The sequence below is a fragment of the Mucilaginibacter sp. genome (assembly GCF_965225845.1).
Lineage (GTDB): Bacteria > Bacteroidota > Bacteroidia > Sphingobacteriales > Sphingobacteriaceae > Mucilaginibacter.
This window is the reverse complement of sequence record NZ_CBDDBL010000001.1, coordinates 403,292-460,247: the sequence shown is the minus strand read 5'-3', so window position 1 is coordinate 460,247 and position 56,956 is coordinate 403,292. Positions and strand designations below refer to the sequence as shown.

Sequence of the window (56,956 nt, the reverse complement as noted above, 5' to 3'; positions counted from 1 at the left end):
ACCGTCTTCTTCAAAATAGATGGCATTGTTATAGCATTCATTAAAATCAAGGCCTTTTACCTTAACCATAATATCAATTGCCGATGGTGGCCTGCCGAATGTAAATACATCCCATGTAGGGTGAGTTAAAAAATTCTTTTCAGTCATGTCGAACATCGGCATACCAAAGCTTAAAAATGAACGCTTAATTCTTATGTAATTCTCAAGTGTGCGGTCTACCCAAATATCCATATCTCCTGTAGTTCTGGAATATCCGTGTAATATTACAGAGTAACCACCAATCAGGATATATCGCACATTATGCTTATTGAGCAATTGAATGAATTCCCGAAAATCGTCGTTAAAGATATTCCCCATATTACTCCCGGCTTCTTACGCTAAATGCTGTTTTATCTACCTTTGGCGGTTCGTTTTCAGGATAATTATAAGCGATACTGTTCAGATAATTTGCGATCCGCAGCCGCTCCTGCCAGGTTAATGTTTTGTAATACGTAGCATGATCGGCAGCTTCTTCAGCTGTCTGTGCTTTAAATGCTGTCCTATCTAAGCGGTACGAACTCATATTCAAATATAGTTAATCTTAAATTAGATTGGGGTTTGGCTAAAGCCAATTTAATTTGCAATTCTATCCGTTGGCTTCAGCCAATGGCAATGAGTTTATATCCTATTGGTCGGTAAATATATGATGTCTTGTTAAGCTAAACCTCCATGTTAATCATTGCCGCCGTATTTACGCCACGGATAAATTCACAAGATCACCCGGGCTTTAGCCCAATAAAACCAACTTAGCTATCCAGCTCTACCCGTTGATGCTGGTAAGGTATCTCTACATTTTCAAACCCCTTTTCCTGTAAAGTTTTGGCAAAGTGCTGCTGTACTTCATATTCGCCGTGCACTAAAAAGATCTGTCTTACCTTTTTAGGATCCTGGCAGGACAGGAAATGCAGCAGGTCTTCATAATCACCGTGCGCGCTCATAGATTTAATGGAGCGCACCTCGGCTTTCACTTCGTACATATCGCCAAAAATATAAACCTCGGCATCTCCTTTTAACAGGTGCCCGCCTAAGGAACTGGGCTCGCAATAACCTACCATTAAAATGGTATTCTTTTGATTGCCGATGTTATTTTTAATATGGTGTTTCACTCTGCCGGCCTCAGCCATGCCTGATGAAGAAATTATAACACAAGGCCTCGGGTCGTCATTTAGCGCAATGGATTCGGCTGTTGATTCTATAAATCTTAAGCCTTTAAAACCGAACGGATTGGGGTCTGTTTTTAATACTTCGGTTACCTTTTTATTATACTCTTCAGGGTGGTCCATTAAAACCTGCGTAGCTTTTTCTGATAGCGGGCTATCTACATAATAAGGTAAGTCCGGTAAAATACCCTTTAGCTCTAATGCATTCAAAGCATAAAGCAACTCTTGTGTACGGCCCACGCTAAACGCCGGGATGATCACCTTGCCATGTTTTATCAAACAAGTTTCCTTAATAATTTCCAGTAACGAATCTTCTATCGGGCCAAGCTCCTTATGCAACGAATCGCCGTAGGTTGATTCGAGTAAAATATAATCCGCTTGGGGAAATGGCTGCGGACTTTTCAACAGCATATCGCCATACCGGCCAACATCGCCACTAAAAGTAATGTGCGTTTCCTTGCCATCTTCCAAAACAGTTAAATGCATGGCGGCGCTGCCCAAAATATGCCCGGCATCCGTAAACTGAAATTTAATGCGCGGCGTGATCTCATGTTCAGTATGATAATCAACTATTTTAAATTGATGCAGGGCTGCTGTAACATCATCTTCGGTATATAAGGATGTTAATAAGGGTAATCCTTTTTTTTCACGATGCTTATTGCTGTATTCGGTGTCCTGCATTTGGATCCTGGCAGAATCAAGCAAGAGTATTTTAGCCAGGTCCATGGTGGCGGCGGTACAATAGATGTCGCCCTTAAAGCCTTCGGCAACTAATCTTGGTATTAAGCCACAATGGTCAATATGCGCGTGCGACAAGATCATATGATCAATTTTTTTAGGGTTGAACCCGAAGTGCTCATTCATGTCTTCGGTTTGCTCGCCCATCCCCTGGAACATGCCGCAATCCAATAAAACCGAAGTACCGTCATTTAGCTGGAGTATATGTTTGCTGCCGGTTACCTGCCGTGCAGCCCCATGAAAGGTTATATGCATAATTTAGTTTATAGGCTTTGATAACCCCAACTTATTGTAAAAAGTTCAAAAAAAAAATAAAAACTTGCATAACTAAAATATTAGTTATAGCTTTACTTATAATAACTAACTAATTAGTTATTGGTTGTATTATTGCTAAGTCATGGAAATAAAAGAACTTACCCGCGCCGAAGAACAATTGATGCAAATATTGTGGCAGTTACAAAAAGGCTTTGTTAAAGATATTATTGAGGAACTGCCTGAACCTAAACCCGCCTATAACACGGTCTCCACTATCATCAGGATTTTGGAGACCAAAGGCTTTGTGGATCACATCGCATTCGGTAAAACACATGAGTACTTCCCGATCATCAGCAAGGAGGATTATCAAAACTTCGCTACTGACAAGCTGATGAGCGGCTACTTTGATAATTCAGTTCAACACATGTTTTCCTACTTTGTAAAAAAAGAAAAGATAGACCTGAACGAAGCCGACGAGATCATGAAACTGATTGAAAAACTAAAAAATAAATAATTATGAGCTGGTGGCAATATTTATTATTGGTAAATGTTTACCTGGTTTTGTTTTACGGCTTTTACGCATTAATGCTTCGCCGGGAAACATTTTTCCAGCTTAACCGCCTTTATTTGGTTTGCGCTTCGGCTTTATCATTTTTTATACCGCTGATGCAAGCCGGGTGGGTACAAAACCTGTTTATCACCCGGGAAATTAAATATACGGTTTACGGCCATCCTGTCTTGATATCGCAATTGGCGCCTGTAAAGGCAGTGCCGTTAAATATCGGGCAAATATTGGCAATGATATATATTACTGGCGTTATTGCCCTGTTTGCGAAGCTTATGTGGCAGCTTATTGTTTTAAACAAGATCATTAACCAGGACAATCAGGATACCGCCTATTCTTTTTTTAAGAAAATTAAGCTGCCGGATGCGATAAAGGACAATAACATTGTTGCTATACATGAACAGGTTCATGCCAGGCAATGGCATTCCATTGATGTATTTGTAATTGAGTTTGTAATGATCGTCAATTGGTTCAACCCGGTGGTATATTTCTACCGTTGTGCCATCAAACATATCCACGAATTTATCGCAGATGACCAAGCAACAAAAGAAGCAGCAAATAAAGCGGATTACGCCCTGCTGCTGTTGACACAAACATTTCATGTTCCGTCGCACAACCTTGTAAACAGCTTCTTTAACCACAGTTTATTAAAACAACGTATCATCATGTTACAAAAGAACAAATCGCAACGGATCAAATTACTCAAGTACGGTTTATCCGCGCCATTATTTATGCTGATGCTGGTATTATCATCGGCTACAGTAAATAAAAGTAATGCAGTAAAAGTAATAAGCCTGCGCGCTGAAGAAGTAGCTTTAATGCCGATAAATGGCAAAGTAATCCATGATGTAACCAATCTGCCTGATGAAAACCATCCATATACTGCTAAAATGACTATAGATACCACGAGCATTAAACCAACTGCACCCAGAAAGCAAATAACCCTTCAATTAGATACTACGCCAAAAAACAGGCAACTCATTTTTACAGCAGTTGAAAAAGAGCCTGAATTTCCCGGCGGACAAGAGAATTTCATACAGTTTCTTGCTGCGAACATCAAAATCCCGCAGGATATGATAGTTAACAATGTTTCGGGCAGAGTAATTGCGACTTTTGTTGTTGAAGCGGATGGTTCTTTAAGTAATATTAAAGTTTTACGGTCACCGGCCGAAAGCGCAAGTAATGAAGCTATAAGAGTACTTGAATTATCACCAAAATGGAGTCCCGGGATTCAGAACGGTCAAGCGGTGAGGGTACTATATGCCGTTCCAATTGCTTTTATGGCGCCTGAAAAAGTAATTGAAGAAACTCCGGCACCCGATACCAATAAAAAACATATTACACAGCTACAAACACCACCGCCATTGTATATTGTAAACGGGAATGAGGCGAATATTAATATAACTCAAATAGATCCTAACACTATTGAAAGCATAACTGTTCTAAAAAATCAATCAGCCATACAGCGATATGGAGAAAAGGCCAAATATGGGGTGATTATTATTATATTAAAGGGTTACAAAGCACCAACCGTTGATCAATTACCTGCAAAAACAAATTGAAGACAGTTCGTTAGTTGATCAGGTAAATATTGTTACATTTATTTACCTGATCAATTAAATCATGAATTGGAAACTTATCTTTCAACTATCAATTTTCGGGGCGATAATGGCATTCGGAACCATATCCCTTATTCCCGAAAAAACCGAGTTTATTTATTGGCTGGTGATCTTCGTTTTTTGCTCCTTTGTTATTGCCCGGCAATGTGTAACTAAACAGTTTTTACATGGCTTTTGGCTCAGTATGGTTAACAGCCTTTGGATATTTATAGCCCATGCCTATTATTATAAATCGTATATAGCCCATCATGCAGATATGGCAACGAATAACCCGGTGCTAAATCCGTTCCCTGCACACCCGCGTTTAGTGATGCTGATCTTTACACCCATCTTCGGTGCAATTTTTGGCCTGATGCAGGGTTTGTTTGCGTTTATTGTTTCGCGCTTTGTGAAACCGCTTCCGCCACCGGTAAAAATGTAATTACCGCAGTATTTCCTGTATATCCGCTGCTGAAAGCGATTTGATAAAGCTTTCCTCGGTAGTGATGAGTGAGCGGGCCACGCTTAGTTTGCGTTGCTGCAATGCAAGTATCTTTTCTTCTACCGAATCCTTGGTGATAAATTTATAGATGAAAACGTTTTTAGTTTGCCCGATGCGGTGCGTACGGTCAATGGCCTGTTGTTCAACAGCCGGGTTCCACCATGGGTCGAGGATAAAAACGTAATCAGCTTCGGTTAAATTCAAGCCTACCCCGCCCGCCTTTATCGATATCAGGAAAACCTGTGTTTTTTCATCCTCCTGGAAATGCTTTACAATATCACCGCGGTTTTGGGTGCTGCCATCCAAATAATCATAAGGGATGCGGTGCTCGTTAAAATACTCGCGGTACAAAGTTAGTTGCTTAACAAACTGCGAAAAGATAAGCACCTTATGCCCGCCATCTAAAACCGTAGCTAATGTATGCACTACGTTCTCAAATTTGCCTGATTCGCCTTCGTATTCGCTGTCGATCATCGCCGGGTGATTGGCGATCTGGCGCAATTTGATCAAGCCCTGCAAAACCTGGATCTGGGTTTTGGCATACGTGCCGTCCTCCAAACTTTTCAGCAATTCGTTCCGGTATTCCGATTTTACTTTTTCATAGATCGATGATTGCTCTTCGCTCATCTTGCAATAAAGCAGTGTTTCCGTTTTTGGCGGCAGTTCTGTTGCTACCTGCTCCTTGGTACGGCGTAAAACAAATGGCTTTATCAGTGCCTGCAATTTGCGGGCCTTGTCCTCGTCTTTTTTCTTTTCTATCGGTGTAACAAATTCGTTCTGAAAATATTGCTGGATGCCTAACAAGCCGGGGTTAATGAACGACATCTGTGTCCACAGATCATTCACCGAATTTTCAACCGGCGTACCGCTCAGGATCAGTTTAAAGCGTGACTTTAGCTGCCGCACACTTTGGAATGATTTGGACGATGGATTTTTGATGTTCTGGCTTTCATCCAATATCACGTAATCAAAAAAGAACTGTTTGAAAAGGTCGATGTCGATGCGACTGATACCATACGTTGTAATTACCACATCATAATTACCAAATACCTCCGGCGACTTATAGCGCAGCGTTCCCGTATGCACCATCAGCCTTAACTTTGGCGTAAACTTTTTAGCCTCGTTAAGCCAGTTATAAATAAGCGAGGTTGGCATAATAACCAGCGAAGTGCACTTACCGCCCTGCGCTTCGGTGTCTTCCTTATGCTTTTGCAGCAAAGCCAGGGCCTGTATGGTTTTACCCAAGCCCATATCATCGGCCAAACAGCCGCCAAAATGATACTGTTTTAAAAAATGAAACCAGTTGTAACCCGCCTTTTGATAAGGCCGCAAATCGCCTTTAAAGTGCTTTGGCAGCTCAACATCCTCCAGCGTTTCAAAGTCGGTTAGCTTTTGCAGCTTTCGGGTCATGGTAATTTCTGCCAGCTCCCCCTCCGCCAGTTCATTTACTAAGCCAATATGATGCCTGCGAAGCTTAAGATCGTTATTGCCCTCGCTAAAATGTAACAGGTTGCTGTATTGCGAGAACCATTTTTCAGGGATCACCGCAATTTCGCCGGATGGCAACACGAACTCTTTTTTACGGTTGAGGATATGGTTTTTTAGCTGGATGAACGGTATGCGGTACGGACCAAAGTACACCACCGCGTAAATATCGAACCAGTCGTTGTTCTCCTTAACCTCCAAATCTATCTTACTTGTACCGAAAACATAGCGCTTTTGGCCTTCCGGCTGTTCAATTTCGAACCCAAGCATCGATAATTCTTCATGGTGATGATTCAACCATTCAAATATCGAGAAGGAATGATCGGCGTCTTCATCCTTAGTATCAACCTCTAAATTCTGGAAAAGTGATGAAGCAGTTTTTAGCCCCATTTTTTCAAGCTCGGCCATTTTATTTTTTTCCCAGGTAAGCGAACGTTTGATGCGGTGAAATATATATTCGTCGCCATTTTTTTCCATCCTAACCGAAACATGCCTGCCATCCCCGTAAGGGAAAATATAACCTGAGTATTTAAAATAAAGCTGTAACTGCGATACACCGTTTTCTACATATATAGGCTTAATGATCGGCTGGGCTTCGTGCTTTTCGGTATTGATGGTAAATCCCTCGGCATATACGCTATGCTTTTCGATCAGCGGGATCACAAATTTCTCAAAATAAGATTGCTCCGATGATCTTGGGATGGCGATGTAACGCTTGTTAAAAAACGGCAGCAGTTTTTTACCTTCTATCTCCCTATCAAAATAATATAGGGTGTCTTCCAACAACATCCAGGCAGGGTGGTTACTGATGATCTCGGCGTTCTTGAACATGAACTCAATGCGCAAGCCCTGGTATTTGATGGTTGGGAAATATCTGATCTCCTCCGCATCGCGCCTGAAATGGAACAATACCGTTGCTGGCTCCGTGGCTATTTGCAGTTTCCGCTCCGCGGGATAACCCTCCTTACTCATTAAATATACCGGCTTGTTGGCAAGTAGTACCAATGCCTCACCTATCCGTTTTTCCATTTTGGGGCGGATGGTATCAAAAAGCGTTTCGTTAAATATTTTGGTAAAAAATTCAAATGGGCGGATCGGTTTTTTATAATATTTCTTGATGATATTACCCTGCTCTATCTCCTCCAGCATCTTGATCAGCTTGATATCGGTATCATCCAAACAACTGGTGAACTCTTTAGCAGTGTTTGAGAATAAGCGCTGGTAAGTAAGGGAAAATTCGCCGTTGGGGTTTAACTGAACGATATGCGGCTCAATAACGAACGACAAGTACTCGTGCCGGGCAATGGCATATATAATCTGGCAGGGCTTTGTACTGTCTACGCGTAGCATCGTTGAATAAAAAATTTATTGAAGCTACATCAACAAAAAATTCAAACGTAAACAGAATTTGCAGTATTTAAAAGTATTTAATATTAAATATTTGTTAACTGTGCCGGATTAATATTTGATTTTTAATAGTCAGGCTGAATTTTTGACAGATTGCTTACATTCAATTTGCGAAATTTTGTCGCATAATATCGTAACTTTATAATTGATGGTCAGCCTATACCAGGCAAAACGGCCCGTAAAAACAACCTTTCCCCTTAACATTTTTGGTTTTAACAATTTTTAACAAATAGACAGATAACATCTTATTGATTTTGCAGTCTATATGGTATTATATTTGAAATGTTAATAAAAATAACGCAAAAGAAAAGTGAATAATAGTATGAAAAAGTTTGGTTTAACACTACTAACAGCCTTTATAGGCGGGGCCATGGCTCTGGGCTCCTATAAGGTTATTGAGAACAAGTATGCCGACAACATGAGTTTTGAAGACAGGCAGAAAGTTTACTTCACCAGCAACCCATCGGCCCCGATAACTTCATCGGCCGGCGAGGTTGATTTTACACAAGCTGCCGCGGCGGTAACACCGGCAGTGGTTTACATTAAGGTTACTTATTCAAATGACCAGGGCGACGACAAGCAAAGCGAGCTGCAACAAATGTTTGGTAATATGTTTGGCCAGCAAATGCGCCCGCAGGGTGTTCAGCAGGCATCCGGTTCAGGTGTTATCATCGCTCCTGATGGTTACATTGTAACCAACAACCATGTGGTTGATAAAGCCGACAAAATTGTGGTAAATACCAATGATCACCGCAGTTTCCAGGCTAAAGTGATCGGTACCGATCCTAATACAGACTTAGCACTTATCAAGATCGAAGCTACTAATCTACCAATTGTAAAATTAGGCAACTCCGATGATGCCAAAGTTGGCGAGTGGGTATTAGCCGTAGGTAATCCCTTCAATTTAACATCAACCGTTACAGCAGGTATTGTGAGCGCCAAAGGCCGTAATATTGGTATCATCGGACAGGAAGATAACCAGGATGAAAACCCGTTTGGCCGTACCAGCAACGAAGCGCCGCGCACTAATAAATCGATAGAATCATTTATTCAAACAGATGCCGCGATTAACCCTGGCAACAGCGGCGGTGCATTGGTTAATACTAAGGGCGAGCTGATCGGCATTAACTCTGCCATTGCATCAAATAATGGCGCTTACGAAGGTTATGGCTTCGCTATCCCTATCAATTTGGCTAAAAAGGTATTGAATGATATTGAAAAATTCGGCGCTGTAAAACGCGGTTATGTAGGCGTAAGCTTTACCGAGCTTAACCCAGACGTTGCTGAACAATTAAAAACCAACGTTACCAACGGTTTATATGTTCGTGAACTTGTTCCGGGCGGTGGCGCTGAACAAGCAGGCATAAAAGCAGGCGACGTAATTGTGAAGGTTGAAGGTAACCCTGTTTATGAATCATCTGACTTGCAGGAACGCGTTGGCGAATTGCAACCGGGCGATAAAGTACACCTTACTGTTTTACGTGACGGTACCGAGAAAAACTTTACCGTTACCCTTAAAGGTGATTTGCCTGCCACAACCCGTACTGCTGCAACCACAAAATCAGCTGCTGAATTGTTCAATAAATTAGGCGCCAGCTTTATGCCGGTATCTAAAGAGCAAAAAGCAAAATACCATGTTTCTGCCGGTGTTGTAGTAACCCAGGTTCGCCCGGGCCGCTTGTTTGATGATACAGAAATACCTGTTGGTTCTGTAATCACCAGCATCAACAGGCATCAAATTGCAAGCATTGCCGACATGGATAATGCGATCACCAACACCCGCAATGGTTTGTTAGTGATCTCAGGTATCTATCCCGATGGCACCAGCTTTAGCAATACCTTCCAGGTACAATAATATGGTGTGATTAATGTTTAATAGAAAAACCCGGCCATAAGCCGGGTTTTTTGTTTTGGGAGGATCATCCAAAATGTCATTGCGAGAAACGAAGCAATCGCGAACTATGCGTATTCGCTTTGTATCCATGCTGTTGCTTCATTCCTCGCATAACATAGTTTAAAAACCATGTCATGTTTATATCGCCTTCTCTTTAGGCGACAGATCAAAAGGCACAACCACTTTAAAGCTGATATTCCTGCCCATATTAAATATACCGGGCTGCACGCCAGCCGGCACGGTTGGGTTATCAAAGTATTTCAAGCGGCTCATGTTTGATTGGTAGCTTACGTTACCCAGGTTGGTCCCTTCGATAAACAACTCCAACACCTTATTGCCTTTTGCGTTTACAATGTTGCCACCAATACCTGCACTTAACAGGTTATAACCTGCTGTATAAGTTTCTGTACCATAAGCAGAAAAGAAGCGGTCCTGCGCAGAGAAGTGGTCAAATCCCACAAAGGCATACAGGTTTTTGAACGACTTCCCTAAACCCTTAGCAAACGTTCCGCGTAGTTCGGAGTGAGTATGCAATGGCGGTATAAATGGCAAATATTTTAAACTATCAGGAACTTTACCGCCTGTACCTAAGTTTGTACCATAAGTTAAGGTGGCAGAGTTCTCAAAATGCAGCCATGATACCGGGTGAACATCCAAACCAATTTCACCGCCATCTATACGCGCTTTGCTTTGCACATAGGTGAATTTGCTATATTGTCCATTTGGATCCTGTGCACCACTCGCATCAACACGTTCCGGGTCGCCGTTTGCATCCAGGATCTGTTCCTGAAAAATATAGTTTTGGATATGGTTATCAAAAAGCTCTACGCTTGCCGATACATTTGGCAAGGTAAGGAAAGCACCTAAATCTTCCTGAACACTAAATTCCGGTTTAAAATTAGGATTCCCCACGTGGTAGATCTGCGAACCCGGGTCAGGGCCGTTAGCTGATAGCTCAGCAATACTTGGCGCCCTAAATCCGCGCGCAATATTTCCCTTCAGCAAAAACTGATCAGAAAAATTATAGGCGGCACCAAAACTACCTGATACGCCTGAAAATGTTTTGCTCAATGCCGGGAACTGTTGTACAACGTTAGCTGCGCTTGTTGGGTTGGCACCGGTGTAAAGCGTTGGAAAATACTGTTTAACAGTATCTATATAAGCTGCCTTCCCGGTGAATGACCTTGTATCATAACGTGCGCCGCCAGAAAGATCCAACTTGCCAAAGCTCTTTTTAACCACGAAGAATGGACCTATATCAAACTGATGATATTCCGGGATAGGGAAATCAGTACTATAGCCTAACGTGTTATTTTGATATTGGCCATTTACTCCCAACGTGGTTTCCCAGGTTTTAGCGATATTGAAATCATATTTAAAATCATAGGTCCAGGTTGTTAATTGCAGGTTCAACCCCGGCACATCCGGGTCCTGTGGGTGTGTATATTCGCGGCGATGGCTGTATTGATAACCTAAGTTAACCATCAAATTTCCACTACCCAAAATAAAATTACTTACATCATAAATACGGTAAAGCTGCACGTGCTGGTGCAATACCGGTAGCGAATAGGTATTTAAATCATGTTGAGAAACATCAGGCCTGAAGGTATCCGAATCGGTAATTTGTTTGGTGAACGCACGGTTTGCCGGGTCGCGGCTCCCATCAGGTATCGCCTGCAAATCATCAAAAGCCGACGCGTTTAAGTAAGAATATCCCCACGATTTATTTAAGCCAATCATTACGCGGCCATCTTTCTCATTAAAATTAGTGGCATATACCCTGCCGTCATGCGGATCCTGGTAGTCCTTAGCCATTTTATCGGAGATCACCGTTCCCCATACCAGGCCATTACTATTGCCTTGTAATTTGAACGACTCATTAAACAAGCCATTATTGGTGCCGTAAAGTTCCTGTACCGATCCTAATATTTTTCCTTCAGCAACCGGTGGTGCTGATATTAGGTTAACCACACCGCCAATAGCATCAGATCCAAAAGTTAAGCTGGCCGGCCCTTTAATAATTTCTACACGGTCAACCGCGTTTTGGTCAACCTCTATACCGTGTTCATCGCCCCATTGCTGTCCTTCCTGCCGGATTCCGTCAACCGCTGTTACCACGCGGTTATAACCCAGGCCATGGATAAATGGTTTTGAAATATTCGGCCCAGTAGTTACCGCGCTGATCCCCGGCAGGTTCGCGATCTCGTCGATCACGTTGCCCGATGCAGAGTGCTGGTCGATATAGTTTTTACCAACGGCAACCATCGGCACAGGATCTCTTTTTAGTTCCGTGGCACGGCTTACACCGGTTACCACCACTTCAGCTTCTTCAATAGTTGAAGCCGAAAGCCGAACATTAAAAACCGTAGTATTAGTAAGATCGATCTTTTGCGTAAAGTTAGCATAGCCTACATAGCTAAAAGATACCAGGTAAACGCCCTTGGGTAAATTTTTAAAGGTATACCGTCCTTTCGGGTCGGTAGCAGTTGCTTTATGCAAATCGGGAATGGTAACAGTAACGCCGGGTAAGGTAGTGCTATCCGCCTTATCGGTTACAACCCCTGTTAAGGTGCCTGTTCCGACTTCGGGAGATGGTTTGCCAGCAGCATGCGCTGCAACAATAAAAAACAGGGCGAGATATATGGTTGATATAAGGATCTTTATAAATTTCATAAAATATTTTAATCGGTAAACCAGTTGATGATCATATCCGAACGGCACAAGCCAATTCGATTTAGCTGTTTCGATATATGAGAAACAGCAGCATTTGTTTAAGTAGATAACGGTTAAACTATTGGCGGAGAACGCCCTGCAGAAAGTATAAGTGCAATGCTTATAAAATGATGCCGAACGGCTTTATAGTAGTAACTGCTTACAACTACCGGGGCAAAATAAATTGGTGTATTTACAACAATAGCGTTATGGTGCATGGCATCGCACAACTGGCAATTTTCAGTAACGGTTTGTTTGGGCTGCGTATCAGGATTATGATAGGCAATTTTATTAGTTCGGGTATTTACCGTGTGGGTGTGGGCATATACCATAAATTGCCCTGCGCAAAAGCAAAGCAGCAATATCCAGGTAAGGATAATATGGTATTTATTTTTTTTCACTCGGCAGGTCAGTTTGTTACTTATGGCAAAAGTAGTTAAAAAAAGTTTTAAATACGCAGCAATTGCAATTAAGTTGCAATTAAAATAGTTTGCGGTATTCGGCTTACCGTTTTAGGTGCTGCCTGGTGTAAAAAAATGTAAACTGCCGACTGCAAACTGCAAACTGCTCCTATCTTTGCTGATATGACACCTGCCGAAATTAATTTGAAATGGAGCATGCTTCAGCAACGTATTGCCGAAGATTTTGACAACGAAAAGCCCGATCTGAAGGTAATGCTGTTCCTGATCGGTGTGCAGGAGCTTGGGCAGGGGCCGCGTAAATTCAGCAAGCGCCAAAAGGAAGAGCTGATGCACATTGCCAATTGCAAATTATTCAGCCTGATGGGCTTTTATGAACTGGAGGGCCTGGACCAGGATGGCTGGCCGCACTGGAAACGTGTTGGCGTTATTCCGAATTATACTTTGCTTGAACAGGAAATGGTGCTTAAATCATTAATGATAGAATACTTTGAATCGATGGAGAATGACGGGTAATTTTCACCTTGTTTCCGGCTTGCCGGAGAAAAGGGCTGACAAGCGCAGCGATGTCGGGGGTGAGTTGATTGTGCATTGTGCAAAGCTGCTTGTATATTTGACTCACTCGGTCTTAGCTTCGCTCGACCACCCTCCCTTTTGCAAGCAAAATAGAGGGTAAAATATTTTACTGACCAAACTCTATAACAATGAAAAAACTTTTTACACTCTTCCTTTTACTCATCACCGTAAGCGCGGCATTCGCAAAGCCACCCAAAAACCAGTATGTGCGCATAAAAACAACTTATGGCGAAGTGATCATCCGCTTGTATAACGAAACCCCGCAGCACCGCGATAACTTTATCAAGCTGGCGAAAAAAGGTTTTTATAACGGAACGCTTTTTCACCGGGTGATACAGGATTTCATGATACAGGGCGGCGACCCGGATTCCAAAAATGCCAAACCGGGTATCGAACTGGGTAATGGCGATGTGGGTTATACAATCCCTGCCGAGTTTCGTGATAGCCTTTTTCACAAAAGAGGTGTTTTAGCCGCTGCGCGTGATGATAACCCTAAGAAGGCCTCGAGCGGATGCCAGTTTTATATTGTAGAGGGTAAACGTTTTACTGATAGCCTGTTAAACAAAGCGGAAAAACGCAGCGGCCATAAAATACCGGAATGGCAACGCGTGGTTTACAGATCAGTTGGTGGTGCTCCCCATTTAGATGGCAACTACACCGTTTACGGCGAAGTTGTAGCCGGAATTGATATGGTAGACCTGGTAGCTGCTGTGAAAAAGGATAAAAACGACCGCCCCCTATTGGATGTGCCGATGACCGTTGAGGTTTTGAGTAAAAAAGAATGTAAGCAGCTGAATAAGATTTTGAATTTATAATACCTATGCCATTGCGCGGAATAAAGCTATGACATTTTGAAGCACTCCCCAAAATGAAAATAATCACCTATAACGTTAACGGCCTCCGTTCCGCGATAAATAAAGACTGGCTGGCATGGCTGCAAGCCACTGATGCCGATGTGGTTTGCCTGCAGGAAATAAAAGCCACTCAAAATGACATCAAAGAATTGCTTTTGGTTGAACAATTAGGCTATCAGCACTACTGGTTCCCGGCGGAGAAGAAAGGTTACAGCGGCACGGCCATCTTTTGTAAACAAACACCAAAACATATTGAATATGGTTGCGGCATAGCCGATTTTGACCGCGAAGGCCGCAACATCCGTGTTGACTTTAATGAGGTATCGGTGATGAGCGTTTATTTCCCATCCGGATCCAGCGGCGATGAGCGGCAGGCGTTTAAGTTTAGATTTTTAGATGAGTTTGGAAAGTATCTTACCCTGCTAAAATCGTCCTGCCCCAATCTGGTGATCTGCGGCGATTATAATATTTGTCACCGCCCAATTGATATCCACAACCCAAAATCAAACGCTAATTCGTCCGGCTTTTTACCCGAAGAGCGCGAGTGGATGGAAGATTTTATTGAATCGGGGTTTGTCGATACGTTTCGACATGTGAATAAAGAACCACACAATTATACCTGGTGGAGCTACCGCGCCAACGCCCGCGCCAAAAACTTAGGGTGGCGTATCGATTACGTTTTGGCAAGCAAGGAGTTAGAGGATAATATTAAACGAGCCGCAATATTACCAGAAGCTAAACATTCGGACCATTGCCCGGTTTTGCTGGAATTAGTTTTTTAAATGTAGATTAACCAAACAGCAACCCAAATACTTCTTCGATATTACCAACTGTTTTTATCTCGATCTTGTAACGTGAAAGATCAATTCGTTTTTTGTCTTTTCCTCCTGACGGGAGATTGTATTTAGAAATAAAGATCTGTTCAAAACCTAACTTCTCTGCTTCTGCAATGCGTTGTTCAACCCGGTTTACAGCACGAATTTCGCCGGATAATCCTATCTCACCTGCAAAGCAGGTTTTGAACGGGATGGGAATATCCTCATTAGAGGATATGATCGCGGCAGCAAGCCCCAGATCAATAGCCGGATCCTCAACACGAATGCCGCCGGTAATATTCAGGAATACGTCCTTAATACCCAGTTTAAATCCGCAACGTTTTTCAAGCACCGCCAAAAGCATACTCATACGTTTGGTATCGAAACCGGTTGCGGTACGTTGGGGTGTTCCGTATGGTGATACGCTGACAAGCGCCTGGGTTTCTATCAGCATGGGTCGCATACCCTCTAATGTTGCAGATATGGTGATGCCGCTTAAAGGCTCATCACGCTGTGATAACAATATTTCGGAAGGATTGGATACTTCGCGCAAACCCTCGCCCAGCATTTCATAAATACCCAGTTCTGATGCCGACCCGAAACGGTTTTTAACCGCCCGTAGAATACGGTAAACATGGTGCCTGTCGCCCTCAAACTGTAAAACGGTATCAACCATATGCTCCAGTATTTTCGGCCCGGCGATCATTCCATCCTTGGTAATATGCCCGATCAAAAATACCGGCGTAGAGCTTTCCTTTGCAAAACGCAGCAGTTCCGCGGTGCATTCCCGCACCTGCGATACACTACCCGGCGTTGATTCGATATGCGAAGAATGCAAGGTTTGTATCGAATCCACCACTACCAAATCAGGCTCCAGTTGCTCTATCTGTTTAAATATGTTTTGGGTTGATGTTTCCGTCAAAATATAACAGCCCTTACCGAAATCGGATTTCGGATTTTCAAATTGGGAATTTTGACTTTGTATTTTTGAATTTTGACTTTCAGAGGGATCTAACCGCTCTGCCCGCATTTTGATCTGCCGCTCACTTTCCTCTCCCGAAATATAAAGCACCTTCAAATTCGGCATGCTCAAAGCCAGTTGCAGCATCAGGGTTGATTTACCAATACCCGGTTCGCCACCAATCAGCACTAAGGATCCGGCTACGATTCCACCACCCAATACCCGGTTAAATTCTTTATCGGGTGTAAGTAGGCGCTGTTCCTCGCTAAAAATAATATCAGGGATCTCTATCGGTTTGTTTGCCCTTTGGATAGATGTAGAATTTCCTGTCGCTTTCCAGTCTGGCACGGAAGCGTTTGGCTTCTCGATGATCTCTTCCACAAAAGTATTCCATGCCCCGCACGACGGGCATTTACCCAGCCATTTGGCCGCCTCGAAGCCACAACTCTGGCAGAAATATGCGATTTTAGTTTTAGCCATTAGTTTTTGATGTGCAGTATGCGGGTATGCAAATATGCAGATTATAGCAAATATACTAAATTTATTAGTAATTATTATTCTTCATTCAATTCATCCCAATATTCAACAGCGCGGCGATAATGCGGGATAACAATAGAGCCACCAACTAAATTCGCGATCATGAATACCTCGTTCATTTCATCGTTATTAACGCCTGCCTCGTGGCATTTGCCTAAGTGATATTTAATGCAATCATCGCAGCGCAAAACCATTGATGCTACCAGGCCCAGCATTTCCTTGGTTTTTACATCAAGCGCGCCATCGGCGTATGTGGTGGTATCTAAAGCGAAAAAGCGTTTAATATTCGTATTTGCCGTTTCCATTATCCTGTCGTTCATCTTGGTACGATAGGATTCAAAATCATCTATTAGTTTTCCCATGGGCTTATATTATTTGAGTTTTTAAAAGTATAAATCTTTATTTTTATATGTCAGAAATGCTGATAAATTTACCCATCAATTAAAAATCATGAATAGCCTGTCGCCCAACTTTTTTGTAAAGGACATTAACCAAACCATCGAATTTTATAAACAATTAGGTTTCCAACTAATCATGACGGTGCCCGAAGCCGGCCAGGACCTGGTTTGGGCGATGATGACCAATGGCAGTGTGACTTTCATGTTCCAGACGTTTACCAGCTTGGGAGATGAGCTGCCACAGATCAACCGGAACTATGGCGGCTCGCTACTTTTTTATATCAATACAACTGGCTTGTTGTCGTTTTTTGAAGAGCTTAAAGGCAAGGTGACGATTGTAAAAGGCCTTGAGAAAACATTCTACGGCGCAACCGAATTTTCGATACTGGATAACAACGGTTTCATATTAACTTTTGCCGAGGACATTGTATGATCACATTTAAGCGCGTCGACCATATTCATATAGTGGTAGCACCGGAAAGATTGGAAGAAGCAAAAAGCTTTTATATTGAAACAATTGGCCTTGAATTGATCGACAGGCCTGATCATTTGTTTAGGGGCAAAGGTTACTGGTTTAATATTGGTAATGTTCAACTGCATATTGGCGTTGAGGCGCCGTTGCCCATTTCCATACGACATATTGCTTTTGAGGTTGCCGATGTTGATGCCGCTTATAAATATCTTGCAGGTAAAGTACAGCTATTGGAAGAACCTGAAATCCCCGGTAGAAAACGCTTTGCGTATTTGGATCCTTTCGGCAACAGGATAGAATTGTTACAGTTATTTTAAGATCAGAGTTGCAGTTCGATCGTCGGATCCCAAAATACTTCTTTAAAGTTCTGGATCTGGTCATCAATTACATTAACGCCTTCGCTTCGTAATAATTGTGCCATCAAATCTCCGCCGAAATGGAATTTTGCAGTAAGCAATCCCTGTCGGTTTACTACTCTATGGGCGGAAACCGGCGGATCGGCCCTGCCTGCTGCTTGCATGGCATAACCCACCATACGCGATGAACCCTTTGTTCCCAGATAAGCAGCAATTGCGCCGTATGAGGTCACCCTACCTTTCGGTATCAGGCGTGCAACCTGGTAAACCTTATCGAAAAAGTTAATGTCATCCATTGTCAGTAAATGAGAACTTAAGGTAGTTAATATTTTTATTATCCTTTAAGTATTTCTTCTCATAATAAGTCTTGATGTTCAGCACGTCATCTGCATAAGGCGAGTGGTACAGGTCTGCGGTTTTTACATGCAATACCAGCTCCATTTCGCCGATCTTTTCGGCAGTATAGGCATGCAGTCCGTCATTATCCGTTTTCAGGTTAACGTAGCCGCCATCCTTTAACAGGTGCTTGTACATGCTCAGGAAGCGGGGTGAGGTTAAGCGCTTTTTTTCGCGGCTCAATTGCGGCTGCGGGTCTGGAAAGGTGATCCAGATCTCATCAACCTCGCCGGGCGCGAAATAATCAAGCAGGTGTTCTATCTGTATCCGCAGGAATGCCACGTTGGCTACCGCGTCTTCCAAAGCGTCTTTAGCACCGCGCCAAATGCGGTTGCCTTTGTAATCAATACCAATAAAATTCTTTTCGGGGAACATGCGGGCAAGGTTAACAGTATATTCACCTTTGCCGCAGGCCAGTTCCAGCACAACCGGGTTATTGTTTTTAAAGAAACCGCCCGCCCAGGTTCCCCGGTAGGGTTTACCTGCATCTAATTGTAAAACATTACTGAATGTCTCTATCTCCGCGAAGCGCCTGATCTTGTCTTTTCCCACTTTTAAAAAAATTAAAGTGCAAAAATAAATTTTCCGTGCTTTTAATTTGAGCGAATATGAAGTATCCGCCCAAAAGGAAAATTACATGCTATAAGGGTAACGTTTCTCAACCGGCCCTTTTTTGGTAAAGTGCGAGAAGAGCGTTTTGGCTTTGTCCCAAACGGTACCAACAGCCTCCTCATTTACATAGCCTGATGCTTTTTGGGATACCAGCCCAACCAATGCCTTAACTAAAAAACCGGAGTTTTTAAACAGGGTTTTGTTTAATGTAAGCGGGATAAGGAAACGGGAAATGATGCTCACAAAATCCTGGTTAAAGATGTTGGATTTATTTTCGCCGCTATGGTTTCCCTTAGGGAAAAGAGAGTAAACAGTTGTAAAAACAGCAGCAGGGCTGTTAAAATGTTGTTTAATAGCCGCACCCTGAACTTTTTCCAATTCACGTAATCGTATGATCTCTTCTTTCAGATCCCAAGAGTTTTTTATAGTCGCGTCCATTATTTAAATATTTTTTGGATGATAGCATTTACGATAGGGCGTTCAAGGCCTTTTTTATTGTATTTAACTACTAATGCTATCAGCAAATAAATTACCGCAACACAGGCAAAGCCTTCCCACAGCGAATTAAATACTGAAGCCAGGTAATATGCTAAGGTTATACTGGCAAATATGAAAGCCATACCCATGCAGATGATTACCACAACATCCGAAATAATGCTTGCTGCTATAGATGTTCCTCCCTCAATGGCCCTGTATTTGGCAAGTTTTACGTGAGTTTCGGCATATTCCTTTAGCTGATCAATTAAAGGGGCTTGTGCTTGGGTATCTTTATTGTCTTCCATATTCATATTTATTATCCCGGGCAAGATGAGTACCCGGGATAGTGTAAAATTTACGCGTGCTCAAGGTCGTCCTGGTATTCCACCTCGGCGCCATTGATCTTTGATTTGATGTTTTCAACAACCTTATCTTTTAAACCTACAAGGTTATCAATTTCGGCTGCTGCGGTTTCCTTAATTGATTCACCAAGGTTTTTTAGTGATTCGGTTAATTTGTCGCGTGTTTCGCTGCCTTTTTCCGGAGCGAATAACAGTCCAAGGGCTGCACCTGCTGCCAAGCCGGCAAACAATGCAATTACTACTTTTGAGTTATCGTTCATACTACTATAATTTTTAAGTTGACTAATTGTTTTATAAAACGGCTAAAAATCTTGACAAGTATGGTTATCAGCCAATTTGTCTTTACTGATAAGCAACCTTTGTGTATTCAAAAGTAAGCATTTTTTAGCTTTAGGTATCGGCTCCGGTACGTATTCGTTCTAATCTGTCGGCTGCGAGCCGGTTGGTTTCGTATATTTCAAGCAACAACAAAAAGTACGACAGTAACACAGGACCAAAAACCAGGCCTAAAATCCCAAATAGTGGTAATCCAATAAAAACACCTATTACCGATATGATAGGATGTGTGTTTCCAACACGTTTATTAATGAGTACCCGCAACACGTTATCTACGTTCCCAATAAATAATAAACCGTAAAGTATAATCAGCACACCTTTAAAGGTATGGTCGTTTGCGATGAACAATAAACCCGCCGGTATACAAAGCGTTGGAGCGCCAACAACGGGCAAAAACGACATAAAAGCACCAATCACACCCCAAAAAACCGGGTCTGGGATTTCAAAAGCATAAAATCCTAAACAGAGCAATGTTCCCTGAGTAATTGCTATTATTCCCTGTCCTAATACATTAGAGTACGTTGAATTCCTCATGGCCTGGGCAAAACGTAGCGCATGCTGTTCGCGAAATGGCGCATATTTTAGCAAACCATTTTCAAATTCTTTGCGTTGGGTAAACATAAAGTACAAGAGAAAATACAGCACCAATAACGTTAAAATTATATTTGCGGCGCTTTGTAATATGGATGGAAAAAGATCTGTAGCCAAAGCACCCAGTTTTTGTAAAGTTGTTTCGGCGAAATGCTGCTGATTAAGTTTTTGCGCGGCAAAAACGTCAATTTTTGTGAGCCATTCCTGGATTGGAAATGTGTTATGGTTAATGGTCGCTATCTTATCGATCACCATAAAACTTAATGATAGAAAAGGAATAACAATTACAATAAGCGAACTAAAGATAATAAGCAATGCTATCATCGCTTTGTTCAATCCCTTTTTTTCGGCAAGTAATATATAAAGCGGCCTAAAGATAGTGAAGAGAACTATCGCTCCCAATATCGAACTAAATAAAAAACTTAAAGCATATAACAAAAAGCAACCCAGCAAAATAATGCTAACCAATATAATATTGTTACGCTGCTTGTAGTTAAAAATTGACATTATTGGGCAGTAGGTTTTCCAAAAATAAAACAATTGAAACCCAAATTGTTTTTTAGCCCAGCCCGGATAATTGGCAGCGCCTTAAGCCTTTTATTTAAGCAATGTGTTTATGATTGTACAACTTGACGCGATCGTATCCAGATAGAAAGCACCATCAACGGAATTATCTGAAAGTTCATACCGTAATTGTTCAACGGCAAGTTGAATACCTGAAAGTTGGTTCTTGATATCGTGCTTCAGAATATTTATTTCATCGCGTTTATCAGCATTTTCCAGGGGCTCTTCCATTCTATTTCAAATTAATAGCTTTCATTTTGTTGTATAGGGTTTTCCTATCAATTTTAAGCATCTCGGCGGCTTTGGTCTTATTAAAATTTACTTCTTTTAAAACTTTTAAAATTGTTTCATACTCTGCTTCAAGTGCCGCGTTCTTTAAATCGTGCCGGTTTTGTTTTATCTCGATATTTTCTGACTGGCTTATTGCCGACCCGTTGTTTGTAACGCCGTAGTCAAATGCTGCCATCCTGTTTGATATCTCAAGCGGAAGAGCTTTCATCATAATTTCGTCGCCTTCCGTTAATAATGTAGCGCGCCTTACAATATTTTTGAGCTCACGGATGTTCCCCGGCCAGCGATAGCTCATAAAACACTCCACAACTTCTGGAGAAAATGAAGAAACACTCCTGCTTAATTCCTGGTTGGCAATCACTAAAAAATGGTCTGCCAGCAACATGATATCGCTCCCGCGATCCCTTAACGGAGGCATATGGATACTAAACTCATTAAACCGATGGTACAGGTCCTCTCTGAAACGCCCCTTTTGAATACTGTCCTGCAGGTTTTCATTGGTCGCTACAATAATTCTTACATCAAGATCTATTTCTTTGGTACTGCCTATCCTTTTTACCTTTCGCTCCTGAACGGTACGCAGCAGGGCTGCCTGTATATCATAAGATAGGTTTCCAACTTCATCCAAAAATAAAGTTCCGCCATTAGCCATTTCAAAATGCCCGATCTTCGTATACAACGCACCCGTGAACGATCCTTTTTCGTGGCCAAAGAATTCACTTGCGGCAAGTTCTTTGGTTAATGATCCGCAATCCATTGCTACAAAGGGATTGTTGTGGCGCGGACTATTCATATGAATGCTTTTAGCAACAGCTTCTTTACCCGTGCCGCTATCGCCTATAATAATTACACTATAATTTGTAGGGGCAACCAAGTCAATCTGCCTTATGATCTCTTTAGAAGCACGGCTGTTGCCAAATACAAACTCATTGTTAGGTGTATTTTTGCGTTGCTCTTTTGATTTACTTATTATCGGGCCGTTATCATGCAAATCTTCCATCAAAGCGTATTGCGTTTCAATAGCCTTATTAACGGTATTTAATATTTCGTCGGGGTATAAGGGCTTTGTGATGTAATCATAGGCGCCCATTTTAATAAGCTCAACAGCCATTTTTATATCAGAATAGCCTGTTATAATGATAACGCCGGTTTGAGGGTATTGCTGTTTAATGTTTTTCAACATTTCGCGGCCATCGGTGTCCTCAAGCCTAAAATCACATAATACCAGGTTAAAACTGCCATTTTTAAGGCATTCCATACCCGTAGTTCCGTTTGACGCTGTTTGGACGTCGAAACCGTTACGGGTTAAAAACTTTGATAATAACAGCGCTACATTAACTTCATCATCAATGATGAGTATTTTCTTCATACCACAAAACTGTTAACAGGTAAATGTATTAAACTGTTAAATTACACAAAATTGTTAAATCTTGCTGATTTTGTGAAAAAATGCCTTGGTTTTTTATTTAAGATTGAATGCATAAGCAATGCGGGCGCCAAACATTGTTCCATAATTGCCGTCGCCATAGTAGCTTTGCATTAGCTGATACCTGATACCTACGTCAATAAAGCTTTTTCTGTCTTTTCGTTTGAATAATATACCAATCTGACCATCATAATTTAAGCCTGTTTGATCAATACCATAAACAGAGGATTTATTTAATAAAAGAGATTCGCCTGCTTCACCTTGTATGTAAAACGTCCTGATAAGGTAATATTTAATACCAACTTTAAGCGGGACAATACTCATGGATGATGAGCTAACATTTTCAATATGCAAAGGGTTTGCCGCACTATTGTTAGCACCAAAATTAAGGTAACCTAAGTTAGCTGTGAAATAAAACTTTTCGGTTAAAGGCAAGTCGTATTGGGCTGATGCACCTACTGCAAATTTATATTCAGTGTTAAAGCCGCCATTGGTTTTAATTCCGTCAATACCAAAGCTTAAGCGAGCTGTATCCGGAACTGCGCTGTATTGCGCCTTAGCTCCAACGGTAAAGCATATAAATGCCAATAAAACAAGACCCTTTTTAAAAGTGATTTCCATTTTCTATGTTTAGATTAATGCTGTTAAAACGTACAATAAATTAACAACGTATAGTCGCCTGTAAATAATTATTACGGCAATAATACAGTTTTTTACAAAGCTAACATCAGTTTTTACATATAAAGCTTTGTAATAATAAAATTGCGATTATTATTTACTCAAAAACAATATCAAATACTAAATTCAGTACAAAACAAAAGCGGGTACCGGTTGCCCGGTACCCGCTTTATTATCATAGGTAAATATGATTAGAAACCATAAGCTACACGCAGACCAACAAAATTAACTTTGCTGTTATCTTCATCGCTGTTTAATTTTGTGCTTGCTTCGTAACGTACACCTGCATCGATATAATTACCACCACCTAACTGAAACTGGTAACCCAATTGCGGAGCGTAAATAAAGGCCGCTGAGTTGTTGGCATCAATTTTAGATTTGTCTAATACAAATGCCGCACCTGCTTCGCCTTGAACATAAAAATTACCTGCTAAAAAGTATTTTAAACCTGCTTTAACCGGCAATAATTCAATGTTTTGTGCTTTTGCTGTAAATGCACCGTCTGGTGTTGTAACTGTAACATTTTTACCAAAAATATTATCGTAACCAGCGTTAACAGTTACAAATAATTTGTTAGATACTACCGGGATATCAACTTGTAATGAACCACCAAGATTCCAGTTGTATGAATCTGATAATTTTCCAGTTGGAAGACCTGCGTCAACCCCTATGCTATAACGTATGCCTGATGCTGTGGTAGTACTGGTAGATGTTGTAGTTGGGGTAGTGTTTTGTGCTTTTGCACTGAATGTGAATGCAGCAAATGCTAAAGCTAATGCTGAAATTTTAATTGAATTTTTCATGATTTGTATGTTATTAAATTGTTGTGTGTTTGTTAACACATTGCAAAGTAACTATACAAATCATTTAAGTTTTTTCATCCCAATGTCAGGAATAATCAATCGATTGATTAACAATAAGATAAATTTTAGCTAAACAGATTTAGTTTATCATAGGTGACATTTATCTGACTTATTTCCCATAAAATTCAGCTTTACGCTTTTCTAAAAATGCACTAACACCTTCTTTAAGGTCTTCTGTTCCAAAGCATTTACCAAACTCATCTATCTCTGTAGCAAAGCCATCAATGCCCGGATGGTCGGCCGCATTGATAGCGCGGATGGCTGAAGCTAAAGCAAGAGGCGCCCGAAGTAATATTTTATTCAAAATTTCTTCGGCTTTGTTTAACAGGCTGTCCGGGCTTACAACATGGTTAACCAAACCAATCTGCAAAGCCTCGGAGGCATAGATCATATCTGCTGTCAGTATCATTTCAAATGCTTTACCTTTTCCTACCAGGCGGGTTAAGCGTTGTGTACCGCCATATCCGGGTATTAAACCCAAGGTCACTTCGGGCAGGCCCATTTTTGCATTATCAGATGCTATACGGATATGGCAGGCCATAGCCAGTTCCAATCCTCCGCCTAAGGCAAAGCCATTAACAGCAGCTATTACGGGCTTTGTTGCATTCTCTATCAGATCAAAAACCTTGGTTTGACCTTCTTCTGCCAAATGCCTGCCTGCCGCTGCATTGAATGAAGCAAATTCCGAAATATCGGCGCCGGCCACAAAGGCCTTTTGCCCGGCACCTGTTATAATCAGCCCGCCAACACCCGCATCAGCAAAAGCATCGGTAAGCGCTACGTGTAATTCTGAAAGGGTTGCCTTGTTTAGGGCGTTAAGCTTGTTTTCACGGTTGATGAAGATATATTGGATACGCCCTTTATTTTCAACTAAAATGTTTTCAAAAGCCATGGTCGATATTAAAAATTACGGTGCGCGTGCACCCAGTCGGTTATATATTTAACAATTTCGGTAGTAGTTGTTCCCGGCGGGAAGAGTTCACCTACACCCAGTTTTTGTAATTCGATCATATCCTCGCCCGGTATAATGCCGCCGCCGGTTACCAGCACATCGTCCATTCCTTTTTCCTTGATCAGGTTGATGATCTTTGGAAAGACGGTCATGTGCGCACCGGATAAGATAGATATACCTATCGCATCCACATCTTCCTGTAAAGCGGTGTTCACCACCATTTCAGGCGTTTGGCGCAGGCCGGTATAAATCACTTCCATACCCGCATCGCGCAGCGAAGTGGCAATAATACGCGCGCCACGATCATGCCCATCAAGGCCAACCTTGGCAACTAAAACACGAATTGGTCGGTTAAAGGTATTACTCATGGTAAAACCGGGGTTATAAATTGTTTGATAAAAGTAAGAAGAAAACGGTGTTAATTGTTGGCAAGCACTGACAAATAATCTTCAATATGTCTTACTACGGCATTAACATCAACATCACCTCGTCATTGGTAAAGCGCAATATATTAAAGCCCCAGCTTTGCATTATCAGATCACGGTTGGCATCATATTCCTTTTTTAATAAATGAATGGGACCATCAACCTCAATAACCAATTTAAAATTCGCGCTATAAAAATCTGCTATGTAAAACGACCGCTTACAAAGCCGCTTATAATGAATAATGGAAATTGACGCAAGAATTTTTCACCATTGATATTACGCCGTCGTAATGCTTCCCATAATATTTTTTCAGCCGGTGTTTGGTTATTGCGAAGTTGACGGCGTAGGTCGGTAACGGGGTTCATGGATGGAAGATAGAGAATAGCATGTTATTTACCAAGCATATTATTTTACCCTCAACCAGCCTCCCCCTAATTTAGGGGGAGGTGTCGATGAAGAAGACAGAGGGAGTAAAAACAGGTGGCAAGTTCGACGCTTTTAAACACGCTTAAATTTAGGGGGAGGCCGGGCAGATGGGGGGTAAACATTTTTTCTTATTTTTGCTACCCTATGAGCGAAGAGAGATCATTAAATTTTTTAGAAGAGATTGTTGAAGAAGATATTGCAGCCGGTAAAAACGGCGGCAGGGTGCTTACCCGTTTCCCGCCGGAGCCTAACGGTTACCTGCATATAGGCCATGCCAAATCCATTTGCTTAAACTTTGGATTGGCAAAAAAGTATAATGGCAAAACCAATCTTCGCTTTGATGATACCAATCCAACCAAAGAGGAAACTGAATACGTAGACAGTATTAAAGCCGATGTAAAATGGCTTGGCTTTGAATGGGCGAAGGAGCTTTACGCTTCAGATTATTTCGATACCATTTACAATTTCGCGGTTACGCTGATAAAAGCAGGCTTGGCTTATGTAGATGACAGCAGCCCCGAAGAGATCGCGTCACAAAAAGGCACACCAACCGAAGCCGGCACACCAAACCAATACCGCAGCCGCAGCATTGAGGAAAATTTGTTTTTGTTTGAGGAAATGAAGGCCGGCAAATACCCGGATGGTGCAAAGGTGCTTCGCGCCAAGATAGACCTGGCTTCGCCCAATATGCATTTGCGCGACCCTTTGATGTACCGCATAAAACACGCGCATCACCACCGTACCGGCGATGCCTGGTGCATTTATCCGATGTATGATTTCGCCCATGGCGAATCGGATGCTATAGAGGAGATCACACATTCCATCTGTACGCTGGAGTTCATCCCGCACAGGCCTTTATATGAGTGGTTTATTGATAAGCTGAATATTTTCCCATCCAAACAATACGAGTTTGCCCGCCTGAACATGACTTACACCGTAATGAGCAAGCGCAAGCTGCTGCAATTGGTAACTGAAGGACATGTTGAAGACTGGGACGATCCGCGCATGCCGACCATCAGCGGTTTGCGCCGACGTGGTTATACCCCGGCATCCATCCGCGAGTTTTGTGAGCGTATTGGTGTGGCTAAGCGCGAGAACATGATAGACGTTAGTTTATTGGAGTTCTGCATTCGCGAGGATTTAAATAAAACCGCCTGGCGCCGTATGGCGGTACTCGACCCAATAAAATTGGTGTTAACCAATTATCCTGATGACCAAATTGAAATTATGCACGGCGAGAATAATCCCGAGGCAGAAGATGGCGACGGCAGCAGGGAATTCCCATTCAGCAAGGAATTGTGGATAGAGCGTGAGGATTTTATGGAAGAGCCGCCTAAAAAGTTCTTCCGCTTAGGTGTTGGGCTAATGGTTCGTTTAAAAAACGCTTACATTGTTAGATGCGAAAGCTTTGTTAAGGATGCCGATGGTAACGTAACCGAAGTGCATTGTGTTTACCTGCCCGAATCAAAATCAGGTGCCGATACCAGCGGTATCAACGTAAAAGGCACCATCCATTGGGTGAGCGTACCGCATGCAAAAACTGCTGAAGTTCGTTTATACGACCGCTTGTTCCAGGTTGAAGACCCATCAAACGAAGATGGCGACTTTAAAGAATACTTGAACCCGAACAGCCTGCAAATTATAAAAACAGCTTACATTGAGCCTGAATTGGCAAAAGCCGAAGTTGGCGTTGGCTATCAGTTTATGCGCAAAGGTTATTTCACTTTAGATAAACATTCCACTGCAGATAAATTGGTATTTAACCGTACGGTTACATTGAAAGACGGCTGGGTTAAGAAATAAGTATACGAGACATTCGTTTTTTAAAAGACTTTAGCCATTCACGGCTAAAGTCTTTTTTGTAATATTGAGCACATTAAGCCTTATGAAAGTCTGCGGATTACTTCAAGCGCCGTTTCCTGTTGGCGGTATTTTACCTTACTGGTTGTAGCATAAGGGAATACCGCAATTATAAGATTGTAAAGAAGTAAATCACTTACAGTACTGACAAACAGTGTCAGTACTTTTCTCAAACAATTTCCCGAAATTTGAAAGTACCGGTAAGGCTCTTGTGAAAGAGCGAAATCCGTTCTTTGAAAATTTTAATTTAATAAATTGGGATTTAAACACATCAAAAAGAAAGCCCCGGGCTTTTGCCCAAAGCTTTTCTATTTTATTTTACTGCAAGTAGGTCTACTTGTTCAATAACAGGAGTTATTGCCAACAATTCCGGAGCCTTAGCCATTAGCGCGGCTGCAATTTGTCCGCCCAAATGGGCTATTCTGCCTTTTTCATTTTCAAATGTGTCGAAGATTCCAAAGGTAGAGGGGCCAATTTGTAAAGCATACCAGCTGATCGTTTGCGTTTCCTGCTGAGCAAGCGGTAATGCGCTTTTGATAAAGTCGGCTACCTCTTGTTCTTTTCCCGGCTTAGCTTCTAAGCGGGCTAATAATGCAAATTTCACCATTTCTGTTTTGATTAACAATCGGGGTTAATGGATTACAGGGAACGCAATCCGCCATCGATCAATAATTCAGCGCCAACCATAAAGGCCGAGTCCTGTGTTGAAAGATATAATGCCGCGGCGGCTATCTCTTCGGATTTGCCTACACGCTTAATTGGTGTAAATGCTGCCATGTTTGCTTTAAAAGCGTCAGCCTCTTCTTTTGTAGAAGTTACTGTAGCAAACACATTGGTATCAACCGGGCCAGGAGTGATCACATTTACACGGATACCACGAGGCAATAATTCTGCTGAGAAACTTCTACCCAGTGAGCGTACCGCTGCCTTTGTTGCCGCATAAGAGGAATGGTTCGGGATGCCCTTTTCATTTACAACAGATGATATTAATACGATAGCCGCGCCATCATTCAAATAAGGCAATGCTTTTTGAACGGTAAAGAAAGTTCCTTTAAAGTTAACATTGCTTTGCTGGTCAAACATTTCCTCAGTAAAATCAGCTAATGGCGCAAGCATGTAAACTGCCGCATTAGCAATAAGCACATCTATACGGCCAAGTTTTTCTTCGACAGTAAAATAAAGGCGGTCAAGGTCAGCAAGGCTGGCTGAATCATTTTGAACGCCGATTGCACCGTTGCCTATTTCAGCTACTGCTTTATCTAAATTTTCTTTGTTACGACCGGTGATAGCAACTTTTGCGCCCTGGGCGGCAAATAATTTAGCGGTTGCTAATCCTATTCCTGAACTGCCGCCGGTAATTACAGCTACTTTGTTTTCTAATTTTAATGACATGATCTTTGCTTGTTTTTGTATAAAATTTACAATACAAAGTTGCCCGTATAGTGGCTATTAAAAGATAAACCAGCTTACAAAATCAGGTGAATGTAGATTAACTTTTCAGGCTTTTACTGCGGATCTTGGAAAGGAATTGCGTGGTCATGCCTAAATAGGACGCCAGCGAATATTGGGGCACACGATAAGCGATACTGGCGTAACGTTCCATAAAACTAAAATAGCGTTGCTCCGCGTTTTGAATTAGATTGGACATTACCCGCCGCTGATGATAAGCGGCAGACCTTTCGGCCATGATCCGGAAAAATGTTTCATAAACATGTGCCGAGGCTTTCAGCTTTTCTTCGCTTTCATGGTCTATCTGCAATACAATACTATCCTCCAACGCAACCACAAACATGGTAGCCGGCTGTTGCAGGATATAGCTGTTATAATCCGAGATCCACCAATCCTCTATGGCAAACTGGATGGTATGTTCAGTGCCATTCTCATCTATCACATAGGAGCGGAAAGCGCCTTTGACAACGTAGGAGCGATATTTAGCAACAGATTCCGGAAGAATGATAATTTGTTTCTTTTTTACCTTTTTCTCCTTGAAATAAGAAAGGAATAGGTCCATTTCCTCATCGGATAACTGCACCTTCTTTAAAATATGCTCCTTTAATGATTCCTTGCTCATCATGTAAATAAAGGGAGAATGATGCAATGTTCAAAGGGATTGAATAAAGATTTACTTTTTGGTGTATTATTTCCTGCACCCCGCGGTGAAACACCCGCTTCAAGCTGAAAGATGATAACTGCTCTTTGAAATTTTAGTTTAATAAGCTATCTTCAATAACCAATAATTACTGCGATGATAAATGACCTATGGATAAACCTGCCGGTAAAGGATCTGAAAAAGTCGATCCCGTTTTTTGAAGCGATCGGTTTTTCATTTACTAAAAACAGCCCGGGCTTTACACTAACATCTGCCCCAATGCAGGTTGGCAGCAAAAAAGTGGTGGTGATGTTGTTTCAGGATAGCCAGTTTGCAAGCTTCACCCAAAACCCAATTTCCAATACCACGCAAGGCACCGAAGTATTATTCTCTTTCCAGGTAGAAACCCGCGAAAAAGTTGACCAGGTTGCCCAAGATGCCGAAGCCGCCGGCGGAATGGTATTTGCCCAACCCGCCGAAAAAGATGGCTGGCTATACGGCTGCGGCTTTACCGACCTGGACGGGCATCGCTGGAATGCCTTGTTTATGGCTATGGGGAGGATGAAATAATATTTACCTACAAAACACATCTGTTATAAGTATGCTATCCGCTGTCCGTAGTTTCCAACTACGGACCACTATGCACCGAGACTGCGTCTCGACTCCATTTATCCCGCCCAACCCTCTCTATCCAAACTCCTGAAATGTATTGCCTCGGCCAAATGCTCCATCTTAATATCCTCACTTCCGGCAAGGTCGGCTATGGTGCGGGAAACTTTCAATATGCGGTCATAAGCCCGGGCAGATAATCCGAGTTTCTCCATTGCTTTCTTTAGCAGGTTTTGCCCGGCTTCGGTTATTTTGCAAATATCGCGCACCATTTGCGGCGACATTTGCGCATTGGCATGCAGATCAGGTTTATCCCCAAAACGTTCTATCTGGATATTCCGCGCCGTGATCACCCGCTCGCGGATAAGCTCACTTTTTTCAGCAAGGCGGTCGCTGGATAGCTCGCTGAAATTGACGGGCGTTACTTCCACATGCAGGTCGATCCTGTCCAGCAGCGGGCCAGAGATCTTACTCATATATTTTTGCACCGCTCCGGGCGGACAAGTACATTCCTTTTCCGGGTGATTATAATAACCGCAGGGGCAGGGGTTCATGCTTGTTACCAGCATAAAACTGCAAGGGTAATCCACGGAAAATTTAGCACGAGAAATATTTACCTTGCGTTCCTCTAAAGGCTGGCGCATTACTTCCAATACGCTGCGCTTAAACTCCGGCAATTCATCCAGGAACAATACGCCATTATGGGCAAGTGAGATTTCGCCCGGCGCGGGATTTGTTCCCCCGCCGACTAAAGCGACGTCCGAAATCGTATGGTGGGGAGATCTGAATGGTCTAACCGTTACCAATGCATCTGCAGCGGAAAGTTTACCTGCTACCGAATGGATCTTGGTCGTTTCTAAAGATTCGTACAAACTTAATGGTGGCAATATAGATGGCAACCTTCGTGCAAGCATCGTTTTACCAGCCCCCGGCGGACCGATCAATATCACGTTATGGCCTCCGGCAGCAGCAATCTCTAAGGCCCGTTTTATATTTTCCTGGCCTTTTACTTCACTAAAATCGCTATCGTAATTGCAAAGGCTGTCGTAAAATTCTTCTCTGGTGTTTACTATTTCGCGCTCCAGTTTGGCATCGCCATTAAAAAAGTCGGCAACCTGCTTTATGGTTTCAACGCCGTATACTTCAATATCATTTACAATGGCCGCTTCGCGGGCATTTTGTTTGGGTAGGATAAACCCTTTGAAACCGTCCTTACGTGCCTGGATCGCGATAGGCAAAGCGCCTTTAATCGGCTGCAGGCTTCCGTCAAGCGAAAGCTCCCCCATGATCAGGTATTTGTCTAACTCTTCTGTTTCTATTTGTCCTGATGCAGCCAGGATAGCGGTGGCGATGGTTAGGTCATAGGAAGAGCCTTCTTTGCGGATATCAGCAGGAGCCATGTTCACCACTACCTGTTGCCGCGGCATTTTATAGCCGGAGCTTTTTAACGCTGATTCTATCCTGAAATAACTTTCTTTAATGGCAGTATCCGCCAGCCCGACTATAAAGAATTTAGTACCGGGCAAAATATTCACCTCAATTGTAATTGTTATGGCCTCGATGCCATAAACCGCGCTCCCAAAAGTTTTAACTAACACGCTGATAAAGTTTATTCAGCGCGTAAGATATTGATTTTATTTTGAGGGATAAAATGAAATACTTTATTGATGCTTATTGTTCATTCACATCAAAGCCCGCCAACAGATCAACATTCGGATCTGCTATAACTGTGGTTGGTTTTGTGTTGGATGGAAAGCTTGCTGTAGCTACTTTCCCTTTAATATCTATCGTGTACAATTTACCATCAATACTCAACTGTATCGGGAACTCAAACAAATTAGTTTGTTTTTGGGTGATGGTAATTTTAACAGCTTTTTTATCAGCATGATAACTCCAAACAATTCCTAATTCCGGATGACCGGCATTATAGATCCATTGGCTAAAGAAAGTATGCAGGTCTTGCCCGCCAATATGTTCCATTACATCCTCTAAATCAGCAGTGTTGGCATTCTTGTTTTTGTACTCAGCATAATATGTGCGTAGGCCTTTCCAAAACACGTTGTCACCAATTTTACGACGAAGCATGTGTAAACTCCAGCTGCCTTTTTCGTAGCTATTAGCATTTAGCAATTGCTCAAAATTGCTTTTTACGGCAGTATCAACAACCGGCGTATAACGGTGCTTTTCGAACTTTATCACTTTATCACGGTCAAACGCTTCGCGTTTTTTTAAGGTATCAATGCCGTATTTGTTTTCCAAATAGCAGTTGGTCATATAAGTTGCAAAGCCTTCGCTCAGCCAAAGGTTCTTCCAGCTTTTCTCTGTTACAGCATCGCCAAACCATTGGTGGCCTATCTCGTGAGCCTGTAATTCCTCATCAGCCCTGCCCGCATCAGGCGAGTTCTCATAATAAAAAATAGCGCTGGCGTTTTCCATACCACCGTATATGGTTTTGGATTGTACATTGGCTAATTTCTCGTAATCATATAAGCCTAATTTAGCATCGTAGAATTTTAGGATGTCCGGCGCGTAAGCATAATTCTTAAAGCCATTGACTTTATCTTCCGGAAAAACATAAGTATAAACCGGTACGCCATTTACAATTCCTGATTGCTGGATGGCAAATTCTGCAACGCCAATTACCATTAACTTTGGCGCTAATGGTTCGCTCTCTTTCCAGTGCGTAAGTTTTAAATGATTGGATAATTGCTTTTCCTCGATCTTCAATCCGTTTGATACCACCTGATAATGATCAGGCGCGGTAACTATAAAATCAAGGGTTGCCTTATCGCTTGGGTAGTCGGCACAAGGCAGCCAGTTATGCGCCCGGTTTGGCCAGTTATCCCCAAAAAATGTACGGTGCCCGTGCTTATTTACCGAGATGATCAATCCATCGGCAGGTATCCCTGAATAATTAATGGTGTATGTATGTTCTGTGTTTTTTCTTGCAGGCGATAGGATGTGCACCATATCGCTATCCTGTACAAATTTTAGCGCCTTACTATCTTCGCTAACAGATGAAACCAGCATACCTTTTCCGGTAGCCTTCTTTTTAACCAGATTCAGCTCCGGCTCATTAACATTGCCGGTAAATTTTATGGTAACCTCTGCTTTGCCTTTTATATTATCGTTTTCATCATTAAGCGCTATATTAAATTTATAGTGCTGCACATCCTGGTTTGGAAATGTCACCTGCGCTTTTACTGACGATGCAGAAAATAGAAATAATATCGATCCGAAATATACAAGGCTTTTTTGCATTACTTACATTTTAGGCATACGGCGCATCATGCTGGCCATTGCTGCCGGGTTGCTCATTTGTTTCATCACCTTACGCATATCGTCAAACTGTTTTATTAAACGGTTTACCTCAGTCAGGTTGGTGCCCGATCCTTTGGCAATGCGGTTACGCCTGCTTTGGTTAATGGTATCCGGGTTCGCTTTTTCGTACGGCGTCATGGATTGGATGATGGCTTCTATTCCTTTAAAGGCATTGTCATCAACTTCCACATCTTTCATCATTTTGCCAACACCCGGTATCATGCCCATCAGGTCCTTCATGTTACCCATTTTTTTGATCTGCTGGATCTGGCTATAAAAGTCGTTAAAATCGAATTTATTCTTGCGGATCTTCTTCTGCAGTTCGGCAGCTTCCTTCTCGTCAAACTGCTGTTGCGCGCGTTCAACCAGGGAAACCACGTCACCCATGCCCAGGATCCTTGATGCCATACGATCCGGGTGGAAAACGTCAAGCGCTTCCATCTTCTCGCCGGTACCAATAAATTTGATAGGCTTGTTAACCACCGATTTAATCGATAGCGCAGCACCACCTCGGGTATCACCATCCAACTTGGTTAACACAACACCTGTAAAGTCCAAACGGTCGTTGAATACTTTCGCTGTGTTCACGGCATCTTGCCCGGTCATAGCATCCACTACAAACAGTATCTCGTGTGGCTTAACCGCGTCCTTTACCTGCTCAATTTCCACCATCATGGCTTCATCGATGGATAAACGGCCGGCGGTATCAATGATCACGACATTATGCCCGTTTTGTTTTGCCAACGCGATACCTTCTTTTGCTATCGCGATAGGATCTTTCGATTCACGGTTCGAATAAACCGGAACACCGATCTGCAGACCTAAAACCTCCAACTGGTCTATCGCCGCGGGGCGGTAAATATCATCGGCCACCAATAATGGCTTTTTATTTTTTTGTATTTTTAGATAATTGGCCAGTTTACCGGTAAACGTGGTTTTACCCGCACCATTCAAGCCCGCAATCAAAATAATAGTTAGCGATCCTGAAAACTCCAGTTCAGCAGTACTGCCACCCATTAAGGCTGCCAGCTCATCATTCATGATCTTAGTAAGCAACTGGCCCGGCGATACAGCGGTTAATACGTTTTCGCCTAAGGCTTTTTGCCTCACATCATCTGTAAATGCTTTGGCAGTTTTATAGTTAACGTCGGCATCCAGAAGGGCTTTGCGTATTTCCTTCATGGTTTCAGCCACGTTTATTTCAGTAATTGTACCCTGTCCTTTCAGGACTTTAAACGCCCTGTCGAGTTTATCCGATAAATTTTCAAACATTATTATTCAGCTCTTTAATCGTTTTCAAGAATGCAAAGTTAAGATTTTAAACCAATCGGCTTAAATGCATTTGATCATGGAAATTTATAAATAGCGCCCAAACCTAAACCTTCGGTAGCCTGTGCTTGCGGAGCGGTATTTTTATCATAAAGGAAGCTACCGTTTAAGGTAACAGCTATTATTCTGTTTACTTTGGCAACCAGTGTTGCATCAATACGATGACTAATATAAGCCAGCGATTGAGTATAGGGTATAAACAAGGCATAACGTGCTGTTATGTGCAAGTTCGGCATCAGGTCTTTATCAACAGTAGCAACGCCCTGGAACGCGATCTGGTTAAATATTGTATGATCAATTGTTACACCATAGTTATCCGTTTGGTTTTTATAAATGGTGGTATCTAATACAAATGTTTGCCTGGCGGTTGCCGCACCTAATCGCAGGTCGAACCATTTGTTAGGTTTATATTCCACACCGGCAGATTCTGTTAAATAACCCGGCGACATGAATTTTGATATCAACAATGGGGGCAATGGATCCTGGTAGGTGTAGCCATTGTCAAACTGCGACTCAAAAGTTAATGAGCCGAAAAACAGCCAATGCTTTGATAATTGGGTCGCTAATTTATTATCGTAAAAAATTCGGTCGTTTGTTTTTCTGAAGCCTTCGCCTTTAACTTTAGATGTACCATAGATTAAATTCACCTCTGTAGTGTAATCCAGTGGCGATTTATTGTATTCTGCTCTAAAATCAAAATTGGTATTTAGCGCTACGTTACTGGTACCGCCACCCGTCCAGTTATCAGTAAATGCAGCCTGGTTAAAATTGATATTGAACAATACGTTTTTGTGCCAGTAGCTAAATTTATAATCGGGCAAAGTAACCGGAATACTTACAGGATTAACCTGGATTGGCCTAACACGAACGGGCAACGCATTTTTTCCGGGCTCAATACGATATTTATTTAACAGGGTGGTATCAACTTTTACGCTGTCTCTTTTTACGCTGTCTGCTTTTTGCGCCGAAGCAGCCAATGCTGAAAAGGCAATTATTGAAAATATGAAGACTGAAGCCTTTTTTATAAACATCCTGATGCAAAGAAAAGCTAAAATCTTCTTTTTCAATAAAAAAACATAAAATTAATCCCTGCTTAATTTATTTATTGGCTGGGGGGCCTGCGGGTGTTACTAACGGTGGCAATGTATAGGCTGTTTTGGGCCTGCGCAAATAGCGGCGATAGTTTGCTTTTATCGATGCTACAAAATCATATTCGCTGCTGGCAATTACAAAGTAATAACCCGGGCGATAACGGCGCATAAACTCCGTTAATTGCGGATCATTTAACCCGGTTATGCGCGTAACCAGTGCCCGGTTAAATCTATAGTCAATAACATTTTGATAATAATCATTTTGTATGGTTTGGCGTAGCTTTTCCGCATTCCGGCCTTCGCGGCTAAACATGTTATACAACGCATCTATACTGATACCCGCACCTTCGCCCGGCGAAACTGACAAGAGATCTTTATCTCCAAGCAAGCCATAAATCTTTGTATAATCGCGTTTGGTCGCCGCTAATCTTTGCTCGGGGGTAATTGGCCCGGCCTGCACATTTACCTGCTGCAATTGAATTGCGCTCCGGTTTAAATATACCGCAAGCGAACTATAATCTTTTACCTTTACCGTATCTGCAAAATAGTTTTGCTTAGTAAATATCAGCACATCGCCAATACGGGCATCAATATGGTATTCAGCCTGTAGGTTGTTATAGCCAGACTTACCTGTGCTTGTATTCAATACATTTACTTCTGCTATCCTTGCGCCTGTTCCTTTGTCAAACACAATACCGTCAATCGTTTTTTCCTGAGAAAAAGTATTTGTACAACATGTTAAGAACAAAATCATTAACCCCAACTTCATAACTGAATCAAAACTACACGCTTGCCGAAGCATTCCCATACTATTTAATACTTATTAACATGCTCATTTTGATATAACTAATTTTTGGCCTATCTTAATATTATTATCAGCCATGCTATTTAAGGTTTTTAATTCATCAATAGTTAAGTCAAAACGTTTTGATATGTTATATAGTGTATCGCCGGTTTGCACGGTATATAATTTACTTGCGGGAGTTGCCTTTACAATTGAATCCTGGTCCGCTTTGCCTATATTTTGATTGATCTGCTTAAATACCCTGTCTTCGCGTTTTATTTTTTGAACCGTGCCTTCAGGACGATCATACTGATCGAGGTTATATTTTTGAATAATACCAATCAATATTTGCGGATATTTCGGATTTGTTGCATAACCGGCAGCTTTTAAACCATAAGCCCAGCCCTCGTAATCGTTTTTATCCAGCTCAAATAAATGCGCGTAATTTTTTCTTTTCAGGAAGTTGGAATGATCCCGAAACGATTCTTCGGGGGTATCATAAACCCTAAAGCAATCGTTTTTATTATCATCATCTTTATAGTAGCTTCTACCTGTCCAGCCGCTGTTACATTTTATGCCGAAGTGATTGTTAGCATTTTTTGCGAGTTCGCTATTCCCGCTTCCGGATTCGTATAAACCCTGTGCCAGGGTAATACTTGCCGGAATGCCGTACAAGTTCATTTCTTGTATGGCGATAGTTTTAAAGCGATCGATGTATTGTAACGATGTGTAAGATTGATAGCTGTTGATAGCATCACGATGTTCTTCCTGGATCTCGCGATTGTTTCGTTCAGCCTGCCTGTCGCTTATCGTGTTAACATTGGGCGTTTCGGTCATCCTGTGTGGCGCACAGGCGCTAAAAGCCAAAAGCGATAAAAATAAAAGTCCTGTTTTGCGCATTATAGCTAAACTTGGTAAAAGAAAAAGTTCAGCCAAAATAATATTAAAAAATTATTATTGCGGTTTGTTTGCTAATTCAGGTTGATCAGCAGGGGTTTCATCAAGTGAATTCAGGTTGTATTTGTTGATGATACCTAAAACCTGAGCCGCCCATTTTTTGCTGCCGGCATACCCGCTGCGTTGAATCCCTTTAGCCCAGCCAATGTAATCGTAGTGGGTAAATTCATCAGTTAAGTGACTGAACTGCCTGCGCTCGGTCATAATCCTGGCAAAATCCTGGAAAGAATCAAATACCGAAGTGTATTGTTTATATGGCGAGCGTACTTTTTTGTTGTGTTTATAATAAACCGCGACACCTCCGCCCTTCATGCCAAACTGATTGTTCAGGTTTTTAGCAATAGCGCTATTTCCGCAAGCGGATTCGTGCATGGCTACGCCTAAAACAATACTCGCAGGCACACCTGTTTCATGCATAATGCGGATTGCATCATCCTTGAATTTTTCGATATATGATTCTGATGTGTTTTTTTGTGCCGACGCGGCTAAGGCTGATATGAGCAGTGATGTAATCAGTAAGATTTTCTTCATAATTTATTTTTTTCTGATAACCAGTATCCCGTCTCGTACAGGCAGAATTAGCTTCTCCACCCTGCTGTCTACGGAAATCCGATCATTTAGTTCGCGAAAACTTTTTGTATCGGCATCATTTTCAGGGCCGTATACTTTCCCTTTCCACAAAACATTGTCAATTATTATTAATCCTCCGGATCTGACTTTGTCAAATATTAACTCAAAGTAAGCAAAATTATTTTTTTTATCAGCATCAATAAATACTAAATCAAAAATTTCTTCCGCTAAATCGTTTAAAACCAGCGCCGCCTGCCCAAAATGCAGGCGTATTTTATTTTCAACATTTGTTAATTTAAAATGTGAATTAAGCATTTCCTCCAGCTCCCGGTTAACCTCAATGGTATGGATAAGGCCGTCTTCGGTTAAGCCTTCGGCAAGGCAAAAGGTTGCATAGCCGGTAAAGGTTCCTATCTCTAAAATGCGTCTTGGCTGGATCATTTTGCTCATCATGCTTAGCAAGCGGCCCTGGTAATGGCCCGAAAGCATGTTAGCTTTTAGTACCTTGAGGTGTGTATCCCGGTTTATTTTTCGCAGGTGCCCCGGCTCCGGATCGCAATGATCTTCAAGGTATGTTTGAAGTTTTGGATCTAAAATCTCCATGGGGCAAAGATAAACATTTTGCCTGAAACGATATTGTCAGAACCCGGTCCGTGGGATTTACCTGATTTTCACGATGTACAGATAAAACAAAGCGACTAAATATCCTGCGAATCTCAAAAATCAAATAAAACCGGGTTCAGACAATCAGCGGTTTAATATGGGATCTTTGCAAACTCAACATGGTGCTTTACACAGGTTTCATCATCCACATATTTTAATGATGCGAATATCAGGCGGTTCTTGCCTTTATAATCGGGTAGGTTTTTGATGAGATTAAGGGTTAGCGCATTATTTTTCAGCCAATCCTGGCTGGGTTTATAAAAAAGGTAAAGCTCGTGTTTATCATCTTCGCCAATATAGCCGGTTTGGGTATCAATAGCATGCTCATCAAACTTCTTCCCGGTTGTCGTCTTCACCAAATATTTAGCAAAATCTATATATGATGGCAAATTGTTTCCGTGAAATACGCGCGCTGATTTTCCGGTCTCTCCTAATTTTAGATAATCAAGCCCCGGAGGGTCTTCATCAACAGGTTCATTTGACTTTTTTCTGACCATTTGCCGGGCCAGGGTTAAAGCCTCTCCGGAAAAGTCATCGTTATCCAGTTCAGCCAGTACCTTTTCGGCTAACCATTGAATTAATAACGGCTTTTCCTCGGTTTTAAAATACGACGCCATTTGTACAATCTGCTCGCGGCGGGCGTTTCGGGTGCTATGTTCAATTTTACTAAGGATGGCCTGATCGATGTCAAGAAAAGCGGCAACTTTCCGCAAAGGGATTTCCTGCTCTTCGCGCAGGGATTTGATCATTTGTCCAAACGTTTTCATGCTACCAATTTAGCCAAACACTTTGACAAACAACGTCAAGAGTATATTAAGTTTGATAATTAACTATTCTGTAAAAGCATAGCAATAGCCGACATAATTTCATCCGGTTTTTGCGTTCCAATCAAAATCTTTTCTCCGTTTTTCAATTCAATCTCTAAAGCGTCGTCCCCGGATACTGTAAAACAACTTTCATTGTTATTATAGCGCACGCCCCAGCCCCAAAATTCCTTTAGCGCATCATATTTTCTACCTTTTAGCGCTTTAATTTCATTAAGCTTGTATTTATTATCGCCCGTAAATATGCCATAGCTAACATGGATCTCCCCTTCATGAATTACCAATAATAGTTTTAGCCTGCCCGAAAAAATGGAGCCTAAAACCCCAATGGTAAAAAACACAATCAGTAATACGTTTGGTGCAGGATGGCTCCCAACTGGTTTGCCCATTATCACCTGGATAAATAAAATTACGCCGAAAAGCAGGGTAAATATTATGGCAATAATTAAAAGCAACTTAAGTCTTTGTGTTTCTTTAAAAATTATTTTAACCATTGCTTAGGTTTAATATATGTATTAAAATGCGCTTTTTTCCATCCACGATTGCAGCAAAATTACCGCCGAGATCGTATCCACCAATTCTTTATTCTGCCGGCCTTTTTTGTTCATGCCGCTTTGGGCGATGGTAGCCGATGCCATTTTCGAGGTAAAGCGCTCATCCAACATTTCTATTGGTACCTCCGGGAAATTCTTTTTCAATATCGTTACAAAACCCTTTACATGCACGGCAGATTGTGATGGTGTGTTATCCATTTGCTTAGGTTCGCCCACAATAAAACGCTCAACCTGTTCGGTAAGCAAATATTTTTTCAGGTATTCGACTATAAATTGCGGATGGATGGTCTCTAATCCCGTTGCGATGATCTGCATAGGATCAGTAACCGCAATGCCGATACGCTTTGTACCATAATCGAAAGCCATTATTCGCATGGTAGATTTGTGATGTGAGATATGAGATGTGAGATTAGGACTTGCATATTTCAAAGATAAATTAAATCTGTTGAGTTTACCTGCACACGTTTTACCCCGTTTTTTGTTAAAAACCATCATTGTCTCATATCTCATATCTCACATCTCAAATCTATTCCTTATTTTGCACCAATGCAGTTTAAGGAGATTGTAGGCCAGGCCGCTGTAAAGCAACGTTTAATTAATACGGTTAATGAAAACCGGGTTAGTCATGCGCAGTTATTTTTGGGCCCGGAGGGGTCGGGAAGTTTGGCGCTGGCGGTTGCTTATGCACAGTATTTATGTTGCGAGGATAAACAGCCCGACGATTCATGCGGGGTTTGTTCATCATGCCGCAAGTACCAAAAGCTGATGCACCCGGATCTGCATTTTTCATACCCATTCTTTGCGAAGCATAAGGACGATAACGCGTTAACTTTTATCGAGCAATGGCGCGAAGCGTTTACCGCTTACCCATATTTAAATCTGGATATCTGGCGAGATTATTTAGAAGCAGAAAACAAGCAGGCCAATATTAATATTGCCGAATGCCACCAGATCATCAAAAAACTCAGCTTAAAGCCATTCGAATCGGTTTATAAAGTTTTGATTTTATGGTTACCCGAATATCTGGACAAGGAAGGGAATGCTTTGTTAAAGATCATCGAAGAACCTCAACCAAATACGCTTTTCTTATTGGTCGCACAAAACCAGGATCAAATTTTAAACACCATCCTTTCGCGTACGCAACTGGTAAAAATACCGGCTTTAAGCTTTGACGATGTTAAGGAATATTTGATAGCAGAACACCATCAAACAGAAGAAGCCGCTGCACAAATCGCCTATTTAAGTAATGGCAATTTAACAGAAGCGCTGATTATGTTGAAACAGGATACCAAGGGTTATCACAAAATATTTGTTGATTGGTTGCGCTTATGTTACGCCAATAAAGGGCTGGAAGTTTTGCCTTTTGTTGATCAGATAGCCAAGATGGGGCGTGAAAATCAAAAGAATTTTTTACGCTACGGTGTAAGTTTTATACGGGAATGCTGCCTGCTGATGGCCGGTGCCGGCAATTTGGTTCACTTGCCCGCGCAGGAGTTGGATACCGCGCAAAAAATGACTAATGTAATGGATTTAAACCAGGCCCAGGCCATCAGCGCTGAGCTGGAAAAAGCCCATTATCATGTGGAACGAAATGCTAACCCGAAAATTTTATTTTTAGATGTATCTTTACAGATTATAAAGGTGCTAAAGTTTAAAACGATCCGCCAAACGGCGGACACAATATATACCAATTAATATGGGATGTGGAAGTTGCTCAACTGGGGGCGGATGCTCGCCGGCAGGCTGCAAAAGTAATGGCTCATGCCTTACAAATGGCTGCAGTAAATTAGATGTATACGACTGGCTGTCGCACATGGACATGCCGACAAATTATAAACCGTTTCCGGTTATCGAGGTTAAATTCAAAGGTTCACGTAAGGAGTTTTACCTGAACAGCGACAATATTTACCTGGAATCAGGCGAGCTTGTTGTGGTTGAAACTACTACCGGAGGCTATGATGTTGGGCACGTATCCTTAACCGGCGAACTGGTTAGGATGCAGATGACCAAGCGTAGGGTTAAGGAGGCTGATGTTGCTAAAAAGATATACCGCAAAGCTACTGTTGCTGACGTTGAAAAATGGAAGGCGGCAAAAGATATGGAGTGGGAAACCATGCACAAATCGCGTAAACTGGCACTGGAACTTAACCTGAGCATGAAGCTGAGCGATGTGGATTACCAGGGCGATAAAACCAAGGCAACGTTTTATTATACGGCCGAAGGCCGCGTAGATTTTCGCGAACTGATCAAAAAAATGGCGGAACAATTCCGGATCAGGATCGAAATGAGACAAATCGGGATGCGACAGGAGGCAAGCCGTTTAGGCGGTATTGGTTCTTGCGGCCGCGAGCTTTGCTGCTCAACCTGGTTAACTGATTTTAAAACGGTTTCAACGGCTGCTGCACGTTATCAAAATCTTTCGTTAAATACGTTAAAGCTGGCCGGGCAATGCGGCAAATTAAAATGCTGCCTTAACTACGAGTTGGATACTTATATGGATGCGCTTAAGCACATTCCTGATAATGTAAATGTTTTAAAAACTGAAAAAGGCGATGCCCGCCTGCAAAAAACCGACATCTTTAAAAAGATCATGTGGTTTAGCTATCCCCGCGAGGAAAACTGGATCCCTATGCCAATAAGTAAGGTTAAGGAAATTCAGCAGCTTAATAGGGATGGTGTTATCCCTGCAGATCTGGGTGAAAATGTTGAAGTGGAAACTAAACCGGTTAAAATATTGGATTATGAAAACGTTGTGGGCCAGGATAGCTTAACCCGCCTGGATGAACGCCGTAATAATAGCAACAACGCCAAAAAGAAAAATAAGAACAAAAGCCGCAACCCGAACCAAAATCCGCAGCAGCCAAACCAACTACGGCCGGCAAATGTTGCACAAAACAACAGGCCGCCACGCCCTGAAGGTAGCAGGCCCGAGGGTAATCGACCGCCGCAACAGGTCAACCGGCCTATTGATGGTAATCGTGCCGAAGGCGTTCGTCCGGAGGGAAACAAGCCGCCGGGAAACAACCAAAATCGCCGACATAAACATCGCCGGCCAAATCAAAATAATCAAAACCGTCCCGGGGGAAATCCTGGGCCAGCAGCAGAATAATACGTGATGATACGCGCATATAAAATACTTTGCTTTTTACCCCTTGTGCTGATGGCACTGGCTTTTGGTGGATGTTCCGATCCTAACGCGATCATTGATAAAAACACCGGGATAGATAACCATAACTGGTCGTACGTTAACCTGGTTAAATATGACGTGAATATCGATAATGAAAAGATTCCCTATAATCTCTATTTCAACTTACGGGTTACCGGGGATTATAAATATTCCAACATTTTTATCCTGATGCACGAAAATGGACCCGGAGTAAAAAATGACGTTAACCGTTACGAATTTAAACTGGCCAATACCGATGGTGAATGGTTAGGTAAAGGATCGGGTAATTTATATGAGTACCAGATGATGTTCCGCGCAAATTATATGTTCCCGGCAAAAGGGGTTTATCATTTCGCAATTGAGCAAAATATGCGCGATAATCCTTTGCATGAGGTTAGCGATGTGGGGATTAGGGTAGAGAAAGCGGGAACTGAACAATAGCTTTAGCTAAACCTTAAACTATAATTATCCAAATAGGCCTTACCGTGCCTAAATGCTTTTACAATCTTTCTTTTCTTATTGAATTTTATATCTTAGTTTTGCTAATATTTTTTGCAAAATGAGTGTGGTTTTCCTTATCGTTTCCGTTTTTAATTCTTATTGTAGCTGTTTATTTCTTTGTGAAGAAACCTGTAATTACCGATGGTATTTCACCAGAAGAAGTTGCGCGTTTAAAAGCCGAAAGCGATCAGCTTAAAATTGCTGTAGCCCGTGGTGAAGAAAGGGTATCGGGACTAATTGCTGAACGCGATAAGGCAGATAAATTGTTACAGGATGAACGCATACGCTATGACGCTGCGGTAACTATTTTAAACCAGGAGTTAGTGGCTGAGAAAAATCGCATGGCTAAGGCCGAGGAATCATTTAAAGCACAGCGCGACCGGTTAACAGAGCAGGAAAGATCAATACAAGAGATCCAGCAAAAATTTCAGTTAGAATTTCAAAATGTGGCTAATAAATTGCTTGATGAAAAGTCGCAGAAGTTTGTGGAGACCAATCGTGCTAATTTGGATGTGCTGCTCAATCCACTAAAGGAAAACATCAAAGCTTTTGAAGAAAAAGTTGATAAGGTTTATAATATGGAAGCGGCAGAGCGTAATACCTTAAAAGGCGTAATTACGCAGCTGATGGAACTGAACCAATTGATTAGCAATGAAGCACAAAATTTGACCAAAGCATTAAAAGGTGATAATAAGAAACAGGGCAACTGGGGTGAGGTTATTTTAGAACGTGTATTAGAACGTTCAGGCTTGGTACGCGACCAGGAATATCGGATGCAAACCAGTTTTACCGGTGCCGATGGTAATCGTTTACAACCCGATGTTATCATTGACCTACCTGATGAAAAACATTTGATCATCGACTCCAAAGTATCTTTAATAGCCTACGAACGTTTGGTTAATTGCGAAACCGAGGACGAACGCAAGTTATTTTCTAAAGCACATGTAGAATCTATCCGCGGGCATGTGAACGGGTTATCTGCCAAAAATTATCACGACTTGTACCAGATCAATTCTCCTGATTTTGTGCTGTTGTTTATCCCGATTGAATCCTCATTCAGTTTCGCTGTACAAATTGATGCCGAATTATTCAGCGATGCCTGGGATAAACGCGTTGTTATTGTTAGTCCATCAACTTTATTGGCAACGCTGCGCACTATTGCCAGCATCTGGAAACAGGAGCGCCAAAACCGAAACGTATTAGAAATCGCCCGTTTAAGCGGCGCCATGTATGATAAATTTGTGGGTTTTGTTGGCGATATGGAAGGTATAGGTAAAAACATTAAACAAAGCCAGTCGGCTTATGATAATGCCATCAGTAAACTAACCGAAGGCAACGGCAACCTTACCAAAACTGCCGAAAAAATAAAAAGCCTTGGTGCCAAGGCTAATAAACAGATTGATCAGAAATATTTAGGTGAGGAATAGAAAAATAAAACCTTATAGGTTAATGCTATAAGGTTTATTTTTATTAAGCATTTTTATTAAACGCATTCCAACCCTGTGCTTTTAATTCGTGCACTGCACCCGCTTTTGTTATTAAGTTACAGCCTGCGTTAGGCTCTGTTATATAACCAATAATGGTAATATCCATTTTAAACTTAATTTTGTCATAGTCGGCTTGTTTAACGGTAAATAACAGCTCGTAATCCTCGCCGCCACTCAGTGCGCAAACTGTCGGATCCAAATTAAATTCACGCGCGGTTTCAAAAGTCATCGGATCCAGCGGAATTTTTTCCTCATACAAACTACATCCTTTATTACTCTGCTTGCAGATATGCAAAATTTCAGATGCCAAACCATCAGATATATCAATCATCGAAGTTGGTTTAACCTCAATTTCTTTTAAAAGATCAATAATATCTCCACGGGCTTCGGGTTTTAACTGGCGTTCAACTATATAGTCTTTTCCTTCCAAATCCGGTTGGATGTTTGGATTTTCCAGGAATATCTGCTTTTCGCGCTCCAGCAGCTGTAAACCAACGTAAGCGCCGCCCAGATCGCCTGATACGCAAATCAAATCCCCCTCTCCGGCGCCATTACGATATACAATATCTTTTTCATCAGCATAGCCTATAGACGTTATACTTATTACCAAACCTTGTTTTGATGAGGTAGTATCGCCACCAATTATGTCAATCCCATATTTATCGCATGCTAAATAAACACCTTCATATAATTCCTCAATAGCTTCTAACGGAAATTTGCTGGATAAACCTACTGATACAGTAACCTGCGTAGCAGTACCATTCATCGCATAAATATCACTCAGGTTAACCTGTACTGCCTTATATCCTAAATGTTTTAAGGGTGTATAAGCCAAATCAAAATGAATACCTTCCAGTAACATATCTGTTGATATCAAAATTTTTTTACCTTTAGCATCCAATACCGCAGCATCATCACCAACACCTTTAATAGTATTTTCCCGCGTTAGCTTTATATTTTTAGTTAGGTGATCAATTAATCCAAATTCACCCAAATGTTCTATGTTGGTTTTCTCTTTATTATCAAATAATGTCATTGCGCTTTTTTATTATATTACAAAAATACGAAAAAAGCTTAGCTCAAATTATTGCTGAATCGGGCATTAAAGACTGTTTTTTTTATAAAAATTCAGATTAACTTCATAATTATTAATCATTGAATACAATTATTAACATTAGATTAATATATGGTGCCTATACTTGTAAAAAATACACTTTATGAATTTTAAAAAAATACTTATTTATTCCACATTTATTTTAGCCGTGGCAGGCTGTAAAAAAGACAGCGACTTAAACAATAACACGGGCGGATCTACCGGTTCTACTGGTTCTACCGGCAGTACAGGTGTTACTGGCTCTACAGGCACAACTGGTACTACACAATCGGTACCATATACTATAACCGAAAATTTTGAAGAAGCATCAGCATCAACCAAAGCAGCTTATGCTGATGCTAATATAACTTTAGGTACTGGTTCTTGGGATTTTAACGATGCATTGATCGGAAACACAACCTCTGATGCTAAAGACGGAAATTGGGCTGTCAGGTTACGAACCGGTTACATAGCCATGAATTTTGATATTAGCGGATTAACGCAAATAAGCATCAAACATGCCGAATATGGCAAAGATGGAAGCTCTACCTGGCAATTAATGGAATCAACTGATGGAGGTTCAACTTACACCCAAGTTGGCAATAGTATTACCGAAACAAGTACTACTTTAGTAGCCGACTCATTTAAAATTACAGTTACCGGTAAAGTGAGGTTCAAAATTACAAAAGCGGGTACAACCCGTATCGATATTGATGATATCACTTTTAAAGGTACAGGAAGTTCAGGTGTAACCATTGTTGCTCCACCAACAACAGGGCCTGATACTTCGGCATCAACAACAGCTGCTATGCCAAGAGGAGTTACTTTAGGTACTGACGCGCCACCTGAAACCGGTGATAACAGCAACCTTTTATTTGGTAACCCGTCATCGGCAACAACGGCAATAGCAATGGCTGATAATTATCTAATAGACCAGGGATATTATGTAGAATCATACAACAGTACCAAGGGCGAACCAAACTGGGTAAGCTGGCATTTAGATGCATCAAACATAACTCAATCAACCGGCCGTCAAAATGATTTTGCTGCATTTAACGGTTTACCATCTGCATTTTTTGAAGTACAAAGTACTGGTTATAGTGGTTCTGGTTTTGACAGAGGACATAACTGCCCGTCAGGCGACAGAACAAGCTCGACCAATGCAAACGATGCTACTTTCTTAATGACCAATATGATACCTCAGGCGCCTCAAAATAATGAATCAACCTGGGCAAATCTTGAAAATTATTTACGCACACAAGTAACAGCAGGTAACGAAGTTTACATCATTATGGGCAGCTACGGGACCGGCGGAACTGGATCAAACGGTGCCTTAAATTCAGTAGATGCTACACATGTTAACGTACCAAGTAACGTATGGAAAGTTGCTGTAATATTGCCTGTTGGTAATAATGATTTAAGCCGTGTAACAGCGACTACAAGAGTTATAGCTGTTAATACTCCTAATATTAACAGTATTAATTCAGACTGGACACAGTATATAACTACAGTTAGCGCTATTGAAGCAGCATCAAATGTAACTTTATTAACAGCTTTACCTACTAATGTAAGGGCAGCTTTAGAAGCTGAAAAAGATTCAGGTATGTAATTGTTTACTGTCTCAATAAAAAGCCCGCTTAAATTTAAGCGGGCTTTTTATTGAGCGGGACATTTATAAACCAAGTTTAGCTGATATTTCCAGCATTCTTTCTATTGGCTTTACTGCCTTTTCTATGATATCTGTTGGCACCTCAATTTCAGGTGATTCATTCTTTAAACACAGGTATAATTTTTCAAGTGTATTACGCTTCATGTGCGGGCAATCGTTACAAGCACAGTTATTATTTGGCGGCGCAGGGATAAATACCTTATCAGGATTATCCTTTTGCATCTGGTGTAAAATTCCTGCCTCTGTGGCTACTATAAATTCCTTTGCAGGGTTATTCGTCGCATATTTTAAAATTCCTGTGGTTGATCCAATATAATCAGCCATTTGCAAAATAACATCCTCACATTCAGGGTGTGCTAATATTTTAGAATTGGGATAACGCTCTTTTAATTTGGTTATTTTCTCTCTTGAGAATATCTCATGAACCATACAGGCACCATTCCATAAAACCAAATCTCTACCAGTTTTTTTAGCTACATAAGCGCCCAGATTTTTATCAGGCCCAAATATGATCTTTTGATCTGCAGGCAAGCTTTCTACAATGGCTACTGCATTGCTTGATGTACAAACAATATCGCTTAAAGCCTTTAATTCAGCAGTGCAGTTCACATAGGTTATCACCAGGTGGTCAGGGTAATTTTCCTTAAATTTCCTGAACAAATGTGGCGGACAACTATCTGCTAATGAGCATCCTGCCTTTACATCCGGTAAAAGGACCTTTTTGTTTGGGGATAAGATCTTAGCTGTTTCGGCCATGAAGTGTACACCGGCAAATACAATAATGTCGGCACCTGTTTTTGCGGCTTGTTGTGATAAACCGAGGCTATCTCCGATATAATCTGCGATATCCTGAATATCGCCTTCCTGGTAGTAGTGGGCAAGTATGACAGCATTTTTTTCTTTTTTAAGTTTTTCAATTTCATTAAAAAGGTCAAGCGTTGGATCGATGTATTCATCAACAAAACCTTTCAAATTTATTTCCTCTAAGGTATCCATTCCACAAATCAATTAATAATAATTAGTTTATATATATATAAAGAAACAGTTGTTATTAAGGTGTTAGTTATGTTAAGAAATTGCAATACGTTTTGCTGTAAAAGTTGTTTTTAATATTTTATCCACACAGTTTTATAATTTATTATATTGTATAAGCTTGATTTTGAATAGAATGTTAGTTGCAATTTATTTTATCAAAACAGTTTTGTTAATATTTTCTTTTGTAATTAAATGTTAGTTACCGTGTTTAATGATCTTATAATTAGCTTAAAGTTTAATCAAATTTGTCATTAAAACGCCACTTATCAACGTTGTATTTATTTATTAAAAATTTACTTACACAAAATTAACATCTTTAAAGCCTATTACTAACAGAAGCACTAATTTTACACATATTATAGCATAGATATGACCAGAAATGTTGATTTCCTAGTTGTGGGATCAGGTATAGCAGGATTGAGTTTTGCACTAAAGGCAGCAAAGCACGGTAAGGTACTGATAGTTACCAAATCAAACGAAGATGAATCAAATACCAAGTATGCCCAGGGAGGTGTGGCGGTGGTTGTTGATAAAAAAGAGGATTCTTTTGAAAAGCATATAAATGACACTTTAATTTCCGGTGATGGGCTTTGTGATAAAGAAGCTGTGGAAATTGTAATTGAAGAGGGCCCGGAAAGAATTCGTGAAATAATTGACTACGGAACCAACTTTGATAAAACTAATTCCGGTTTTTATGACCTGGCAAAAGAAGGTGGGCATTCTGAATTCAGGGTATTACACTATAAGGATATTACCGGTTTTGAAATTGAAAGGGCACTTTTAGAGCAAATTCACAAAAATCCAAATATTGAAATTCTTACACATTATTTTGCGGTTGATTTAATTACGCAGCATCATTTAGGCAAGTTTGTAAATAAATCAAGTGATGATATTACCTGTTATGGTATTTATGCTTTAGATCACAATACCAATAGTGTTGATAAGATATTGTCTAAAGTAACTGTAATGGCATCAGGTGGTGCTGGACATATTTATTCTATTACTACTAATCCAACTATTGCTACCGGTGATGGTATAGCTATGGTATATCGCGCCAAAGGAAAAGTGAGAAATATGGAATTTATACAATTTCACCCAACTGCTTTATATAATCCGGGCGAATATCCATCATTTTTAATATCCGAGGCAGTTCGCGGTTTTGGTGGAGTTTTAAAGCGTACTAATGGTGAAGAATTTATGCAGGAGTACGATCCGCGAAAATCATTAGCGCCTCGTGATATTGTTGCCCGTGCAATTGATGCTGAGATAAAAAAATCAGGCGAAGACTATGTTTATTTAGATATAAGGCACCGGACTAAGGCTGATATCTTAGCACATTTTCCTAATATATATGCCAAATGTTTGGATATAGGTATAGATATGACCAAGGACATGATCCCGGTGGCACCTGCTTGTCATTATATGTGTGGTGGTATAATGGTTGACCATGTTGGTAAATCATCTATACACCGTTTATATGCCTGTGGTGAGTGTTCATCAACAGGTTTGCATGGTGCAAATCGTTTGGCATCAAATTCATTATTAGAAGCCCTGGTTTTTGCTCACCGTATTTATGAACATGCCATAGGCCAGTTTGAAAATAATGTGATCCCGGAAAATATCCCGGATTGGAACGAGCATGGTGTTCAATCATCTAACGAAGACATATTGGTAACTCACAATGTTCGTGAAATGCAAAAGCTGATGAATGACTATGTGGGAATAGTAAGATCTGATTTCCGACTGGAAAGAGCTATGCGGAGGCTAGGTTTGTTATATGAGGAAACAGAATCTTTCTATAAAAAAACAAAACTATCGGTAAAACTTTGCGAGTTGCGTAATTTGATCCAGGTGTCGTTTATTGTGGTAAAATCAGCTATGATGCGTAAAGAGAGCAGGGGTTTACATTATACTACTGATTACCCTGTACATGCTGAGGTAATTGAGGATACGGTATTTTAAAATTAATGAATAAAAGAGCTATTTATATTAACGTTACCCTGTTTATTATCTCTATTATATTATTGGGATTAATGATCTATTGGCAAATAACAGGCGGTTTTTTAATGGCGAGTGAAACTTTGGCAATCTCTTTACTTTCATTAAGTTTTATCTTTAAAAAATATAATTTGATAATTGGCCAATGGATATCTTTTGTATTATTAGTTATTCTATTAGTAGTGATTATTAATTTTTCCTATACCGTTCAGAATGGAGATACAACAACAACTTATCATACCATTAAATTTACTTCACCAAGTATTAATCTTATAGTGTTTTTGGTACTACTGGCGTTTGCTATAGTGAATTGGAGAATATTCGGATGGCTATTTTATGGCTCAAAAGAGGAAAAACAAGAGTTTTTCAATAAAAAAGTTTCTTTTTACTATCATAAATTTAAAGACGAACCACAGACTGAATTAGAAAATATATTTTTATTGTACAAGGAATATCCTAAAGAAGCCCAGGTTGCACTCACAAAAATTAAGAAGAACGCGGATAAAATTTATAAGAGCGGAAAACGAGGTTCGAACTCGCGACCTTCAGTTTGGGAAACTGATGCTCTACCAGCTGAGCTATTTCCGCTTGTTGCATCAAACATATAATTTTTAATATAACAATACAATTAATCATTCCATCAAAATTCACTCATTCAGTAAATAATAAAAAAATGCCACTCATTTTACCAGTTAAAGATAAAAATCCCGAATGGGGTTCCGACTGTTTCATCGCTGAAAACGCTACCATAGTAGGTGATGTAGCAATGGGTGATAATTGCTCTGTATGGTTTAACGCGGTAATACGTGGCGATGTTAATTTTATTAAGATAGGGAACAATACCAATATACAAGATGGTGCGGTAATACACTGTACTTATTTACATGCGGGCACTACCATTGGTAATAATGTGTCGATAGGTCATAATGCCCTGGTACACGGCTGTATACTGCATGATAATGTATTGGTAGGCATGGGCGCCATAGTAATGGATCATACAGTTGTGGAGCCATTTGTTATAATTTCAGCAGGTGCAATTGTACTTGAAAGAACAAGATGCGAATCAGGTTTCTTATACGCAGGTATCCCCGCAAAAAAAATTAAACCGATTACTGATGAGCAGCGCGAAATGTTAAAGCGCTTACCTGATAATTATATCATGTATTCAAGCTGGTTTAAATAATAGCTTTAGGGCGATACCTGTTCTTTTGGTATTACCAGGTTTTCTTCTGCATCCCAGTTTGGCCTTAAGGTAATCAGTATCGGGTCAACCCAAATATTTTCAGGGTAGCGTTTTTGCTTTACATTACCGCTATCCCACTTTCCGTTCTTATTATCATCATAAACCACCTTAAAGGAATATTTTCCGGTAACAAAGTTTTTATATATTATTGATCCGTTTTTTGATATTGAATTGGTTTGTATAATATGTGCAGGATCTACATATATCTCTACTAAATAAGATTTGCTCGTATCCGGAACCGTAACTTTCATTGTAAGTGTGCTGTAATTCGCTATCTTATCTACAGAGAAAGGTTTAATAAATTTCTTACTCTTATCACCGGTCAGGTAAGTAAGCGCACCTTCATCCATCGATAAAATATACCTGGAATCTTCCTTCCATTTATATTTAATGATTACCCTTTTTAAATTAGCTGTATCCTTACTTATGTCCACATTGCTTACAGCTACCGAATCTTCATATAGCGTAATTTGTGAAGGATCCACAGAAGCTATGGGATATGATGATATGGCAATTAAATTATTAAACGGGTTTAATTTACCGAGGGTACTAATATTTAACCGGGTTGAAAAAGTTTTTTCAAACGATTCTTTTCTACCCTTTGGTATTGAAACGCTATCTAATGGTTTTCCTTTGTCAAAAAACGCAACTCTTATCGAATCAAAATCCATATTTTTCATGTAGATGTTCGCCGTGTCTTTTGTCGGTGAAAATTCCACAATTTTTTGATCATCGAAACCGGGAGGATAAATAACCTTTACGGATGGATCAATTAGACGTTTATTAAAAATAAAGATCATTTTACCATCATTATCAAACTTTCGGCTTACGAATCTAAATTTGGTTGGTTCCTCTTTAAAAAGATTTAACTGTATGCCTGATGTATCACCATATAAATGTATGGGCTGCTTTTTAAAAGCGATCAGCTCGTCGTCTTTATTAAATATTTTGTCCGGTGCTTTTTCTTCCAGGGCATAAATAGTGTAATCGCCGTCATGTAAATTGTTGAGAGAGAAATTTCCGGCAGTATCTGTTGATGTATATATTGATGGTTTCTTTTTACCAAAATATATTGAATCCTTTTCGATTGGGAAAAGCATTACAGTTACATCTTTTTCCTTTTTTTGAGTGATCGTATTAATTACAGTTCCTGATACGCTCAGTGAGTCGATATGCGGGCCGGTTGAAAAAACGTAAGTGAAGTTTTTTAAAACGTTGCCCTCGTTTACATCCGCAATAGCTTTACCAAAATTTATAACGTAAGTTGTGTTTTTTTCTAAAGTATCTTTTAAAGAGATCACCAAACTTTTTCCTTTAATTTTGTATTCCGGTTGTTTGTCCGGAGTGGGACTCATCGTTATTTCGGTATATTGATTTGTCAGTTTATAATATTCATCAAAATCCAACTGAATAATTTTGGAGTTAAAATTCCGGGTATCGTTCGGTGGCGTCGCTTTTAACAAACGGGGAGGGGTAACATCTTTTGGTCCTCCCATTGGCCTCTGAATATTTGCACAACCTAAAACGGCAAAAAGGAGTATTAAAAGCACTAAATTTTGGTAGAAAAAAAGCGATTTTTTATTTAACATGGTTTTTACGAGCTATAAACGATTTTTGCTTTTTGATGAAGATTGTTATTCAAAATTAAAAATAATAGATTTTAGCTAAAATCTATATAAATATTTGATAATCAATTAATTATATATCTATTTTGACATATGAACCATTATTACCGATATATCTGATGGAGATACGCCTGAGATTCTTGATGCCTGGCCCAAAGTACGCGGTTTAATTTTCATTAGTTTTTCCCGAGCCTCTTTTGAAAGTGAAGAAAGACTATTATAATTAAATTCGGTATTGATCTCGCGGTCTTCCATTTTTTTCATGCGCTCAACAATATCTAATTCCTTTTCAAAATAACTCTCATATTTAATTTTTATTTCAGCCTGCTCAATTGTTTCTTTATCGTAGCCTGATAATAATCCATCCAGAGCATTATCAGCTTTCCTCAAATCTGTAATATTAACCTGGGGCCTGCTTAATAAGGCGAATAATTTAGCGCCTTGCGATATTGGAGAAGTTTCCAATGTTTCTAAAAGTGAATTTACTTGTTCAGGATTTAATGAATGAGATTTAGTAAAGGCCACTATATTGTCTGAGTTTTTGATCTTGGCATTTACCTTTTCTAAACGGGAATCACTAATCAAACCCAAGTCATGGCCAATTGGACTTAGTCGTATATCCGCATTATCCTGTCTAAGTAATAACCGATGCTCTGCTCTTGAGGTGAACATGCGGTAAGGCTCTTCAGTTCCTTTGGTTACCAGGTCGTCGATTAATACCCCAATATATGATTCTGATCTTTTTAAGATCAATTCATGTTTATCATGTATTTTTTGATGGGCATTAATACCAGCAATAAAACCCTGTGACGCCGCTTCTTCATAACCTGTTGTGCCATTAATTTGGCCGGCAAAATAAAGGTTGCTAATTTGCTTTGTTTCTAACGTTAGACCAAGTTGAGTAGGCGGGAAGAAATCATACTCTATCGCGTAGCCAGGGCGGAACATTTTTACTTGTTCAAAACCAGGAATTTGTATTAGTGCTTTATATTGGATGTCTTCGGGTAGGGAGGTAGAAAATCCGTTTACATAGATCTCGCAAGTATTCCATCCTTCGGGCTCAACAAATATCTGGTGGCGGTCGCGCTCTGCAAAGCGATTTATTTTATCTTCAATTGAAGGACAGTATCTTGGTCCAAGTCCTTTAATCCTGCCGGTGAACATAGGCGATTTTTCAAATCCCTCTTTTAATGTTTCGTGAACTTTTGTATTAGTATAGGTGATCCAACAACAACGCTGATCATTTGATAACTCAACATCGGTATAAGAAAAGCGACCACGTTCTTCATCACCCCATTGCTCTTCCATCAAAGCGTAATTTAAGCTCCGGCCATCCACACGGGGGGGCGTACCCGTTTTCATTCTGCCTGATTCAAAACCTAACGCTATTAATTGCTCCGTGATTCCTGTTGCAGCACGTTCAGCTGCTCGGCCTCCGCCAAAGCGTTTTTCGCCAATGTGAATGATGCCATTTAAAAATGTACCATTGGTTAGTACAACTGCATCGGCTTCTATTTCTACACCAATGGATGTGCGGACTCCGCAAACCGTATCGTTTTTTACAATCAGCGAGCTTACCATGTCCTGCCAAAAGTCAACTTTTGGTGTTCTTTCCAAAGCTAAGCGCCATTCTTCAGCAAATCTTGCACGGTCGCTTTGAGCGCGAGGGCTCCACATCGCCGGGCCTTTAGACTTATTAAGCATGCGAAATTGAAGGGATGTTTTATCAGTTATTATACCAGAATAACCACCCATTGCATCAATCTCTCTCACAATTTGTCCTTTTGCTACGCCACCCATAGCAGGGTTGCAACTCATCTGTGCTATAGTTCCCATATTCATGGTGACCAATAAAACCGATGAGCCAAGATTCGCAGCAGCGGCAGCGGCTTCACAGCCAGCATGGCCCGCGCCTACGACTATTACATTATATTTTTTAAACATGGCTTATACCATTAAATTATTCAACGTTCCACGTGAAACGTATCGGTTTTTATTGTTCATTTCCGGGTGTTCCACGTGAAACCTTGATTAGCGACGCCAAAGCAAACAGCGCCCATATTGTTTCAAGTACAACAAACGGATAAAATTTTATTAGATAAGATGAGTAACCACAAGTAGCTGCGCCTATAAAATTCATCAAAGTATAGGGGATGCTATTTGCGGGTAGCCTTTTGTATAAGTTTAACAGGAATGCGATCAATAAAATCACAACGCCTGTTGTTGCTATTATATCCGAATCCTTCATGATTACATCTCTTTTAATTCAGTTAATTCCAACCAGCGAAGGCTTTTTTCATCAAGGGTTATGCTTAAGGTGGCAGATTTGTCTATTAATTCATTCA

The 56,956-nt window shown here is 40.9% G+C and carries 60 protein-coding genes and 1 tRNA gene (2 of these 61 cut by a window edge); 18 read left to right on the top strand and 43 right to left on the bottom strand.

Annotated features, from left to right (window positions below):
* From ACYZ0U_RS02170 to ACYZ0U_RS02160, 3 genes are all read right to left on the bottom strand, one after another.
* A protein-coding gene (locus ACYZ0U_RS02170) for a DUF6036 family nucleotidyltransferase (protein ID WP_461449336.1) crosses the window boundary here: on the bottom strand, window positions 1-357 show its 5' portion. Its footprint begins 99 nt before the window's first position; 357 of the gene's 456 nt are visible here — the first part of the coding sequence; it begins with the start codon at window positions 355-357; its stop codon lies off the left edge, out of view.
* A gap of 1 nt (window position 358) precedes the next feature.
* The gene (locus ACYZ0U_RS02165; protein WP_461449335.1) at window positions 359-562 is read right to left on the bottom strand and encodes a hypothetical protein; all 204 of its coding nucleotides are present in this window, start codon (window positions 560-562) and stop codon (window positions 359-361) included.
* A gap of 223 nt (window positions 563-785) precedes the next feature.
* Window positions 786-2,192, bottom strand: coding sequence for an MBL fold metallo-hydrolase RNA specificity domain-containing protein (locus ACYZ0U_RS02160; protein ID WP_461449333.1), 1,407 nt, complete (start codon window positions 2,190-2,192; stop codon window positions 786-788).
* Between the two features lie 142 nt (window positions 2,193-2,334).
* On the opposite strand from ACYZ0U_RS02160, the gene ACYZ0U_RS02155 reads away from it, so the two are divergent.
* From ACYZ0U_RS02155 to ACYZ0U_RS02145, 3 genes are all read left to right on the top strand, one after another.
* Window positions 2,335-2,706: a BlaI/MecI/CopY family transcriptional regulator gene (locus ACYZ0U_RS02155; RefSeq protein WP_461449331.1), complete on the top strand. Its 372-nt coding sequence runs from the start codon at window positions 2,335-2,337 to the stop codon at window positions 2,704-2,706.
* A gap of 2 nt (window positions 2,707-2,708) precedes the next feature.
* Window positions 2,709-4,319: an energy transducer TonB gene (locus ACYZ0U_RS02150; protein ID WP_461449329.1), complete on the top strand. Its 1,611-nt coding sequence runs from the start codon at window positions 2,709-2,711 to the stop codon at window positions 4,317-4,319.
* Between the two features lie 61 nt (window positions 4,320-4,380).
* On the top strand, window positions 4,381-4,797 hold the full coding sequence (locus tag ACYZ0U_RS02145; protein ID WP_461449327.1) for a hypothetical protein: 417 nt from the start codon (window positions 4,381-4,383) through the stop codon (window positions 4,795-4,797).
* Here the strand turns inward: ACYZ0U_RS02145 and ACYZ0U_RS02140 are convergent, their stop codons facing one another.
* Window positions 4,798-7,692: a DEAD/DEAH box helicase gene (locus ACYZ0U_RS02140; protein ID WP_461449325.1), complete on the bottom strand. Its 2,895-nt coding sequence runs from the start codon at window positions 7,690-7,692 to the stop codon at window positions 4,798-4,800.
* Window positions 7,693-8,071: 379 nt separating this feature from the next.
* Here ACYZ0U_RS02140 and ACYZ0U_RS02135 point away from each other — a divergent pair, with 379 nt between their 5' ends.
* Window positions 8,072-9,604, top strand: coding sequence for a Do family serine endopeptidase (locus ACYZ0U_RS02135; RefSeq protein ID WP_461449323.1), 1,533 nt, complete (start codon window positions 8,072-8,074; stop codon window positions 9,602-9,604).
* Between the two features lie 177 nt (window positions 9,605-9,781).
* Here ACYZ0U_RS02135 and ACYZ0U_RS02130 read toward each other — a convergent pair whose 3' ends face one another.
* Both ACYZ0U_RS02130 and ACYZ0U_RS02125 read right to left on the bottom strand, forming a co-directional pair.
* Window positions 9,782-12,316 (bottom strand): TonB-dependent receptor, encoded by a 2,535-nt coding sequence (locus tag ACYZ0U_RS02130; protein ID WP_461449321.1) that lies wholly within the window; start codon window positions 12,314-12,316, stop codon window positions 9,782-9,784.
* Window positions 12,317-12,429: 113 nt separating this feature from the next.
* Window positions 12,430-12,756, bottom strand: coding sequence for a hypothetical protein (locus tag ACYZ0U_RS02125; protein ID WP_461449319.1), 327 nt, complete (start codon window positions 12,754-12,756; stop codon window positions 12,430-12,432).
* Window positions 12,757-12,939: 183 nt separating this feature from the next.
* On the opposite strand from ACYZ0U_RS02125, the gene ACYZ0U_RS02120 reads away from it, so the two are divergent.
* The 3 genes from ACYZ0U_RS02120 to ACYZ0U_RS02110 all read left to right on the top strand — a co-directional run bounded on the left by ACYZ0U_RS02120 (window position 12,940) and on the right by ACYZ0U_RS02110 (window position 14,986).
* Window positions 12,940-13,290, top strand: a complete 351-nt coding sequence (locus tag ACYZ0U_RS02120) for a hypothetical protein (protein ID WP_461449317.1) — start codon at window positions 12,940-12,942, stop codon at window positions 13,288-13,290.
* A gap of 188 nt (window positions 13,291-13,478) precedes the next feature.
* Window positions 13,479-14,165: a peptidylprolyl isomerase gene (locus ACYZ0U_RS02115; RefSeq protein ID WP_461449315.1), complete on the top strand. Its 687-nt coding sequence runs from the start codon at window positions 13,479-13,481 to the stop codon at window positions 14,163-14,165.
* A 53-nt stretch (window positions 14,166-14,218) separates the two neighbouring features.
* Complete coding sequence (locus ACYZ0U_RS02110) at window positions 14,219-14,986, top strand: exodeoxyribonuclease III (RefSeq protein ID WP_461449313.1); 768 nt, start codon at window positions 14,219-14,221, stop codon at window positions 14,984-14,986.
* 7 nt (window positions 14,987-14,993) lie between these two features.
* Here the strand turns inward: ACYZ0U_RS02110 and radA are convergent, their stop codons facing one another.
* Complete coding sequence (gene radA, locus ACYZ0U_RS02105) at window positions 14,994-16,460, bottom strand: DNA repair protein RadA (RefSeq protein ID WP_461449311.1); 1,467 nt, start codon at window positions 16,458-16,460, stop codon at window positions 14,994-14,996.
* A gap of 74 nt (window positions 16,461-16,534) precedes the next feature.
* On the bottom strand, window positions 16,535-16,879 hold the full coding sequence (locus ACYZ0U_RS02100; protein WP_461449309.1) for a carboxymuconolactone decarboxylase family protein: 345 nt from the start codon (window positions 16,877-16,879) through the stop codon (window positions 16,535-16,537).
* Window positions 16,880-16,967: 88 nt separating this feature from the next.
* On the opposite strand from ACYZ0U_RS02100, the gene ACYZ0U_RS02095 reads away from it, so the two are divergent.
* Together ACYZ0U_RS02095 and ACYZ0U_RS02090 are read left to right on the top strand one after the other, a co-directional pair.
* A complete protein-coding gene (locus tag ACYZ0U_RS02095; RefSeq protein WP_461449307.1) occupies window positions 16,968-17,348 on the top strand; it encodes a VOC family protein in 381 nt (126 codons plus the stop codon).
* Complete coding sequence (locus ACYZ0U_RS02090) at window positions 17,345-17,704, top strand: VOC family protein (RefSeq protein ID WP_461449305.1); 360 nt, start codon at window positions 17,345-17,347, stop codon at window positions 17,702-17,704. The genes ACYZ0U_RS02095 and ACYZ0U_RS02090 overlap by 4 nt, the downstream gene beginning before the upstream one ends.
* Window positions 17,705-17,706: 2 nt before the next feature.
* Here the strand turns inward: ACYZ0U_RS02090 and ACYZ0U_RS02085 are convergent, their stop codons facing one another.
* The 14 genes from ACYZ0U_RS02085 to ACYZ0U_RS02020 all read right to left on the bottom strand — a co-directional run bounded on the left by ACYZ0U_RS02085 (window position 17,707) and on the right by ACYZ0U_RS02020 (window position 26,082).
* Complete coding sequence (locus ACYZ0U_RS02085; RefSeq protein ID WP_461449303.1) at window positions 17,707-18,039, bottom strand: MGMT family protein; 333 nt, start codon at window positions 18,037-18,039, stop codon at window positions 17,707-17,709.
* Complete coding sequence (trmB, locus tag ACYZ0U_RS02080; RefSeq protein WP_461449300.1) at window positions 18,032-18,691, bottom strand: tRNA (guanosine(46)-N7)-methyltransferase TrmB; 660 nt, start codon at window positions 18,689-18,691, stop codon at window positions 18,032-18,034. Before trmB ends, ACYZ0U_RS02085 begins: the two co-directional genes overlap by 8 nt.
* 81 nt (window positions 18,692-18,772) lie before the next feature.
* Window positions 18,773-19,189 (bottom strand): hypothetical protein, encoded by a 417-nt coding sequence (locus tag ACYZ0U_RS02075; protein ID WP_461449299.1) that lies wholly within the window; start codon window positions 19,187-19,189, stop codon window positions 18,773-18,775.
* Window positions 19,189-19,533, bottom strand: coding sequence for a phage holin family protein (locus ACYZ0U_RS02070; RefSeq protein ID WP_461449297.1), 345 nt, complete (start codon window positions 19,531-19,533; stop codon window positions 19,189-19,191). The genes ACYZ0U_RS02075 and ACYZ0U_RS02070 overlap by 1 nt, the downstream gene beginning before the upstream one ends.
* 50 nt (window positions 19,534-19,583) lie before the next feature.
* The gene (locus ACYZ0U_RS02065; RefSeq protein ID WP_461449295.1) at window positions 19,584-19,850 is read right to left on the bottom strand and encodes a YtxH domain-containing protein; all 267 of its coding nucleotides are present in this window, start codon (window positions 19,848-19,850) and stop codon (window positions 19,584-19,586) included.
* Window positions 19,851-19,980: 130 nt separating this feature from the next.
* Entirely contained in the window at window positions 19,981-21,024 is a 1,044-nt protein-coding gene (locus ACYZ0U_RS02060) for an AI-2E family transporter (protein WP_461449293.1), read from the bottom strand.
* Between the two features lie 90 nt (window positions 21,025-21,114).
* A complete protein-coding gene (locus ACYZ0U_RS02055) occupies window positions 21,115-21,312 on the bottom strand; it encodes a hypothetical protein (RefSeq protein WP_461449291.1) in 198 nt (65 codons plus the stop codon).
* 1 nt (window position 21,313) lies between these two features.
* The gene (locus ACYZ0U_RS02050) at window positions 21,314-22,741 is read right to left on the bottom strand and encodes a sigma-54-dependent transcriptional regulator (protein ID WP_461449289.1); all 1,428 of its coding nucleotides are present in this window, start codon (window positions 22,739-22,741) and stop codon (window positions 21,314-21,316) included.
* A gap of 93 nt (window positions 22,742-22,834) precedes the next feature.
* Entirely contained in the window at window positions 22,835-23,419 is a 585-nt protein-coding gene (locus tag ACYZ0U_RS02045; protein WP_461449287.1) for a hypothetical protein, read from the bottom strand.
* A gap of 248 nt (window positions 23,420-23,667) precedes the next feature.
* The gene (locus tag ACYZ0U_RS02040; RefSeq protein ID WP_461449285.1) at window positions 23,668-24,279 is read right to left on the bottom strand and encodes a hypothetical protein; all 612 of its coding nucleotides are present in this window, start codon (window positions 24,277-24,279) and stop codon (window positions 23,668-23,670) included.
* Between the two features lie 169 nt (window positions 24,280-24,448).
* Window positions 24,449-25,231: an enoyl-CoA hydratase-related protein gene (locus ACYZ0U_RS02035; RefSeq protein ID WP_461449283.1), complete on the bottom strand. Its 783-nt coding sequence runs from the start codon at window positions 25,229-25,231 to the stop codon at window positions 24,449-24,451.
* A gap of 8 nt (window positions 25,232-25,239) precedes the next feature.
* Window positions 25,240-25,659, bottom strand: a complete 420-nt coding sequence (locus ACYZ0U_RS02030; protein ID WP_461449281.1) for a cobalamin B12-binding domain-containing protein — start codon at window positions 25,657-25,659, stop codon at window positions 25,240-25,242.
* A 94-nt stretch (window positions 25,660-25,753) separates the two neighbouring features.
* Window positions 25,754-25,957: a DUF559 domain-containing protein gene (locus ACYZ0U_RS02025; RefSeq protein ID WP_461449996.1), complete on the bottom strand. Its 204-nt coding sequence runs from the start codon at window positions 25,955-25,957 to the stop codon at window positions 25,754-25,756.
* The gene (locus tag ACYZ0U_RS02020; RefSeq protein WP_461449279.1) at window positions 25,918-26,082 is read right to left on the bottom strand and encodes a DUF559 domain-containing protein; all 165 of its coding nucleotides are present in this window, start codon (window positions 26,080-26,082) and stop codon (window positions 25,918-25,920) included. The genes ACYZ0U_RS02025 and ACYZ0U_RS02020 overlap by 40 nt, the downstream gene beginning before the upstream one ends.
* A gap of 205 nt (window positions 26,083-26,287) precedes the next feature.
* On the opposite strand from ACYZ0U_RS02020, the gene ACYZ0U_RS02015 reads away from it, so the two are divergent.
* Window positions 26,288-27,946, top strand: a complete 1,659-nt coding sequence (locus ACYZ0U_RS02015; RefSeq protein ID WP_461449277.1) for a glutamine--tRNA ligase/YqeY domain fusion protein — start codon at window positions 26,288-26,290, stop codon at window positions 27,944-27,946.
* Between the two features lie 370 nt (window positions 27,947-28,316).
* On the opposite strand, the gene ACYZ0U_RS02010 is transcribed toward ACYZ0U_RS02015, so the two are convergent.
* The 3 genes from ACYZ0U_RS02010 to ACYZ0U_RS02000 form a co-directional block, all read right to left on the bottom strand.
* Window positions 28,317-28,610 carry a putative quinol monooxygenase gene (locus ACYZ0U_RS02010; RefSeq protein WP_461449275.1) on the bottom strand — a complete coding sequence of 98 codons (294 nt, stop codon included), beginning with the start codon at window positions 28,608-28,610 and terminating at the stop codon, window positions 28,317-28,319.
* Window positions 28,611-28,642: 32 nt separating this feature from the next.
* On the bottom strand, window positions 28,643-29,395 hold the full coding sequence (locus ACYZ0U_RS02005; protein WP_461449273.1) for an SDR family oxidoreductase: 753 nt from the start codon (window positions 29,393-29,395) through the stop codon (window positions 28,643-28,645).
* Between the two features lie 97 nt (window positions 29,396-29,492).
* A complete protein-coding gene (locus tag ACYZ0U_RS02000; protein ID WP_461449271.1) occupies window positions 29,493-30,077 on the bottom strand; it encodes a Crp/Fnr family transcriptional regulator in 585 nt (194 codons plus the stop codon).
* A 171-nt stretch (window positions 30,078-30,248) separates the two neighbouring features.
* Between ACYZ0U_RS02000 and ACYZ0U_RS01995 the strand changes: the two genes are divergently transcribed.
* The gene (locus ACYZ0U_RS01995; RefSeq protein WP_461449269.1) at window positions 30,249-30,662 is read left to right on the top strand and encodes a VOC family protein; all 414 of its coding nucleotides are present in this window, start codon (window positions 30,249-30,251) and stop codon (window positions 30,660-30,662) included.
* A gap of 98 nt (window positions 30,663-30,760) precedes the next feature.
* On the opposite strand, the gene ACYZ0U_RS01990 is transcribed toward ACYZ0U_RS01995, so the two are convergent.
* The 11 genes from ACYZ0U_RS01990 to ruvX form a co-directional block, all read right to left on the bottom strand.
* Entirely contained in the window at window positions 30,761-32,299 is a 1,539-nt protein-coding gene (locus tag ACYZ0U_RS01990; protein WP_461449267.1) for a YifB family Mg chelatase-like AAA ATPase, read from the bottom strand.
* A 73-nt stretch (window positions 32,300-32,372) separates the two neighbouring features.
* Window positions 32,373-33,962, bottom strand: a complete 1,590-nt coding sequence (locus tag ACYZ0U_RS01985; RefSeq protein ID WP_461449264.1) for a M1 family metallopeptidase — start codon at window positions 33,960-33,962, stop codon at window positions 32,373-32,375.
* Between the two features lie 3 nt (window positions 33,963-33,965).
* Complete coding sequence (gene ffh, locus ACYZ0U_RS01980; RefSeq protein WP_461449263.1) at window positions 33,966-35,294, bottom strand: signal recognition particle protein; 1,329 nt, start codon at window positions 35,292-35,294, stop codon at window positions 33,966-33,968.
* 74 nt (window positions 35,295-35,368) lie between these two features.
* A complete protein-coding gene (locus ACYZ0U_RS01975) occupies window positions 35,369-36,418 on the bottom strand; it encodes a DUF3078 domain-containing protein (RefSeq protein ID WP_461449262.1) in 1,050 nt (349 codons plus the stop codon).
* Window positions 36,419-36,449: 31 nt separating this feature from the next.
* The gene (locus ACYZ0U_RS01970) at window positions 36,450-37,133 is read right to left on the bottom strand and encodes a hypothetical protein (protein ID WP_461449260.1); all 684 of its coding nucleotides are present in this window, start codon (window positions 37,131-37,133) and stop codon (window positions 36,450-36,452) included.
* A 141-nt stretch (window positions 37,134-37,274) separates the two neighbouring features.
* Window positions 37,275-38,162 carry a glucosaminidase domain-containing protein gene (locus ACYZ0U_RS01965; protein ID WP_461449258.1) on the bottom strand — a complete coding sequence of 296 codons (888 nt, stop codon included), beginning with the start codon at window positions 38,160-38,162 and terminating at the stop codon, window positions 37,275-37,277.
* 18 nt (window positions 38,163-38,180) lie between these two features.
* Window positions 38,181-38,714 (bottom strand): glucosaminidase domain-containing protein, encoded by a 534-nt coding sequence (locus ACYZ0U_RS01960; RefSeq protein ID WP_461449256.1) that lies wholly within the window; start codon window positions 38,712-38,714, stop codon window positions 38,181-38,183.
* 3 nt (window positions 38,715-38,717) lie between these two features.
* A complete protein-coding gene (locus ACYZ0U_RS01955) occupies window positions 38,718-39,356 on the bottom strand; it encodes an O-methyltransferase (protein WP_461449254.1) in 639 nt (212 codons plus the stop codon).
* Window positions 39,357-39,508: 152 nt separating this feature from the next.
* Window positions 39,509-40,183, bottom strand: coding sequence for a helix-turn-helix domain-containing protein (locus ACYZ0U_RS01950; protein WP_461449252.1), 675 nt, complete (start codon window positions 40,181-40,183; stop codon window positions 39,509-39,511).
* Between the two features lie 59 nt (window positions 40,184-40,242).
* A complete protein-coding gene (locus ACYZ0U_RS01945) occupies window positions 40,243-40,734 on the bottom strand; it encodes a hypothetical protein (RefSeq protein ID WP_461449250.1) in 492 nt (163 codons plus the stop codon).
* 21 nt (window positions 40,735-40,755) lie between these two features.
* Window positions 40,756-41,169: a Holliday junction resolvase RuvX gene (gene ruvX, locus ACYZ0U_RS01940; RefSeq protein WP_461449248.1), complete on the bottom strand. Its 414-nt coding sequence runs from the start codon at window positions 41,167-41,169 to the stop codon at window positions 40,756-40,758.
* Window positions 41,170-41,340: 171 nt separating this feature from the next.
* On the opposite strand from ruvX, the gene ACYZ0U_RS01935 reads away from it, so the two are divergent.
* The 4 genes from ACYZ0U_RS01935 (at window position 41,341) to ACYZ0U_RS01920 (ending at window position 45,888) form a co-directional block, all read left to right on the top strand.
* Complete coding sequence (locus ACYZ0U_RS01935; protein ID WP_461449246.1) at window positions 41,341-42,489, top strand: DNA polymerase III subunit; 1,149 nt, start codon at window positions 41,341-41,343, stop codon at window positions 42,487-42,489.
* A 1-nt stretch (window position 42,490) separates the two neighbouring features.
* Window positions 42,491-43,903, top strand: coding sequence for a regulatory iron-sulfur-containing complex subunit RicT (ricT, locus tag ACYZ0U_RS01930; protein ID WP_461449244.1), 1,413 nt, complete (start codon window positions 42,491-42,493; stop codon window positions 43,901-43,903).
* 6 nt (window positions 43,904-43,909) lie between these two features.
* Window positions 43,910-44,401, top strand: coding sequence for a gliding motility lipoprotein GldH (locus ACYZ0U_RS01925; protein WP_461449994.1), 492 nt, complete (start codon window positions 43,910-43,912; stop codon window positions 44,399-44,401).
* A 179-nt stretch (window positions 44,402-44,580) separates the two neighbouring features.
* Window positions 44,581-45,888: a DNA recombination protein RmuC gene (locus tag ACYZ0U_RS01920; RefSeq protein ID WP_461449242.1), complete on the top strand. Its 1,308-nt coding sequence runs from the start codon at window positions 44,581-44,583 to the stop codon at window positions 45,886-45,888.
* 43 nt (window positions 45,889-45,931) lie between these two features.
* Here ACYZ0U_RS01920 and thiL read toward each other — a convergent pair whose 3' ends face one another.
* Window positions 45,932-46,984, bottom strand: coding sequence for a thiamine-phosphate kinase (gene thiL / locus ACYZ0U_RS01915; RefSeq protein WP_461449240.1), 1,053 nt, complete (start codon window positions 46,982-46,984; stop codon window positions 45,932-45,934).
* A 181-nt stretch (window positions 46,985-47,165) separates the two neighbouring features.
* Here thiL and ACYZ0U_RS01910 point away from each other — a divergent pair, with 181 nt between their 5' ends.
* Complete coding sequence (locus tag ACYZ0U_RS01910) at window positions 47,166-48,650, top strand: DNA/RNA non-specific endonuclease (protein WP_461449238.1); 1,485 nt, start codon at window positions 47,166-47,168, stop codon at window positions 48,648-48,650.
* Window positions 48,651-48,713: 63 nt separating this feature from the next.
* Here the strand turns inward: ACYZ0U_RS01910 and nadA are convergent, their stop codons facing one another.
* Window positions 48,714-49,706 carry a quinolinate synthase NadA gene (nadA, locus tag ACYZ0U_RS01905; protein ID WP_461449236.1) on the bottom strand — a complete coding sequence of 331 codons (993 nt, stop codon included), beginning with the start codon at window positions 49,704-49,706 and terminating at the stop codon, window positions 48,714-48,716.
* A 408-nt stretch (window positions 49,707-50,114) separates the two neighbouring features.
* On the opposite strand from nadA, the gene nadB reads away from it, so the two are divergent.
* Window positions 50,115-51,707, top strand: coding sequence for an L-aspartate oxidase (nadB, locus tag ACYZ0U_RS01900; protein WP_461449234.1), 1,593 nt, complete (start codon window positions 50,115-50,117; stop codon window positions 51,705-51,707).
* A gap of 551 nt (window positions 51,708-52,258) precedes the next feature.
* Here the strand turns inward: nadB and ACYZ0U_RS01895 are convergent.
* Window positions 52,259-52,331: transfer RNA gene (locus ACYZ0U_RS01895), tRNA-Gly, on the bottom strand.
* A gap of 85 nt (window positions 52,332-52,416) precedes the next feature.
* On the opposite strand from ACYZ0U_RS01895, the gene ACYZ0U_RS01890 reads away from it, so the two are divergent.
* Window positions 52,417-52,926 carry a gamma carbonic anhydrase family protein gene (locus ACYZ0U_RS01890; RefSeq protein ID WP_461449232.1) on the top strand — a complete coding sequence of 170 codons (510 nt, stop codon included), beginning with the start codon at window positions 52,417-52,419 and terminating at the stop codon, window positions 52,924-52,926.
* 5 nt (window positions 52,927-52,931) lie between these two features.
* On the opposite strand, the gene ACYZ0U_RS01885 is transcribed toward ACYZ0U_RS01890, so the two are convergent.
* The 4 genes from ACYZ0U_RS01885 to ACYZ0U_RS01870 all read right to left on the bottom strand — a co-directional run.
* A complete protein-coding gene (locus ACYZ0U_RS01885) occupies window positions 52,932-54,482 on the bottom strand; it encodes an Ig-like domain-containing domain (protein WP_461449230.1) in 1,551 nt (516 codons plus the stop codon).
* Window positions 54,483-54,692: 210 nt separating this feature from the next.
* Entirely contained in the window at window positions 54,693-56,555 is a 1,863-nt protein-coding gene (gene mnmG / locus ACYZ0U_RS01880; RefSeq protein WP_461449228.1) for a tRNA uridine-5-carboxymethylaminomethyl(34) synthesis enzyme MnmG, read from the bottom strand.
* A 49-nt stretch (window positions 56,556-56,604) separates the two neighbouring features.
* Window positions 56,605-56,859, bottom strand: coding sequence for a CBU_0592 family membrane protein (locus tag ACYZ0U_RS01875; RefSeq protein WP_461449226.1), 255 nt, complete (start codon window positions 56,857-56,859; stop codon window positions 56,605-56,607).
* A 2-nt stretch (window positions 56,860-56,861) separates the two neighbouring features.
* Window positions 56,862-56,956, bottom strand: the end of a protein-coding gene (locus tag ACYZ0U_RS01870; protein WP_461449225.1) for an ABC-F family ATP-binding cassette domain-containing protein. The gene runs 1,771 nt beyond the window's last position; the window shows 95 of its 1,866 coding nt (coding positions 1,772-1,866); its start codon lies beyond the right edge, outside the window — the gene reads right to left on this strand; the stop codon is at window positions 56,862-56,864.

Excerpts from the sequence above, each read along its gene's own strand:
- ACYZ0U_RS02165 (WP_461449335.1), bottom strand. The coding sequence starts at position 562 with ATGAGTTCGTACCGCTTAGATAGGACAGCATTTAAAGCACAGACAGCT.
- ACYZ0U_RS02160 (WP_461449333.1), bottom strand. The coding sequence starts at position 2,192 with ATGCATATAACCTTTCATGGGGCTGCACGGCAGGTAACCGGCAGCAAA.
- ACYZ0U_RS02155 (WP_461449331.1), top strand. The coding sequence starts at position 2,335 with ATGGAAATAAAAGAACTTACCCGCGCCGAAGAACAATTGATGCAAATA.
- ACYZ0U_RS02150 (WP_461449329.1), top strand. The coding sequence starts at position 2,709 with ATGAGCTGGTGGCAATATTTATTATTGGTAAATGTTTACCTGGTTTTG.
- ACYZ0U_RS02145 (WP_461449327.1), top strand. The coding sequence starts at position 4,381 with ATGAATTGGAAACTTATCTTTCAACTATCAATTTTCGGGGCGATAATG.
- ACYZ0U_RS02140 (WP_461449325.1), bottom strand. The coding sequence starts at position 7,692 with ATGCTACGCGTAGACAGTACAAAGCCCTGCCAGATTATATATGCCATT.
- ACYZ0U_RS02135 (WP_461449323.1), top strand. The coding sequence starts at position 8,072 with ATGAAAAAGTTTGGTTTAACACTACTAACAGCCTTTATAGGCGGGGCC.
- ACYZ0U_RS02130 (WP_461449321.1), bottom strand. The coding sequence starts at position 12,316 with ATGAAATTTATAAAGATCCTTATATCAACCATATATCTCGCCCTGTTT.
- ACYZ0U_RS02120 (WP_461449317.1), top strand. The coding sequence starts at position 12,940 with ATGACACCTGCCGAAATTAATTTGAAATGGAGCATGCTTCAGCAACGT.
- ACYZ0U_RS02115 (WP_461449315.1), top strand. The coding sequence starts at position 13,479 with ATGAAAAAACTTTTTACACTCTTCCTTTTACTCATCACCGTAAGCGCG.
- ACYZ0U_RS02110 (WP_461449313.1), top strand. The coding sequence starts at position 14,219 with ATGAAAATAATCACCTATAACGTTAACGGCCTCCGTTCCGCGATAAAT.
- radA (WP_461449311.1), bottom strand. The coding sequence starts at position 16,460 with ATGGCTAAAACTAAAATCGCATATTTCTGCCAGAGTTGTGGCTTCGAG.
- ACYZ0U_RS02100 (WP_461449309.1), bottom strand. The coding sequence starts at position 16,879 with ATGGGAAAACTAATAGATGATTTTGAATCCTATCGTACCAAGATGAAC.
- ACYZ0U_RS02095 (WP_461449307.1), top strand. The coding sequence starts at position 16,968 with ATGAATAGCCTGTCGCCCAACTTTTTTGTAAAGGACATTAACCAAACC.
- ACYZ0U_RS02090 (WP_461449305.1), top strand. The coding sequence starts at position 17,345 with ATGATCACATTTAAGCGCGTCGACCATATTCATATAGTGGTAGCACCG.
- ACYZ0U_RS02085 (WP_461449303.1), bottom strand. The coding sequence starts at position 18,039 with ATGGATGACATTAACTTTTTCGATAAGGTTTACCAGGTTGCACGCCTG.
- ACYZ0U_RS02075 (WP_461449299.1), bottom strand. The coding sequence starts at position 19,189 with ATGGACGCGACTATAAAAAACTCTTGGGATCTGAAAGAAGAGATCATA.
- ACYZ0U_RS02070 (WP_461449297.1), bottom strand. The coding sequence starts at position 19,533 with ATGGAAGACAATAAAGATACCCAAGCACAAGCCCCTTTAATTGATCAG.
- ACYZ0U_RS02065 (WP_461449295.1), bottom strand. The coding sequence starts at position 19,850 with ATGAACGATAACTCAAAAGTAGTAATTGCATTGTTTGCCGGCTTGGCA.
- ACYZ0U_RS02060 (WP_461449293.1), bottom strand. The coding sequence starts at position 21,024 with ATGTCAATTTTTAACTACAAGCAGCGTAACAATATTATATTGGTTAGC.
- ACYZ0U_RS02055 (WP_461449291.1), bottom strand. The coding sequence starts at position 21,312 with ATGGAAGAGCCCCTGGAAAATGCTGATAAACGCGATGAAATAAATATT.
- ACYZ0U_RS02050 (WP_461449289.1), bottom strand. The coding sequence starts at position 22,741 with ATGAAGAAAATACTCATCATTGATGATGAAGTTAATGTAGCGCTGTTA.
- ACYZ0U_RS02045 (WP_461449287.1), bottom strand. The coding sequence starts at position 23,419 with ATGGAAATCACTTTTAAAAAGGGTCTTGTTTTATTGGCATTTATATGC.
- ACYZ0U_RS02040 (WP_461449285.1), bottom strand. The coding sequence starts at position 24,279 with ATGAAAAATTCAATTAAAATTTCAGCATTAGCTTTAGCATTTGCTGCA.
- ACYZ0U_RS02035 (WP_461449283.1), bottom strand. The coding sequence starts at position 25,231 with ATGGCTTTTGAAAACATTTTAGTTGAAAATAAAGGGCGTATCCAATAT.
- ACYZ0U_RS02030 (WP_461449281.1), bottom strand. The coding sequence starts at position 25,659 with ATGAGTAATACCTTTAACCGACCAATTCGTGTTTTAGTTGCCAAGGTT.
- ACYZ0U_RS02020 (WP_461449279.1), bottom strand. The coding sequence starts at position 26,082 with ATGAACCCCGTTACCGACCTACGCCGTCAACTTCGCAATAACCAAACA.
- ACYZ0U_RS02015 (WP_461449277.1), top strand. The coding sequence starts at position 26,288 with ATGAGCGAAGAGAGATCATTAAATTTTTTAGAAGAGATTGTTGAAGAA.
- ACYZ0U_RS02010 (WP_461449275.1), bottom strand. The coding sequence starts at position 28,610 with ATGGTGAAATTTGCATTATTAGCCCGCTTAGAAGCTAAGCCGGGAAAA.
- ACYZ0U_RS02005 (WP_461449273.1), bottom strand. The coding sequence starts at position 29,395 with ATGTCATTAAAATTAGAAAACAAAGTAGCTGTAATTACCGGCGGCAGT.
- ACYZ0U_RS02000 (WP_461449271.1), bottom strand. The coding sequence starts at position 30,077 with ATGATGAGCAAGGAATCATTAAAGGAGCATATTTTAAAGAAGGTGCAG.
- ACYZ0U_RS01995 (WP_461449269.1), top strand. The coding sequence starts at position 30,249 with ATGATAAATGACCTATGGATAAACCTGCCGGTAAAGGATCTGAAAAAG.
- ACYZ0U_RS01985 (WP_461449264.1), bottom strand. The coding sequence starts at position 33,962 with ATGCAAAAAAGCCTTGTATATTTCGGATCGATATTATTTCTATTTTCT.
- ffh (WP_461449263.1), bottom strand. The coding sequence starts at position 35,294 with ATGTTTGAAAATTTATCGGATAAACTCGACAGGGCGTTTAAAGTCCTG.
- ACYZ0U_RS01960 (WP_461449256.1), bottom strand. The coding sequence starts at position 38,714 with ATGAAGAAAATCTTACTGATTACATCACTGCTCATATCAGCCTTAGCC.
- ACYZ0U_RS01955 (WP_461449254.1), bottom strand. The coding sequence starts at position 39,356 with ATGGAGATTTTAGATCCAAAACTTCAAACATACCTTGAAGATCATTGC.
- ACYZ0U_RS01950 (WP_461449252.1), bottom strand. The coding sequence starts at position 40,183 with ATGAAAACGTTTGGACAAATGATCAAATCCCTGCGCGAAGAGCAGGAA.
- ACYZ0U_RS01945 (WP_461449250.1), bottom strand. The coding sequence starts at position 40,734 with ATGGTTAAAATAATTTTTAAAGAAACACAAAGACTTAAGTTGCTTTTA.
- ruvX (WP_461449248.1), bottom strand. The coding sequence starts at position 41,169 with ATGCGAATAATGGCTTTCGATTATGGTACAAAGCGTATCGGCATTGCG.
- ACYZ0U_RS01935 (WP_461449246.1), top strand. The coding sequence starts at position 41,341 with ATGCAGTTTAAGGAGATTGTAGGCCAGGCCGCTGTAAAGCAACGTTTA.
- ricT (WP_461449244.1), top strand. The coding sequence starts at position 42,491 with ATGGGATGTGGAAGTTGCTCAACTGGGGGCGGATGCTCGCCGGCAGGC.
- ACYZ0U_RS01925 (WP_461449994.1), top strand. The coding sequence starts at position 43,910 with ATGATACGCGCATATAAAATACTTTGCTTTTTACCCCTTGTGCTGATG.
- thiL (WP_461449240.1), bottom strand. The coding sequence starts at position 46,984 with ATGACATTATTTGATAATAAAGAGAAAACCAACATAGAACATTTGGGT.
- ACYZ0U_RS01910 (WP_461449238.1), top strand. The coding sequence starts at position 47,166 with ATGAATTTTAAAAAAATACTTATTTATTCCACATTTATTTTAGCCGTG.
- nadA (WP_461449236.1), bottom strand. The coding sequence starts at position 49,706 with ATGGATACCTTAGAGGAAATAAATTTGAAAGGTTTTGTTGATGAATAC.
- nadB (WP_461449234.1), top strand. The coding sequence starts at position 50,115 with ATGACCAGAAATGTTGATTTCCTAGTTGTGGGATCAGGTATAGCAGGA.
- ACYZ0U_RS01890 (WP_461449232.1), top strand. The coding sequence starts at position 52,417 with ATGCCACTCATTTTACCAGTTAAAGATAAAAATCCCGAATGGGGTTCC.
- ACYZ0U_RS01885 (WP_461449230.1), bottom strand. The coding sequence starts at position 54,482 with ATGGGAGGACCAAAAGATGTTACCCCTCCCCGTTTGTTAAAAGCGACG.
- mnmG (WP_461449228.1), bottom strand. The coding sequence starts at position 56,555 with ATGTTTAAAAAATATAATGTAATAGTCGTAGGCGCGGGCCATGCTGGC.
- ACYZ0U_RS01875 (WP_461449226.1), bottom strand. The coding sequence starts at position 56,859 with ATGAAGGATTCGGATATAATAGCAACAACAGGCGTTGTGATTTTATTG.